This window comes from Pseudomonas sp. NFPP12 (assembly GCF_900103205.1).
In the GTDB taxonomy this organism is placed as follows: domain Bacteria; phylum Pseudomonadota; class Gammaproteobacteria; order Pseudomonadales; family Pseudomonadaceae; genus Aquipseudomonas; species Aquipseudomonas protegens.
In genome coordinates this window covers 448,082-504,060 of record NZ_FMWW01000003.1, presented here as the reverse complement: position 1 = coordinate 504,060, position 55,979 = coordinate 448,082, and the positions used below count along the sequence as shown (strand labels likewise).

At 64.2% G+C, this 55,979-nt stretch carries 50 protein-coding genes (2 of these 50 running past the window's edge); 35 read left to right on the top strand and 15 right to left on the bottom strand.

The genetic code is table 11. The annotated features are described in order from the left end of the window. Both BLS75_RS15130 and BLS75_RS15125 read right to left on the bottom strand, forming a co-directional pair. On the bottom strand, positions 1–659 hold the 5' portion of the coding sequence (locus tag BLS75_RS15130) for a TIGR02285 family protein (RefSeq protein ID WP_065364568.1). 193 nt of this gene lie to the left of the window's left edge; the window shows 659 of its 852 coding nt (coding positions 1–659); it begins with the start codon at positions 657–659; its stop codon lies beyond the left edge, outside the window. Positions 660–735: 76 nt separating this feature from the next. Further along, entirely contained in the window at positions 736–1,935 is a 1,200-nt protein-coding gene (locus BLS75_RS15125) for a CaiB/BaiF CoA transferase family protein (protein WP_011059458.1), read from the bottom strand. A 320-nt stretch (positions 1,936–2,255) separates the two neighbouring features. Here BLS75_RS15125 and BLS75_RS15120 point away from each other — a divergent pair, with 320 nt between their 5' ends. The 6 genes from BLS75_RS15120 (at position 2,256) to BLS75_RS15095 (ending at position 12,458) form a co-directional block, all read left to right on the top strand. Beyond that, entirely contained in the window at positions 2,256–2,876 is a 621-nt protein-coding gene (locus BLS75_RS15120) for a biofilm formation regulator BacA (RefSeq protein ID WP_072451200.1), read from the top strand. Positions 2,877–2,891: 15 nt separating this feature from the next. Then, positions 2,892–3,587 (top strand): PspA/IM30 family protein, encoded by a 696-nt coding sequence (locus BLS75_RS15115; protein ID WP_072451199.1) that lies wholly within the window; start codon positions 2,892–2,894, stop codon positions 3,585–3,587. A 66-nt stretch (positions 3,588–3,653) separates the two neighbouring features. Beyond that, the gene (locus BLS75_RS15110) at positions 3,654–4,295 is read left to right on the top strand and encodes an OB-fold-containig protein (RefSeq protein ID WP_011059461.1); all 642 of its coding nucleotides are present in this window, start codon (positions 3,654–3,656) and stop codon (positions 4,293–4,295) included. Between the two features lie 37 nt (positions 4,296–4,332). Next, positions 4,333–6,408 carry a flotillin family protein gene (locus BLS75_RS15105; RefSeq protein WP_011059462.1) on the top strand — a complete coding sequence of 692 codons (2,076 nt, stop codon included), beginning with the start codon at positions 4,333–4,335 and terminating at the stop codon, positions 6,406–6,408. Positions 6,409–6,584: 176 nt separating this feature from the next. Beyond that, positions 6,585–11,732, top strand: a complete 5,148-nt coding sequence (locus BLS75_RS15100) for a DNA repair ATPase (protein WP_072451198.1) — start codon at positions 6,585–6,587, stop codon at positions 11,730–11,732. A gap of 36 nt (positions 11,733–11,768) precedes the next feature. Then, positions 11,769–12,458, top strand: a complete 690-nt coding sequence (locus BLS75_RS15095; protein ID WP_011059464.1) for a phospholipase D-like domain-containing protein — start codon at positions 11,769–11,771, stop codon at positions 12,456–12,458. Between the two features lie 29 nt (positions 12,459–12,487). Here BLS75_RS15095 and BLS75_RS15090 read toward each other — a convergent pair whose 3' ends face one another. Both BLS75_RS15090 and BLS75_RS15085 read right to left on the bottom strand, forming a co-directional pair. Then, a complete protein-coding gene (locus tag BLS75_RS15090; RefSeq protein ID WP_072451197.1) occupies positions 12,488–14,206 on the bottom strand; it encodes a tetratricopeptide repeat protein in 1,719 nt (572 codons plus the stop codon). 69 nt (positions 14,207–14,275) lie between these two features. After that, positions 14,276–16,012: a hypothetical protein gene (locus BLS75_RS15085; protein WP_072451196.1), complete on the bottom strand. Its 1,737-nt coding sequence runs from the start codon at positions 16,010–16,012 to the stop codon at positions 14,276–14,278. Between the two features lie 219 nt (positions 16,013–16,231). Here BLS75_RS15085 and BLS75_RS15080 point away from each other — a divergent pair, with 219 nt between their 5' ends. The 3 genes from BLS75_RS15080 (at position 16,232) to BLS75_RS15070 (ending at position 20,057) form a co-directional block, all read left to right on the top strand. Then, positions 16,232–16,774, top strand: a complete 543-nt coding sequence (locus tag BLS75_RS15080) for a YaeQ family protein (RefSeq protein WP_011059467.1) — start codon at positions 16,232–16,234, stop codon at positions 16,772–16,774. Positions 16,775–16,831: 57 nt separating this feature from the next. Next, positions 16,832–18,541, top strand: a complete 1,710-nt coding sequence (recJ, locus tag BLS75_RS15075) for a single-stranded-DNA-specific exonuclease RecJ (protein WP_072451195.1) — start codon at positions 16,832–16,834, stop codon at positions 18,539–18,541. Between the two features lie 409 nt (positions 18,542–18,950). Beyond that, positions 18,951–20,057 carry an NADH:flavin oxidoreductase/NADH oxidase gene (locus tag BLS75_RS15070; RefSeq protein ID WP_011059469.1) on the top strand — a complete coding sequence of 369 codons (1,107 nt, stop codon included), beginning with the start codon at positions 18,951–18,953 and terminating at the stop codon, positions 20,055–20,057. Between the two features lie 163 nt (positions 20,058–20,220). On the opposite strand, the gene BLS75_RS15065 is transcribed toward BLS75_RS15070, so the two are convergent. Next, complete coding sequence (locus tag BLS75_RS15065) at positions 20,221–21,840, bottom strand: glucan biosynthesis protein D (protein WP_072451194.1); 1,620 nt, start codon at positions 21,838–21,840, stop codon at positions 20,221–20,223. 200 nt (positions 21,841–22,040) lie between these two features. Here BLS75_RS15065 and BLS75_RS15060 point away from each other — a divergent pair, with 200 nt between their 5' ends. Continuing rightward, positions 22,041–22,574: a GNAT family N-acetyltransferase gene (locus BLS75_RS15060; RefSeq protein WP_072451193.1), complete on the top strand. Its 534-nt coding sequence runs from the start codon at positions 22,041–22,043 to the stop codon at positions 22,572–22,574. Here the strand turns inward: BLS75_RS15060 and BLS75_RS15055 are convergent. The 4 genes from BLS75_RS15055 to BLS75_RS15040 form a co-directional block, all read right to left on the bottom strand. Continuing rightward, entirely contained in the window at positions 22,571–23,764 is a 1,194-nt protein-coding gene (locus tag BLS75_RS15055) for a DUF418 domain-containing protein (RefSeq protein ID WP_072451192.1), read from the bottom strand. The two genes, BLS75_RS15060 and BLS75_RS15055, sit on opposite strands and share 4 nt — an antisense overlap. A 147-nt stretch (positions 23,765–23,911) precedes the next feature. Beyond that, positions 23,912–24,934 carry a hypothetical protein gene (locus tag BLS75_RS15050; RefSeq protein ID WP_239690669.1) on the bottom strand — a complete coding sequence of 341 codons (1,023 nt, stop codon included), beginning with the start codon at positions 24,932–24,934 and terminating at the stop codon, positions 23,912–23,914. A 50-nt stretch (positions 24,935–24,984) separates the two neighbouring features. Next, positions 24,985–25,428, bottom strand: coding sequence for a hypothetical protein (locus tag BLS75_RS15045; protein ID WP_072451190.1), 444 nt, complete (start codon positions 25,426–25,428; stop codon positions 24,985–24,987). After that, positions 25,418–25,828 carry a hypothetical protein gene (locus tag BLS75_RS15040; protein ID WP_072451189.1) on the bottom strand — a complete coding sequence of 137 codons (411 nt, stop codon included), beginning with the start codon at positions 25,826–25,828 and terminating at the stop codon, positions 25,418–25,420. Before BLS75_RS15040 ends, BLS75_RS15045 begins: the two co-directional genes overlap by 11 nt. A 272-nt stretch (positions 25,829–26,100) precedes the next feature. Between BLS75_RS15040 and BLS75_RS15035 the strand changes: the two genes are divergently transcribed. The 8 genes from BLS75_RS15035 to BLS75_RS15000 all read left to right on the top strand — a co-directional run bounded on the left by BLS75_RS15035 (position 26,101) and on the right by BLS75_RS15000 (position 35,534). Next, positions 26,101–26,826 (top strand): tellurite resistance TerB family protein, encoded by a 726-nt coding sequence (locus BLS75_RS15035; RefSeq protein WP_072451188.1) that lies wholly within the window; start codon positions 26,101–26,103, stop codon positions 26,824–26,826. Between the two features lie 217 nt (positions 26,827–27,043). Next, the gene (locus tag BLS75_RS15030) at positions 27,044–28,666 is read left to right on the top strand and encodes a methyl-accepting chemotaxis protein (protein ID WP_072451187.1); all 1,623 of its coding nucleotides are present in this window, start codon (positions 27,044–27,046) and stop codon (positions 28,664–28,666) included. Beyond that, a complete protein-coding gene (locus tag BLS75_RS15025; protein WP_072451186.1) occupies positions 28,666–29,202 on the top strand; it encodes a chemotaxis protein CheW in 537 nt (178 codons plus the stop codon). Before BLS75_RS15030 ends, BLS75_RS15025 begins: the two co-directional genes overlap by 1 nt. Next, on the top strand, positions 29,199–30,473 hold the full coding sequence (locus BLS75_RS15020; protein WP_072451185.1) for a CheR family methyltransferase: 1,275 nt from the start codon (positions 29,199–29,201) through the stop codon (positions 30,471–30,473). The genes BLS75_RS15025 and BLS75_RS15020 overlap by 4 nt, the downstream gene beginning before the upstream one ends. Continuing rightward, on the top strand, positions 30,470–31,156 hold the full coding sequence (locus tag BLS75_RS15015; RefSeq protein ID WP_015634305.1) for a chemotaxis protein CheW: 687 nt from the start codon (positions 30,470–30,472) through the stop codon (positions 31,154–31,156). Before BLS75_RS15020 ends, BLS75_RS15015 begins: the two co-directional genes overlap by 4 nt. Further along, on the top strand, positions 31,153–33,477 hold the full coding sequence (locus BLS75_RS15010) for a hybrid sensor histidine kinase/response regulator (RefSeq protein ID WP_092214924.1): 2,325 nt from the start codon (positions 31,153–31,155) through the stop codon (positions 33,475–33,477). The genes BLS75_RS15015 and BLS75_RS15010 overlap by 4 nt, the downstream gene beginning before the upstream one ends. Next, positions 33,474–34,484 (top strand): chemotaxis response regulator protein-glutamate methylesterase, encoded by a 1,011-nt coding sequence (locus BLS75_RS15005; protein WP_011059482.1) that lies wholly within the window; start codon positions 33,474–33,476, stop codon positions 34,482–34,484. Before BLS75_RS15010 ends, BLS75_RS15005 begins: the two co-directional genes overlap by 4 nt. A 48-nt stretch (positions 34,485–34,532) precedes the next feature. Further along, entirely contained in the window at positions 34,533–35,534 is a 1,002-nt protein-coding gene (locus BLS75_RS15000) for a response regulator (RefSeq protein ID WP_011059483.1), read from the top strand. Positions 35,535–35,539: 5 nt separating this feature from the next. On the opposite strand, the gene BLS75_RS14995 is transcribed toward BLS75_RS15000, so the two are convergent. Continuing rightward, a complete protein-coding gene (locus BLS75_RS14995; protein WP_072451183.1) occupies positions 35,540–36,055 on the bottom strand; it encodes a hypothetical protein in 516 nt (171 codons plus the stop codon). Between the two features lie 188 nt (positions 36,056–36,243). On the opposite strand from BLS75_RS14995, the gene prfB reads away from it, so the two are divergent. The 7 genes from prfB to BLS75_RS14960 all read left to right on the top strand — a co-directional run bounded on the left by prfB (position 36,244) and on the right by BLS75_RS14960 (position 43,090). Continuing rightward, a protein-coding gene (gene prfB, locus BLS75_RS14990; RefSeq protein ID WP_100255254.1) for a peptide chain release factor 2 occupies positions 36,244–37,339 on the top strand; the annotation gives its coding sequence in 2 pieces (ribosomal slippage) (positions 36,244–36,315 and positions 36,317–37,339; 1,095 coding nt in all). 112 nt (positions 37,340–37,451) lie between these two features. Continuing rightward, positions 37,452–38,954, top strand: coding sequence for a lysine--tRNA ligase (lysS, locus tag BLS75_RS14985; RefSeq protein WP_072451182.1), 1,503 nt, complete (start codon positions 37,452–37,454; stop codon positions 38,952–38,954). A 105-nt stretch (positions 38,955–39,059) separates the two neighbouring features. Next, entirely contained in the window at positions 39,060–39,776 is a 717-nt protein-coding gene (locus tag BLS75_RS14980; protein ID WP_065364558.1) for a TetR/AcrR family transcriptional regulator, read from the top strand. An 88-nt stretch (positions 39,777–39,864) separates the two neighbouring features. Then, positions 39,865–40,410: a hypothetical protein gene (locus tag BLS75_RS14975; RefSeq protein WP_011059488.1), complete on the top strand. Its 546-nt coding sequence runs from the start codon at positions 39,865–39,867 to the stop codon at positions 40,408–40,410. Between the two features lie 35 nt (positions 40,411–40,445). Continuing rightward, a complete protein-coding gene (locus BLS75_RS14970) occupies positions 40,446–41,723 on the top strand; it encodes a flavohemoglobin expression-modulating QEGLA motif protein (RefSeq protein ID WP_011059489.1) in 1,278 nt (425 codons plus the stop codon). 117 nt (positions 41,724–41,840) lie between these two features. After that, on the top strand, positions 41,841–42,767 hold the full coding sequence (locus tag BLS75_RS14965) for an alpha/beta hydrolase (RefSeq protein WP_019093912.1): 927 nt from the start codon (positions 41,841–41,843) through the stop codon (positions 42,765–42,767). Then, a complete protein-coding gene (locus BLS75_RS14960; protein ID WP_011059491.1) occupies positions 42,764–43,090 on the top strand; it encodes a PA3694 family proteiin in 327 nt (108 codons plus the stop codon). Before BLS75_RS14965 ends, BLS75_RS14960 begins: the two co-directional genes overlap by 4 nt. A 112-nt stretch (positions 43,091–43,202) precedes the next feature. Here the strand turns inward: BLS75_RS14960 and BLS75_RS14955 are convergent, their stop codons facing one another. The 3 genes from BLS75_RS14955 to BLS75_RS14945 form a co-directional block, all read right to left on the bottom strand. After that, entirely contained in the window at positions 43,203–43,991 is a 789-nt protein-coding gene (locus tag BLS75_RS14955; protein ID WP_011059492.1) for a lipotoxin F family OmpA-related lipoprotein LptF, read from the bottom strand. A 53-nt stretch (positions 43,992–44,044) separates the two neighbouring features. Then, a complete protein-coding gene (locus BLS75_RS14950) occupies positions 44,045–44,458 on the bottom strand; it encodes a DUF4398 domain-containing protein (RefSeq protein WP_011059493.1) in 414 nt (137 codons plus the stop codon). A gap of 288 nt (positions 44,459–44,746) precedes the next feature. Beyond that, positions 44,747–45,091 carry a hypothetical protein gene (locus BLS75_RS14945; protein WP_015634311.1) on the bottom strand — a complete coding sequence of 115 codons (345 nt, stop codon included), beginning with the start codon at positions 45,089–45,091 and terminating at the stop codon, positions 44,747–44,749. Positions 45,092–45,295: 204 nt separating this feature from the next. On the opposite strand from BLS75_RS14945, the gene ppc reads away from it, so the two are divergent. From ppc to BLS75_RS14910, 7 genes are all read left to right on the top strand, one after another. After that, positions 45,296–47,926 carry a phosphoenolpyruvate carboxylase gene (gene ppc / locus BLS75_RS14940; RefSeq protein WP_011059495.1) on the top strand — a complete coding sequence of 877 codons (2,631 nt, stop codon included), beginning with the start codon at positions 45,296–45,298 and terminating at the stop codon, positions 47,924–47,926. Between the two features lie 289 nt (positions 47,927–48,215). Continuing rightward, positions 48,216–48,863, top strand: a complete 648-nt coding sequence (gene adk / locus BLS75_RS14935; RefSeq protein ID WP_015634313.1) for an adenylate kinase — start codon at positions 48,216–48,218, stop codon at positions 48,861–48,863. A 90-nt stretch (positions 48,864–48,953) separates the two neighbouring features. Beyond that, positions 48,954–49,628 carry a tRNA (adenosine(37)-N6)-threonylcarbamoyltransferase complex dimerization subunit type 1 TsaB gene (gene tsaB / locus BLS75_RS14930; protein ID WP_072451181.1) on the top strand — a complete coding sequence of 225 codons (675 nt, stop codon included), beginning with the start codon at positions 48,954–48,956 and terminating at the stop codon, positions 49,626–49,628. 186 nt (positions 49,629–49,814) lie between these two features. Beyond that, a complete protein-coding gene (locus BLS75_RS14925; protein ID WP_015634315.1) occupies positions 49,815–50,117 on the top strand; it encodes a hypothetical protein in 303 nt (100 codons plus the stop codon). Beyond that, positions 50,114–50,974 carry a DUF72 domain-containing protein gene (locus tag BLS75_RS14920; protein WP_072451359.1) on the top strand — a complete coding sequence of 287 codons (861 nt, stop codon included), beginning with the start codon at positions 50,114–50,116 and terminating at the stop codon, positions 50,972–50,974. Before BLS75_RS14925 ends, BLS75_RS14920 begins: the two co-directional genes overlap by 4 nt. A 33-nt stretch (positions 50,975–51,007) precedes the next feature. Further along, entirely contained in the window at positions 51,008–51,838 is an 831-nt protein-coding gene (locus BLS75_RS14915; RefSeq protein ID WP_015634316.1) for an isocitrate lyase/PEP mutase family protein, read from the top strand. A gap of 13 nt (positions 51,839–51,851) precedes the next feature. Next, entirely contained in the window at positions 51,852–52,550 is a 699-nt protein-coding gene (locus BLS75_RS14910) for an extensin-like domain-containing protein (protein WP_072451180.1), read from the top strand. An 8-nt stretch (positions 52,551–52,558) separates the two neighbouring features. On the opposite strand, the gene BLS75_RS14905 is transcribed toward BLS75_RS14910, so the two are convergent. Next, positions 52,559–53,176, bottom strand: coding sequence for an energy transducer TonB (locus BLS75_RS14905; protein ID WP_072451179.1), 618 nt, complete (start codon positions 53,174–53,176; stop codon positions 52,559–52,561). A gap of 94 nt (positions 53,177–53,270) precedes the next feature. Here BLS75_RS14905 and BLS75_RS14900 point away from each other — a divergent pair, with 94 nt between their 5' ends. Continuing rightward, a complete protein-coding gene (locus BLS75_RS14900) occupies positions 53,271–54,053 on the top strand; it encodes a class I SAM-dependent methyltransferase (protein ID WP_019093907.1) in 783 nt (260 codons plus the stop codon). Positions 54,054–54,151: 98 nt separating this feature from the next. Here BLS75_RS14900 and BLS75_RS14895 read toward each other — a convergent pair whose 3' ends face one another. Next, entirely contained in the window at positions 54,152–54,787 is a 636-nt protein-coding gene (locus BLS75_RS14895) for a TetR/AcrR family transcriptional regulator (protein WP_072451178.1), read from the bottom strand. Positions 54,788–54,881: 94 nt separating this feature from the next. Between BLS75_RS14895 and BLS75_RS14890 the strand changes: the two genes are divergently transcribed. Then, on the top strand, positions 54,882–55,970 hold the full coding sequence (locus BLS75_RS14890) for an efflux RND transporter periplasmic adaptor subunit (protein WP_072451177.1): 1,089 nt from the start codon (positions 54,882–54,884) through the stop codon (positions 55,968–55,970). Between the two features lie 6 nt (positions 55,971–55,976). After that, positions 55,977–55,979, top strand: partial view of an efflux RND transporter permease subunit gene (locus tag BLS75_RS14885; RefSeq protein ID WP_011059506.1) — the 5' end (the start) only. The gene runs 3,054 nt beyond the window's last position; 3 of the gene's 3,057 nt are visible here — the first part of the coding sequence; it begins with the start codon at positions 55,977–55,979; the stop codon falls past the right edge of the window.

The window sequence follows — 55,979 nt, the reverse complement described above, 5'->3', positions numbered from 1 at the left end:
TTGCTGGTGCCTTCGACCGGGTAGAACTCCAGATCCTGCGGGTCCATGCCCTGCTGCACGGCCTGGTAGCGGATTTCCGGCCAGTAGCCCAACAGCAGTTGCAGGCGTCCCAGGCGCTGCATCTGCAGCAGGCTGCCCAGGGCGTCGTTGCCGTAGTGGGCGCGGATCTGCTGCGGAGCAACCTGCTGCAGCAGGTTGTCGAGCTGTTGCCCGTAGCTGCGCTCGGCCACCACCCCGATCAGTTCCTTGCCACTGTCGAGCAGGCCATGCAGGTCGACCTTGCCGTCATGGATGAAGTGCGCGATCTGTTCACGGTCGGCACGGCGGATCGCCAGGCCATTGCTCAGCACTCGAAAGCTGGTGATGGAAAAGGCCACCCATTGCGCACGCTCCTTGTTCCAGATCAGCGCCGGATCACAGGTGAAGCTGGGGTCGCGCAACATCTGCATGCCCCGGGCGCGATTGACCCGTACCAGTTCGTGCTGGTACTCCGGCAGGCTGGCAATCAATTGCGGCATCAGCAGGTCGACCACTCCTCGATCTTTTTGCTGGCCCTCGAAAATATTCAGCGGCGGCAGGTCGCGCAGCAGCCAGGTGAGCATTTCGCCGGCGTGGCCGGGGGCGCAGGGCAGCCACAGCAGGCAAGTCGCGAGCGCCATCGTCAACCGGCCAAGGCCTGGCCTCGGGCGTCGCTGGGCCCGTTGCGGGGGGGCAGTGTGAGACGGCTGTTTCAGCTTAGATTGCCCCAGAGTTGCGCAGGTCCTGGATCTGCTCGCTGCTGTAGCCCAGGCCGGCCAGAACTTCGCTGGAATGTTCGCCGAGCTCGGGGCCGACCCAGTCGGCCGAGCCCGGAGTCTGCGAGAGCTTTGGCACGATGCCGGGCATCTTGAAGGCCTTGCCGTCCGGCAGCCTGGCCTGGAGGAACATTTCCCGGGCGAGGAATTGCGGGTCGTGGAACATGTCCTCGGCGCTGAAGATCCGGCTCGCCGGGACTTCGGCCTGGTTCAACTGCTCCAGCACCTGCTCCAGGGGCAGGGACGCCACCCAGCGGTCGATCACCCCATAGAGTTCGTCGCGGCGGGTGTCGCGCCCGTCGTTGCTGGCCAGGGCCGGGTCATTGGCCAGGTCCTCACGGCCGATCAGGAGCATGAAGCGCTTGAAGATCGCATCGCCGTTGGCGCCGATCTGCACGTGCTTGCCGTCGGCACTGGTGTGGATCGACGAAGGGGTGATGCCGGGCATGATGTTGCCACTTCGTTCGCGGATGAAACCGAATACATCGAACTCCGGAACCATGCTTTCCATCATGGCGAAGATCGCCTCGTACAGCGCCACGTCCACCACCTGCCCCTGGCCGCCGTTGACCTCGCGGTGACGCAGCGCCATCAGCGCGCCGATCACCCCCCACAGGGCAGCGATGGAGTCGCCGATGGAGATTCCGGTGCGCACCGGTGGGCGGTCCTCGAAGCCGGTGATGTAGCGCAGGCCGCCCATGGATTCGCCCACCGCGCCGAAGCCCGGCTGGTCCTTCATCGGCCCGGTCTGGCCAAAGCCCGATAGCCGCACCATCACCAGTTTGGGGTTCAGGGCGTGCAGCACGTCCCAGCCCAGGCCGAGTTTTTCCAGCACGCCGGGGCGAAAGTTCTCGATCAGGATGTCCGCTTCGCCCAGCAGTTGCTTGAGCACCGCCAGGCCTTCCGGGTGCTTGAGGTTCAGGGTCAGGGACTTCTTGTTGCGTGCCTGGACGAACCACCACAGCGAGGTGCCTTCATACAGCTTGCGCCACTTGCGCAGCGGATCGCCGCCATCGGGTGACTCGACCTTGATCACCTCGGCACCGAACTCGGCGCAGATGCGCGAGGCGAAAGGGCCGGCGATCAGGGTGCCGAGTTCTATCACTTTCAATCCGGCGAGGGGCTTGCTGAGGCTGGTCATGGGGCATCCGCTGGGCAGGAAAATCCGCCTAGCCTAGACCATTGGTCGCCATTAAGGCAGCGCCTGACGCCTGCCTTTGCCGATTATTTCCCGCTCGGGCCAAGGATTATTGTGCTTCTCATTCCATTGGGCGGCAGGGTTTAATGACGCCGCTTGAAAAAAGAGCAGTTGCGAAAGCTGTAAAAGGGTCTATGCAGCGATGGACGCCTTGCGGCTGTTTGCCGAGCGATCTTCCTGATATTTCTTGTTACAAATGTCGCCTGTAAATTTTACATGTGATGAATTGAAAACCTTACATGTGATGTTTTAGTCTCTGCGCCATGGAAAACAAATCCTCAGCCCATTACCAACGTTTATTCCGCCAGCGCCTGCGTGATCAGGGCTTGGTGAAAAAGGAAGTCTGGATACTGCCCGAGAACGCCCAGGCGTTGCTGGCGGTTGAACGCAAACTGCGTCAGCCCTTCGAGGGGCTGGCTCCTGTGGAAAAGGATGGAGAAATGAGCATGCCGCAGATCTGGAATGCCCGATCGTTGTGCCAGGCCCTGGCAGCCACCGAGCTGTTCAATAGCGGCGAAGCCAGCGTTGAGTTGCTAGAGGGTGCCGAACCGAGCTTGCACGTGACCATGCGCGAATACGGCGACCTGCCGTTGTTCGTCGCCCTGTCCGGCGAGCAGATCCTGGTGGAGGCGCTGCTGTGGCCGCAAAGCGAAGTGACCGATGTGGCCGCGTTCAACGAGGAAGTGTTGCTCAGCCGCCAGTTGTTCCCGCTGTCGAGCATCGGCCTGGAAACCCGTTTTGGCGGTGAGCGCCACTACATGATGTACGGCGCCCTGAGCGCAACCTCGATTCTCTCCAACGTGCTCTACGAGATCGAAACCCTGGCCAGCAACGTGATCAGGGCAACCGAGGCCTACGAAGGCTACCTGAAGGCTCAGGCCTGACCTGGAGGAATGCACATGAACGTATGGAGCAAGCTGCTCACCGCGCTGCGCGGTGGTGCCAATGAGGCGGGCGAGGCCCTGGTGGACAGCCAGGCCCTGAGGATTCTCGATCAGGAGATCCGCGACGCCGATCAGGAGCTGCGCAAGTCCAAGGAAGCCCTGGCCGAGATCATGGCCCGGCAGAAACTCGCCGCCGAGCGCGCCAACGGCAGCGCGGCCAAGGTCGCCGAGTATGAAAGCTACGCCCTCAAGGCCCTGGAGGCGGGGAACGAAACCCTTGCCCAGGAAGTGGCGCAAAAGATCGCCAACCTGGAAAATGACTTGGCCGTGGAGCGTGAGCAGGCCGATGGTTTTGCCACCAGCGTCGCGCAGTTGCGCAAGGCCGTGACCCAGGCCGAGGGCAATATCAAGCATTTGAAACAACAGGTGGATACCGTCAAGGCCACCGAAAGCGTGCAGAAGGCCCAGCAGGCCGTGGCCCAGCGCTACGGCGGCTCCCAGAGCAAGCTGCACACCGCCGTGGAGTCCCTGGAGCGGATCAAGCAGAAGCAGGCCGAGCGCGCGGCAAAGATGGACGCCGCGGCCGAGCTGGCCAGCACTAGCAACCCGGACGATGCCCTGGATGCCAAGCTGCGTGAAGCCGGGATTGTTGCCGGCAGCACCAGCGCCGACAGTGTGCTGGCGCGCCTCAAGGACCGTAGCAAGTCCTGATTCACCGTTGTGTTGTAGGGGCGGGGCCGCCTGGCCTTGCCCGGCTTTTTCAGGGATAGGAAAGCAATGGAAATCTTCCTGCAGACAGTGTTGTCGTTCCCCACAGTGCTGTTCAGCTTCATGCTCTGCCTGGCCGTGATCTACTGGGCCGTGGTGGCCATGGGCATGCTTGAAGTCGACCTGCTGGACTTCGAGGCCGACTCGCTGCTCGACAGTGCCCACGCCGGCGAAGGCCTGGCCGGGCTACTGATCAAGTTCAAGCTCAACGGGGTGCCGGTCACCCTGGTGCTGACCCTGCTGATGTTCTTCAGCTGGTTCCTGACCTATTTCGCCGAACTCTACGTGCTCAGCCACCTGCCCCTGGGTTGGCTGCGCTACCCCCTGGGCCTGTTGCTGGCGGTGCTCGCATTGTTCCTGGCAGCGCCCATCAGCGCGACGATCTGTCGTCCGCTGCGCCCGCTGTTTCTCAAGATGGAGGCCACCAGCAGCAAGTCGGTGCTGGGGCAGACGGCTGTGGTACGCAGCGGCAGAGTCACCCTGGAACATGGCGAAGCCGTGCTCGAGGACGGCGGCGCGGGCCTGATCCTGCGTGTGCGTGCCGATGAGGCACGAGCTTTCAAACGCGGCGATCGCGTCGTGTTACTGGAGTATCTGGAGGCGCAACACGCCTATCGGGTCATTACAGAGGACGAGTTTCGCGGCCTCTGAGCCCGGGCTCCCTCAAGAATCAAAGGAGATTGATTGCATGAATTTACCGTCGCTGCTGCCCATCCTGCTCGGGATCGGCCTCGTCGTCCTGGTGGTCTTCGGCCTGTTGGCCCTGTTCAAGGCCTTCTATATCAAGGTTCCCCAAGGCACGGCGTTGATTGTCAACGACATGTCCTCGACCCCCAAGGTGCATTTCACCGGTGCCCTGGTGTACCCGGTGATCCACCTCAAGGAGTTCATGCGCATCTCGCTGATCACCCTGGAAGTCGACCGTCGGGCCAAGGACGGGCTGATCTGCCGCGACAACATGCGCGCCGACATCACCGTGGCCTTCTACCTGCGGGTCAATGAAACCCAGGAAGACGTGCTCAAGGTGGCCAAGGCCATCGGTGTCGACCGTGCCTCCGACCGCGCCGCGGTCAACGAACTGTTCAACGCCAAGTTCTCCGAAGCGCTGAAAACCGTGGGCAAGCAGTTCGATTTCGTCCAGCTGTTCGAGAACCGCCAGGACTTCCGCGACCGCATCATCGAGATCATCGGCAACGACCTCAACGGCTATGTGCTGGAAGACGTGGCCATCGACTACCTGGAGCAGACCGCCAAGCACTCCCTGGACCCGAGCAACATTCTCGACGCCGAGGGTATCCGCAAGATCACCGAGCTGACCGCGGCGCAGAACGTCATCACCAACGAACTGGAGCGCAACCAGGAACTGGCGATCCAGAAGAAGAACGTCGAGACCCGCGAAGCCTCGCTGTCCCTCGAACGCCAGCAGGCCGATGCCGAAGCCCGGCAGAAGCGCGAGATCGAAACCATCCGTGCTCGCGAGGAAGCCGAGACTGCCAAGGTCAAGGAAGAAGAGCGCCTGAAGGCCGAACAGGCACGCATTCAGTCCCAGCAGGAAATCGACGTGCGCACCGAGAACCATCAGCGCGAAGTCGAAGTGGCCCAGCAGAACCGCCAGCGTGCGGTGGTCATCGAAGTCGAGAAAGTCACCCGCGCCAAGGACCTGGAAGTGGTGGCCCGCGAGCGTGAAGTGGAACTGCAACGCATCGAGAAAGAAAAGGCTCTGGAAGAACAGCGCAAGAACATCGCCACAGTGATCCGTGAGCGGGTAGCGGTGGAGAAGACCGTGGCCCAGGAGGAAGAGCGGATCAAGGAAGTGCGCGAAGTCTCCGAAGCCGAGCGCGCCAAGCAAGTGGTGGTGATCCAGGCCCAGGCCGAAGCCGAGCAGGACCTGGTGCGCCAGGTGAAGCAGGCCGAAGCCGACGAGACCCGTTCCAAGCACAAGGCCGTGGAAATCAACAACCTGGCCCAGGCCGAACTGGAAGCCGCGGCCAAGCAGGCCGAAGCCAAGAAACGCCTGGCCGAAGGCCTGGAAGCCGAGCGCGCCGCGCCTGGCCTGGCCGATGCCCGGGTGCTGGAAATCACCGCAGCGGCCCAGGAAAAAGAAGGCCTGGCCCAGGCTCGCGTACGCACCGAGCAGCTGATTGCCGAAGCCCGTGGCGAGCAGGAAAAAGGCCTGGCCGACGCCCGCATCATGGAAGCCCAGGCGGCTGCCAAAGAGAAGGACGGCCTGGCAGAAGCCAAGGTCATGGAAGAGAAGCTCGGTGCCCAGGCCCGTGGCGAAGAACAGTTGGGCGCGGCCAAGGCCAAGGCCACCAAGGACCTGGGTTCGGCCGAAGCCGAAGTGCTGCTGCAGCGCCTGAACGCCGAGGCCGAAGGCCTGGGCAAGAAGTTCGGTGCCCTGGACTCCCTCAGCGACAGCGCGCGGTCCCACGAAGAGTTCCGCATGCAACTGGAGAAGAACTTCGAGGAAGCGATGGCCGCCATCGCCGCCAACAAGGAAATCGCCAAGGACCAGGCCGAAGTGCTGTCGGCTGCCCTCAGCAAGGCCAAGATCGAGATCGTCGGCGGCGAAGGCGACTTCTTCAATTCCTTCGCCAAGTCGCTGTCGGTGGGCAAGGCCATCGAGGGCGTGGTGGGCAAGAGCCCGGTGGTCCAGGACGTGCTGGCACGCCTGCTCAATGGCAAGGGCGCTCCGGCCGTAGCCGCTGAGCTGGCCGCCGCTGCCGTTACGCGCAAGGCCGACGCTCCGTCTGCCGAAGCCTGAAATGCCTGACCACAGCTGATTCGCCAGCCCTCGCCTGATCCTGTAGCCGTCGTTTTTATCGACGGCTGCAGGGCAGGTGTCAGGCGGCGGGTTTCAGCTGGCTGGTTTCAGGTGCCGGGCTCCAGGTTTGAGGAGCCCGCTTTTTTGCATACCGCCGTAGATCCAGGAAGGCCACGATGTCGGACGCTCAAGTCGCAACTCCCCCACAGGACGTATTGGATAAGGCCGTCGCCGAAGGCGGCGCCTATGAGGTGCTGCACAAGCGCCTGCTGGACCAGGGCCAGCGCCTGCGGGCCACCACTGACGACCTCAACCAGAGGCGTCTCGACGAGTTCGGCAACAGCCGCATGGAAGTGGTCGGGCGGGTGCGCATCCGTACCGAGAACAACTGCATCGCCCGGGACATCGTCCAGGTCGGCGACTGCCTGCTGTTCGGCTACAACGTCTTTATCGGCCTGAAGAAGGAAACCAGCGTCGCTGACGTGTTTTCCCTCTACCGGCTGGTGGAAGAGGGCGAAGGCTATGAAGCCGAGCCCGTGCCCCTGGAAGGCAGCTTTTTGGCGGCCCAGGGCTTCCTCAACGATTTCAACGAGCTTTATACCTATTACAAGAACACCCGCCTGCTGCAACTGGCGATCCGTGACGGCAAGCTGCTGGCAAGTTTCCAGATCGGCGAGCGGGTCACCGATGTGCGGGTGTTCCGCTGGTCGATCTCGGTGGACGGGCGTGATGTCCGTTACATCGACAACCGGGGCGAGCGGGATATCGCCCTGCCGGCACCCTTCGATTTCGAATGGAAGAAAGCCACCCGCGAGATGGTGGTCGAAGGCCGCTTTCCGCACCTGAACATCCTCGACACGGTGTTCGTCGAGACCATCGGCGGCGACCTGACCATCAAGGTCGAGAACAACACCGAGTCGGGCCTGGGCATCTACCGCGAAGAGGTGCTGGACAAGACCCAGTCCCTGGACGACTCGCAGATCGAATTCGCCCGCCTGGGCAGCCTGATCCTGCTCAAGGTCCTGCCGTACCGCGAAGAGCAGTGGCGCTACCTGGTGTTCAACAGCCTGACCCGCCAGGTGGAGCGCATCGACGCCATCGGCCTGGCCTGTGTGCAGTTGCCGGAGGACCACGGGATCATCTTCCCCGGCGGCTACTACCTGCAAAGCGGCGAGTACAAGACCTTCGAGCAGTCCATGGAGGGCATGCGCTACAAGCGCTCGGTGCGCTCGCCCAACGGTGAAGATGTGCAGTACATCTTCTACCACCCGGAGCAGGGCCGCTCGGTGCTGCTGACCTACAACATGATCAACCGCCAGTTGCAGAACCCGCTGTTCGGCCACGGCTACGCGCGCCTGGAAGACGGGCGCATGGTGATCTTCGCCGCCGAGGGCGACGAGCCGACCCGGGTCCATCCGATGCAGGTCTGGCAGACACCGTTCTTCACCGAGGAGTACGCCGCGCGGCAGCCGACCCGCAGCGGTTTCCTCGGGCGCATCGGCAACGCCGAACTGGTGCGCAGCGTTTCCGACCTCTACGACCTGTGCCGCGAGATCGACACCCCGGCGGTGTCGGTGCAGCGCTACTCGCTGCTGTGCCAGAACACCCGGCGCCTGTTCGATGTGTACCACTGGCTGGGCAGCGACGAGCTGGACGGCCTGGCGCCGCTGCTGCGGGAAGTGGCCTCCACCTCGGAGCTGGTGCTCGACGAATACGAAAAAGTCGAAAGCATCCGTCGCCAGTCGGACCAGGCCATGGTGGCCGCCGAGGCCAAGCAGAAAGCCCTGCTGGACAGCCTGCTGGTGGACAGCTGGGATCAGGTGCAAAGCTTCGTCGATGCGCTGAACGGCATCACCGCCCAGCGCGGGCTGCTGCTGACCATTCGCGACTACCGCTACATCGACGTGGCGCGCATCGACGCCATGGAAGCCGAGCTGCTCAAGGCTCAGGAGCGCACCGCCGCCGGCACTGCGACCTTCCTCGCCAGCGATCAGGCCTTGCAGCCTTTCGTAACCCAGCTGGAAACCCTGGACGCCCAGGCGCAGAAAGCCGAAACCGTGGCCCAGCTCAGCGAGCCCCTGGGCGCCCTGCAAGCCATGGCCGGTGATCTGGACATGTTGTCGAGCCTGATGGCCTCGCTACAGATCGACGACGCCACCCAGCGCACCCGCATCATCGAATCCATCTCGCAGATCTACGCCCGCCTGAACCAGGCCAAGGCCCGTGCCGAACAGCGGCGCAAGGCTCTGGGCTCGACCGAGACCGTGGCCCAGTTCGGGGCCCAGTTCAAACTCTTCAGCCAGGGCATCACCAATGCCCTGGCCCAGGCCCAGGACCCCGAGCGTTGCGATGAGCAACTGTCGCGCTTGCTGGTGCAGCTTGAGGAGCTGGAGAGTCGCTTTGGCGATCACGAACAGTTCCTCGGCGACATCCTCGGCAAGCGCGAGGAGTTGCTGGAAACCTTCGAGGCCCACAAGCAATCGCTGCTCGACGAGCGCCAGCGCAAGGCCCAGGGCCTGCTGGATGCCGCGCGGCGGATTCTCGATAGCCTCGGCCGGCGCACCGCCAAGTTCACCCAGGCCGAAGAGCTCAATGCGTTCTTCGCCGCCGACCCGCTGATCCTCAAGCTGCGGGAGCTGGCCGAGCGCCTGCGCGAGCTCAAGGACAGCGTCAAGGCCGACGATGTCGAGTCGCGCCTCAAGGGCGCCCGGGACCAGGCCGTGCGTGCCCTGCGCGACAAGACCGAGCTGTTCGAAGAGGGCGGCAACGTCATCAAGCTGGGGCCGCGCCACCGCTTCAGCGTCAACACCCAGGAGCTGGACCTGACCCTGATGCCGCGGGGCGACGAACTGCACCTGCACCTCACCGGCACGGATTTCCTCGAACCCCTGCGCGACCCCGAGCTGGAGGCCCTGCGGGACTTCTGGCAGGTGGCCCTGGAGTCGGAATCGGCCCAGTTGTACCGCGCCGAATACCTCGCCGGGCAGGTGCTGGACGCTGCCGACCGCGGCGAGGAAGGCCTGAGCCTGGAAAGCCTGAAACCCTTGCTGGCGCACCCTGAAGAACTGGCGCGGGTGATCCGCGACTTTGCCGCGCCGCGCTACAAGGAAGGCTACGAGAAGGGCATCCACGACCACGACGCCGCAGCGATCCTCCTGCAACTGCTGCCCCTGCGCGACAGCGCCGGCCTGCTGCGTTTCGGCGCGGCGGCGCGGGCCTTCGCCACCCTCTACTGGGATCGCCAGCAGGAACAGCCGCAACCCCGGCAATGGGTGGAACGTGCCCGTACCAGCCGGCATATCCAGCAACTGTTCGGGCGTCGTGAAGGCTTGCTGCAGTTGCAGGAAGAAATCTTCCTGGCGCTGCAGGACTGGCGCCAGCAGCAGGCCTTCAGCCTGCCGGCCGAACTGTTGCCGGAAGCCGCCGAGTACCTGGTGCAGGAACTGGCGGCGGAGCGCATCGAGTTCACTTTCAGCAAATACGCCAAGCAACTGCAGGAAGCCCTGACCCTGCGTCTGCAGGGCGCACGGATGTGGGACGACTACCAGCAGGCCCTGGCGCGGCTGGTGGAGCGGCCCGCTGCGCAGTGGGCGCTGACCGAGAACTGGCTCTCGGCCCTGTGCGCCGAGGGCGAGTTCGCCGAGTGGGCCGACTACGTGCCCGAGGCGGTGGCCCTGTTGCTGCTGCGGGAAGACTTTGCCAAGCGCATCACCGAAGTCGACCTGCGTTTCAGTGTCGGCAACCTGATGGGCGAACACCCGCGCATCCAGGAGCGCAGCCTGTCCCTCACCGTGGACGGTTTCTTTGCCCGCCTGCGGGCCCACCGCGAACAGTTCCTGCCCGGCCTGCAGCGTTACCAGGCGCTGCGCCAGGGCATCATCAGCCGCGAGCGCTCGGCCCTGCGTCTGAGCGAATTCAAGCCGCGGCCGCTGAGCTCGTTCGTGCGCAACAAGCTGATCAACGACGTGTACCTGGGCTTTATCGGCGATAACCTGGCCAAGCAGATGGGCACCGTGGGCGAGAACAAGCGCACCGACCTGATGGGCCTGTTGATGCTGATTTCGCCACCGGGCTACGGCAAGACCACCCTGATGGAGTACGTGGCGCACCGCCTGGGCCTGATCTTCATGAAGATCAACGGCCCGGCCCTGGGGCACCAGGTGCGTTCCCTGGACCCGGCCCAGGCGCCGGACGCCACTTCGCGCCAGGAGCTGGAGAAGCTCAACCTGGCCCTGGAGATGGGCAACAACGTGATGCTCTATGTCGACGACATCCAGCACACCCACCCGGAATTCCTGCAGAAGTTCATCTCGCTGTGCGACGGCACCCGGCGCATCGAAGGCGTGTGGAAAGGCCGCACCAAGACCTACGACATGCGCGGCAAGAAGTTCTGCGTGGTGATGTCGGGCAACCCGTACACCGAGTCCGGCGAAGTGTTCAAGATCCCCGACATGCTGGCCAACCGGGCCGACATCTATAACCTCGGCGACACCCTGGGGGGGATGCAGGACGCCTTCGCCCTGAGTTACATCGAGAACGGCCTGACCTCCAACCCGGTGCTGGCGCCATTGGCCACCCGCGACATGGCGGACGTCTACCGCTTCGTCGCCAAGGCCGAGGGCAAGGCCTTCTCCAGCAACGAACTGAGCCACAGCTACAGCGGTGCCGAGATCAACGAAATCACCACCACCCTGCAACGCCTGATGCAGGTGCGCGACGTGGTGCTGCGGGTCAACCAGCAGTACATCGCCAGCGCGGCCCAGGCCGACCAGTACCGCAGCGAGCCGCCGTTCAAGTTGCAGGGCAGCTACCGCAACATGAACAAGATGGCGGAGAAGATCTCGGCGGTAATGAACGACGCCGAGCTCCTGCAACTCTTGGCCGACCACTACCAGGGCGAATCCCAGTTGCTGACCACCGGCGCCGAGGAAAACCTGCTCAAGCTCGCCGAGCTGCGCGGTAACCAGACCCCGGAGCAGAGCGAACGCTGGACCCAGATCAAGCGCGACTTCGTGCGCAACCGCTCCATGGGCGGCAGCGACAGCGATGTCGGCACCCGCGTCGTGGCCCAGCTCAACGATCTGGTGGAAGGCGTGCGCGGCCTGGCCCGGCCCGCGCCGCAGCAAGGCATGCGTGAAGTGCTGGAGAACCTCTCCGAGCACCTGGAGCAGAGTTTCCTGCCGCTGCTCAAGGTCATGCACAAGAAGATCGATGTCGACCTGCACAGCCACCAGCGCATTGGCGACATTGCCACGCGCCTCGACGAACTGAGCCAGATGCTCAGTAACGGCGAGGTTCCGACCCTCAAGGACTCCCAACCGTAGGAGCCGGCTTGCCGGCGAACAGCCAAGGATCACGACATGGATTTTGCCCACCTGGACCAGCAACTGCGCGACAGCGTGCTGGACCTGAAACTGAGCAACGAAGAGCGGGACGAGCTGCGTCAACTGGGCAGCGAACTGGGCCAGGACCAGGTGCGCTACATGCGTAACCGTGCCTTTGACCTGGTGCGCGAGCTGGCGCTGGCGGACAGCGTCAATGTGCTGCCGGCGTTGAAGTGGCTGGAACAAGTGATCAAGACCCTGGACGCCAACAGCGCCCCGGTGCGGGACATGGCCAGCGCCCACTTCAGCCCCGGCGAAGACTGCCGGCGCAAGATCCGCGACCTGTGCCGCCAGGCCCGAATCTCGGTGGATATCTGCGTGTTCACCATTTCCGACGATCAACTGAGCGACGAAATTCGCGCCTGCCACCAGCGTGGTGTGGCCGTGCGGGTGATCAGCGACAGTGAAAAGCAGTTCGATGTCGGCAGCGATATCGCCGCGCTGCGCGAGGCCGGGGTGCCGGTGCGGATCGACGACACGCCGTTCCACATGCACCACAAGTTCGCCGTATTCGATGGCCGGACCCTGCTCAACGGCAGCTTCAACTGGACCCGCAGCGCCACCACCGGCAATGAGGAAAACCTGCTGGTGATCGACCACCCGCAACTGGTGGCCAGTTATCTCAAGGAGTTCAACGAACTCTGGAGCCGCTACGCGCCGCGTTAAGGCGTGCAGCGGCGGGCCTTGACGCTGCCTCAGGCGGCGTTCGGCTGGCCCCAGGCGCTCTCGGCGGCCAGGTGGTCGATCAACTTCTGGCACAGCCCTTGGGCTTTTTCCGGGGCGCTCTGGCGCAGGGTTTCCAGGGCCTGGTGCAACTGTTGCACCGGGTTTTCGCCGATAAACAGGTTGCTCGGTTCCAGCCCGGCAATCGCCTCGTCGAAGCGTTGCTCGTGAATGTGCTTGAGCACCATGGCCTGGCTCAACTGGTGGGTGTAGGCCGCCTGCTGCTCCAGGCGAGCTTTCAGTTCGACAGCCTTTGCCTGGTCGTCGATGTAGACGTAGCTCAGCGCCAGCTGTTCCAGGAAGAAGTTTTTTTCCGCTGGATCCAGAGGCGCATTCTGACTGTCGTCGAGGGCTTGCACGGCCTGGTCCAGCAGTTCACCGGCTTGCCGGGTCTGCTCCAGGTCGTGCAGCAGCTTGGCCTGCAAGGCCAGTTTCATCGGTCGATCGGCGTATTCGAGCTGGGTGTTGAGGCGCGCCATTTCCTCCAGATTGTTGCGGATCAGCCAGCTGTCGCGGCGCAGGCGCGGCAGGTCGGCCTGCACCCGTAGTTGGGTTTCCAGGATCAGCAGGCGCAACCATGGCCATTGCTCATCGCCACGCAGGGTTTCCAGGGTCAGCAAGGCTTGTTCCAGCAGATGGGCGCACCATTGCGAGTGTTCCTCGACGTAGGTGCCCCACAGGCAGACCAGGCACCAGATACGCTGCGAGGGCGAAACGACGCAGGCCTGCAGGGCCGCCTCGGCCTTGGCCATTTCGTTGCGCCCGACATGCCAGTTCAACAGGCTCAGCAGTAGATCGCTGGCGTAGCTTTCCGGCATCTGGGCGATCAGCCGTGGAGCCAGATCCGGGCGGTTGGCGTCCAGTATCAGTTTGAGCAGCGGCGGGTAGCCGAAGTAGTCCTCGGGCTCGGGGGCCTGCGTCAGCAGTTCGAACCCGGCCTCGAATTCCCCGGTTTCCATGAGCAAGGTTACGACGATGATCCGAGCCGATCCGGGTAATTGCGCGGCCATGGCCGGGAACTGCGCATCCTGCCCCTGGGCACGGTACTCGCGCAGGGTCTGCTCTATCTCGTGTGGGTCCAGTTCGTTGACCGGCTGTTTGAGCAGCAGTTGCCAGGCCAGGCCGATGCTGATGGCAGCCTCGTCGGCCAGGCCCAAGCTGCGTTGCAGGGCAGCCAACTGCCGGTGCTCGCCGGGGGAGTCCGGGCTCAGCTGGTTGACGCCGAAGGTCACCAGCAAGGCGCGGGCCTGCTCGTGTTCACCCTTGGCCAGCAGCAGCGGGATGCGCAGCAAGGGCGCTGACGGCAGGGGTTGATGCAGGCGCTCCAGCAAGCCCAGCACAGCCTGCGGGCCATCGTTGTCGAGCAGGGTTTCGAGCAACTGGTTCAGTGCCATGGGCTGGTAGGTTTCATCCAGCTCGGCCAGTACTTCCAGGGCCTGTTCCGGGTGCCCCTGTCGGTACAGCGCTGCGGGCATCTGGAACAGCCCCAGTTGCCGGGCTTTGCCCGTCAGGCGTTGGGCCAGTTGCAGGCCCACTTGCGGTTCGATGGCGCTCAGGTGCGCCGCGCGATTGATCTGCGCCGCCTCGTCCAGGGTGATGCCCAGGTCATTGCCGGCGCTGCGCTTGTTGGCATAGACCACCAGCAGCGTTATCACGCCGGTAATCAGCAGCAGGATGACAAGTACTTCCATGATGAATCTTCCTCGGGTGCGGCTGTTGGCCGGTGACGCGCCCCGCCAAGGGCGCGCAACCGGGGGGCGTCAGTTGGTCTGGGAACTGAGCCAGATCTGGCCGTTGGCAATGCGCGCCATCAGTTGCTGTTTCAGCTCGCCGGCACGTTCGGGGGCACGCTGCTGCAGGTCTTCCAGGGCCTGGTACAGCAGCGACAGGGGCTTCTTGTCGCTGAGCAGGATGCCCAGGTTCAGGCCCTCGATGGCCTGGGCGTAACGCTGATGCTGGATATGGTTGAGCAGCAGTTCCTCTTCCAGGATGCGACTGCCCGAATCCTCGGCGTTGAGCCGGTCCTGCAGGGCCTGGGCCTGTTGTACATCGTCGATGTTCAGGTAGGCGCTGGCGATGTCCTCCAGGTAGAAGCGGGCGTCCATCTCATCCACATCCGGCAGCGGCTCGCCATCCAGTAGCTGCACCGCCTGCTCCAGCAGGGACCTGGCCTGGGCGGTCTGGTCCAGGGCGTGCAGCAGCTTGGCCTGGTCGCACAGATGCAGCAATTGCTCGTCACCGGGCATCTGCTGGCGCAGACGGTGCATTTCCTCGATGCTGCTGCGCACCAGCCAGCTGTCCCGGCGATGAGCTGGCAGGTGGCTTTGCATCAGTAGCTGGGTTTGCAGGGCCTGCATGCGCAAGCTGTTGTAGAACTCATGTTCATTCTTGTAGCCGTCGATCAGGTGCAGGGCCTGGGCCAGCAGGGCTGTGGTCCATTGCGGCTGCGCCTGGTGCAACTCATCGCAGAGGTTGAGCATCAGCCCCGGACGCTGCGACTCGTGGCTGGCTCGCGCCTGCAGCAGGGCCTCGGCTTCGGCGGTCTGGCCCTGGGCCGCCAGATGGCTGAGCAGTTGCAGCAGCACGCTGTGCTGGTGCATCTCGGGGGTCAGGTCCAGCAGGCGCAGGGCGGTTTCGGTTGTCTGGCGTTTCAGGGCCGAGTCCATCAGGTCGCTGTAGGTCGAGGAGTAGAGGGTGCCGTTGTCGGCCAGCAAGCTGAAGGCCGGCTCCACCTGGCCGGCATCGAACAGCGCGATCAGCGCCTGCACCTGTTCCTCGGCCGGCAGTTCGGCCGAGTGGGCCAGAATCCGCTCGGCATGCCCTTGGGTGGCGAAGGCGTCGAAAAGGCTGCGCAGCACAGTGTGATAGCGCTCCTGCCCGGGTTGCTGGAAGCTCGCCCAGGCCTGTTCGAGGCTGATCAGCGCGGCGTCTTGCATGCCCGCCTGAAATTGCAGGCGCGACAGCATCAGCAGATTGCCGATGCTCTGGCGTTCATGGGCCGCAGGGTTTTTCGGGTCGCCGAGCTCGCCGATCAGGGCCAGGGCGCGCGCCTGTTCACCGCGGGCCTGGAGGATTGGCACCTGCAGCAGCGGCCAGCTGGGCAGGGATTCGCCCCAGTGCTCCAGGAGCTCCAGGCAGGCCTGGGTATCCTGGCTGTCGAGCAGCGTTTCAATCAGGGTATTGAGCACGTATTCCCGAGCGTGAGGCGGCAGTTGCTGGTAGATCGCCGTGGCCTGGGCCTTGTGCCCAGCCACATAGAGCTCGCTGGCCACCAGTTGCAGGGCCAACTGCTGCGCCTCGCCCTCTGGCAGTTGCAGCGCCAGTTCTAGGGCCAGTTGCGGCTCGGCCTTGCTCATCAGCAGGGTCTGATTGATCTGGGCGGTGAGGTTGCCGGTCTGTTCCAGGTATTGCTGCTGGTCGGCGGATTTCTGGCGCAAGTACAGGATCAGTGCGATGAACAGCAGCACGATGACGAGCAGGATGACAAAGAGGGTCATGGACGTCCTTTTCTATTGAACAGCGGCTCTGGCGCGGTGCGCGTCAGCCGGTTTGCGCGGGGTTATAAAGCCATGGTCACGGGCTGGCAACCGACTTTACCCAGCCAATGCGTTTCAGCGGATGTCATCCAGGACAGGGGTGGCCCGGTCAGCGGTCGGGCAGGGCGGCGGGTTTCGGGTTAGACTTGCCGCCTTTTCGCACATTCAAGAAGCCCGCACATGGCCCAGCCGTCCACCACCTACAAATTCGAACTGAACCTGACCGACCTCGATCGTGGGGTCTATGAAAGCGTCAAGCAGACCATCGCCCGTCACCCTTCGGAAACCGAAGAGCGCATGACCGTACGGTTGCTGGCCTACGCCTTCTGGTACAACGAGCACCTGTCGTTCGGTCGGGGTCTGTCGGACGTGGATGAACCCGCCCTGTGGGAAAAGAGCCTGGATGACCGCGTCCTGCACTGGATCGAAGTCGGCCAGCCGGACGCCGATCGCCTGACCTGGTGCTCGCGCCGCACCGAGCGCACCAGCCTTCTGGCCTACGGCAGCCTGCGGGTCTGGCAGACCCGGGTGCTGGACGCGGTGAAGAACCTGAAGAACCTCAACATCGCCGGCGTGCCCCAGGAAGTCCTCGAGACCCTGGCCAAGGACATGCCGCGTGTCATCAAGTGGGACGTGATGATCAGCGAAGGCACGATCTTCGTCACCGATGATCGCGGCCAGCACGAAGTGCAGCTGGAATGGCTGCTGGGCGAGCGCGGCTGATCGCCCGCTCTGCCCCTGAACGATCCACCGTCCCCCCAGAGAAGTTGCTGTTAGCCCATGCGTATCGAACCCCGTGAGTTGCCCGCCGTCCTGCCCTTTCTCGGCGATCTGCCGCCGCTGCTGACCCGCCTCTACGCCGCCCGTGGCGTGCAGTCGGTGGAGGAGCTGGACAAGAGCCTGGCGCGGCTGATCCCGTATCAGCAGCTCAAGGGCATCGATGCCGCGGTGGACCTGCTGGTGACCGCCCTGGACCAGCGCCAGCGCATCCTCATCGTCGGCGACTTCGACGCCGACGGCGCCACCGCCAGCACCGTGGGCCTGTTGGGCCTGCGCCTGCTGGGCGCGGCCCATGTCGATTACCTGGTACCCAACCGCTTTGAATACGGCTACGGCCTGACCCCGGAAATCGTCGCCGTGGCCCTGCAGCGCGAACCGCAGCTGCTGATCACCGTGGACAACGGCATCTCCAGTGTCGAGGGCGTGGCGGCGGCCAAGGCAGCAGGCTTGCAAGTGCTGGTCACCGACCACCACTTGCCCGGCCATGAACTGCCCGCGGCGGACGCCATCGTCAACCCCAACCAGCCGGGCTGCGAGTTTCCGAGCAAGGCCCTGGCCGGGGTCGGGGTGATCTTCTACGTGCTGATGGCCCTGCGCGCCCGTTTGCGCAGCCTGGGGCGCTATGAAACCCGGCCGCAGCCGAACATCGGCGAGCTGCTGGACCTGGTGGCCCTGGGCAGCGTGGCGGACGTGGTGCCCCTGGACGCCAACAACCGCATCCTGGTGCACCAGGGCCTGGAGCGGATTCGCGCCGGTCGCGCGCGGCCGGGGCTCAAGGCGATTCTCGAAGTGGCCAAGCGTGATCATTCGCGCATCACCTCCACCGACCTGGGCTTTATCCTCGGCCCGCGGCTCAACGCCGCCGGGCGCCTGGACGACATGAGCCTGGGTATCGAGTGCCTGCTCAGCGACGACGTTTCCGCCGCTCGGGCCATGGCCGCCCAGCTGGACGAACTGAACCAGGACCGCAAATCCATCGAGCAGGGCATGCAGCGCGAAGCGTTGGCCCAGCTCAAGGAACTGCCGGTGGAGTCGATGCCGTTCGGCCTGTGCCTGTTCGACGCCGACTGGCACCAGGGGGTGATCGGAATTCTCGCCTCGCGCCTGAAAGAGCGTTACCACCGGCCGACCATCGCCTTTGCCGATGCCGGCGACGGCATGCTCAAGGGTTCGGCGCGTTCGGTGCCGGGCTTTCATATCCGCGACGCCCTGGACGCCGTGGCCGCGCGCCATCCGCAACTGATCAGCAAGTTCGGCGGCCACGCCATGGCCGCCGGCCTGTCGTTGCCGGAGCAGAACTTCCCGGCCTTCGCCGAGGCCTTCGACGAAGAAGTGCGACGCCAGCTGCGCGAAGAAGACCTCACCGGGCGCCTGCTGTCGGACGGCACCCTGGCGGTGGAAGAGTTCCACCTGGAACTGGCCCGCGCCCTGCGCCACGCCGGCCCCTGGGGCCAGCACTTCCCCGAGCCGATGTTCCATGGCGTGTTCGAACTGGTGGAGCAGCGCATCGTTGGCGAACGCCACCTGAAAGTGGTGCTGCGCAGCGAATGCGGCTCGCTGAAGCTGGACGGCATTGCCTTCGGCATCGACCGCGAAGTCTGGCCCAACCCGACCATCCGCTGGGTGGAGCTGGCCTACAAACTCGACCTCAACGAGTTCCGTGGCCAGGAAACCGTGCAGTTGATGATCGCCCACATCGAACCGCGCTGACCTGCGAAGGGGCGCCGGGCCTTGCCTTGTGCGTCCTCACCACCTCCCCCGCCTCTGCTGGCAACCCCTGTAGCCGCTGCCGAGCCTGTGGCGAGGCTGCGAAAAGGCCCGCAGGGCCTTGCCGGCAATCTTGCGCCGACCTCTGAGGGCCTTTGAAGCCCCACGTCTGCTACGCAGCCGATCGCAGCCTGCGGCAGCGGCTACAAGGGGAGCAGCGCCTTTTTTGCCCGGGCACGCATCAGGAACCCTGCCGGCGACAGTGTTGTCGACTAGTCTCTAAGCACTGTCTGATTGGCCTTGTGACCTTTTGTCATTCTTCTACCCGCGGGGGCGGGCGCTTCACTTCGCAGTCACTCGTCGACCGTTCAAACAGAACCCTGGAGCCTGACCATTGACCGAGAGGTGCCCCATGAGTCTGCTGCTTGAACCCTATACCCTGCGTCAACTGACCCTTCTCAACCGCATCGCCGTGTCGCCCATGTGCCAGTACTCGTCGGTGGACGGGTTGGCCAACGACTGGCACCTGGTGCACCTGGGCAGCCGCGCCGTCGGCGGCGCCGGGTTGATCTTCACCGAGGCCACGGCGGTCACCGCCGAAGGCCGGATCACCGCCCAGGACCTGGGCCTGTGGAACGACGCGCAGATCGAACCCTTGCAGCGCATCACCCGTTTCATCACCGCCCAGGGCGCGGTGGCGGGTATCCAGCTGGCCCATGCCGGGCGCAAGGCCAGTACTCACCGGCCCTGGCTCGGCAAGTCCGGCAGCGTCAAGCCCGAGGACGGCGGCTGGGTGCCGGTGGGGCCCTCGCGGATTGCCTTCGACCCGCAGCACACGCCGCCGACCCAGCTCGATGAAGGGCAGATCGGCGAAGTCATCCAGGCCTTCGTCGCGGCCGCCAAACGCGCGCTGGAGGCCGGTTTCAAGGTGGTGGAAGTGCATGCTGCCCATGGCTACCTGCTGCATCAGTTCCTCTCGCCCCTGAGCAATCAGCGCCAGGACCAATACGGCGGTTCGTTCGAAAACCGCATTCGCCTGGTGCTGCAGGTGACCGAGGCGGTACGCGCGGTGTGGCCCGAGGAGCTGCCGCTGTTCGTGCGGGTGTCGGCCACCGATTGGGTGGAAGACGGCTGGAACCCGGACGAGACCGTGGAGCTGGCGCGGCGCCTCAAGGACCTGGGGGTGGATTTGATCGATGTGTCGTCCGGAGGCACCGCGGCCAATGCCGAGATTCCCACCGGGCCGGGTTATCAGACGCGCTTTGCCGAGCGGGTGCGCAAGGAGTCGGGGATTGCCACCGGGACCGTGGGGATGATCACCGAACCGGCCCAGGCGGAGCATATTTTGCGTACCTGTCAGGCGGACATCATCTTTCTCGCCCGTGAGCTGTTGCGTGATCCTTACTGGCCGCTGCATGCCGATGACGACCTGGGCGGGCGCAAGGCGATCTGGCCGGCGCAGTACCAGCGGGCGACCCACAGGGACCAGCCGATTCATGAGTCGGATTTGCGCGATTAATGTACTGCCGTTGTAAAAAAAACCGGCCCGTGGGGGCCGGTTTTTTTGTGCCTGGCTTCAGGCTGCCTTCGCTGGCAAGCCAGCTCCTACGGGGGCGGTGCGGTTTGTAGGAGCCGGCTTGCCGGCGAAGAGGCCCGTAGGGCGGGCCGGGGCTGGCAGCGGGTCACGGGTATTTGCGTTTGTCCGGCGCCGGCGGGAAGTACTGGTACAGCCAGGTCTCGCTCAGGGTACGGTCGTTGGTGCGGATGAACAGCCGCAGCTCCACCGGTTCGACGCTGTCGTTGGTGGGGAACCAGTCGAAGGTGATGCGGTAGCCCTTGATCTCGTCCAGCACCAGTACGTTGAAGTCCTTGATCTCGCCGTTAGACGCGGTGACCACCGGCTCGATGCCGGTCCCCGCTGGCAGGCGATCCAGGCCGCCGCCGGTGAAGTCCACGGCAAAGCGCCGCGCCCAGACTTCCGGGTAATGCTCGCCCGGGGCCCAGCCTTCGACGAAACCGCCCATGCCGGAGCGGGTGGCGTGTACTCGCGCCAGGGGCGTGCCCACGGGCGGCAGGGCGCTCCAGTAGAGTTTGTAGCCGTAGTTCAGCGAGTCCCCGGCGGCCACCGGTTTTTTCGGGGTCCAGAAGGCCACGATGTTGTCCAGGGTTTCGCCGGTGGTGGGGATTTCCAGCAGGTCGATGCTGCCTTCGCCCCAGGCAGTGGTGGGCTCGACCCACAGGCTCGGGCGGCGGCTGTACCAGTCCACGGTGTCCTGGTAGCTGGCGAACTCGTGGTCGGTCTGCACCAGGCCGAAGCCTTTCGGGTCCTTGTCGGCGAAAGCGTTGAATTGCAGGTTCGCCGGGTTGTTCAGCGGGCGGCAGATCCACTCGCCGTTGCCGCGCCACATGGCCAGGCGGTCGGAGTCGTGGATCTGTGGGTGGATGGTGTCGCACATGCGCCGCTCATGGGTGCCGCAGCTGAACATGCTGGTCATGGGTGCAATGCCCAGTTGCTCGATGGCGGTGCGGGCATTGATGTGGGCGTCGACGTCCATCACCACGCGTTCGGCCTGGCAGTCGATGTCGAAACGGTAGGCACCGGTAGCGCTCGGCGAGTCCAGCAGGGCGTAGACCACGAAGCGGGTGCTGTCCTTGTCCGGGGTCTCGAACCAGAACTGGGTGAAGTCGGGGAACTCCTCGCGGCGCTTGGCGTAGGTGTCGATGGCCAGGCCACGGGCCGAGAGGCCGTACTGGCCGGTGGCGTCCACTGCGCGGAAGTAGCTGGCACCAAGGAAGGACACCACGTCGTGCTTGTCCAGTTCCGGGGCCTTGAACAGCTTGAACCCGGCAAAGCCCAGGTCGCCCTTGAGCTGGGCGGTGTCGACGCTGGTGTTCTGGTAGTTGAACAGTGGCGGGCGGAAGTGCACCTCCCGCGCCTGGCGGGTCTTGGGGTCGACACTGTGCATGCGCACCGGCTGCTTGAAGCCCATCCCGACGTGGAAGAACTGCACGTCCAACTGCCCGTTCAACTCGTTCCACAGCGAGTGCTTGCTGTCGTACTGGATGGCGTTGAAGTTCTGCGGGGTCATCTTCGCCAGGGTGGGCGGCAACACCTGCTTGGTGTCCACGTACTGGCTGGCGGCAAGTTGCTTGGCCTGGGCCTTGAGCTGCTCGAAATCGAACGCCTGGGCCTGGCCATCAGCGGCGCCGGCCCAGGCGCGGGCGGCCAGCAGGCCGCTGGCCGAGAGGCCGGTATAGGCCGCCAGGGCCATGGAGGCTTTGAGGAGATTCCTGCGGTGCATGGTTGAACCTTGATCAGAGAAAGATCCCAAGCCGTTCCTGGCTGCGTGGGGGGATCGCGAGGGGTGGTTCGGTCATGCCATCGGCCAAACGCAACGGACTATAAACAGACGCCGGATAGAATAAACGGTTCGCCAGGGGCAGAAAAATGATTAGCTTGTGTCCATTGGTAACCGCCCGATCCCCTTCAGGAACTGCTCCCATGCTGCATCCGCGCTTGCTCGGCGAAGACGATATCCCCTTGCTCAAATGGATCGACCGCGCCGAGGTCATCGATGAGTTCTACCGCCTGTGCAACGGGCAATTGAGCCGTTACGCCCAGCATGAAGTGGTGCAGGGCTGGCCGGAGGGCGAGGCCGAGCATGATGCGCTGATCTTGCAGCAGTGTTACCGGCGTGGCGGTTGGCTGTACGGGGTGTTCGACGGCCCGGCGCTGGTGGCCGCGGTGGTGGTGGATTGCCTGCCGATCGCCTGTGCCGGGCTGGATCTGCGGCAATTGAAGTTCCTCCATGTGAGCCAGGCCTATCGCGGCCTTGGCCTGGGCCGGCAGTTGTTTGCGCTGGCCCGGGAGCAGGCCCTGGTCCTGGGGGGGCAGGGCTTGTATGTGTCGGCCACGCCGTCGCGGCATACGGTGGATTTCTACAGGAGCCTGGGCTGCGAACTGCTGGCCGCGCCCGACCCGGAACTGCTGCGCATTGAGCCCGAGGACATCCACCTGTACCTGCGCCTGGCCTAGGCCGCCAGGCGCTTGCGCCAGCTTGGCCAGGCCGCGATGGTCACGGCCCGCAGCAGCCACTCGCAGGGGCCGTACTGGTGGCTGCGCAACCACAGGGTGCTGAGCTGCATCTGCAGCAGGTAGATGGCAACCACCAGCAGCACAATCCACAGCGGCGGCAAATGGTTGACCAGCCCCAGCCCGTAGCCGGTGAACAGCAGCCCCAGAATCAGCGATTGCAGCAGGTAGTTGCTCAGGGACATGCGCCCCAGTGGCGCCAGCCGTCGGCACAGGCGTTGGCCCGGGGCCGAGCCGAAGGCCTTGAGCAGCAGCATGGCGTAGCTGGCCGAGAGCAGTGGTGCGGTCAGTTGGCTGATGCCGTAGCCGAGCACTTCCAGGCCGCCGCCGGGCGCATAGGCCGCCCAGTAGCCGTAGAGCAGGGCGCCACCCAGGCCCAGCGGCAGGCTGATCCTCAGCAGCCGTGCCAGGTGCGGTTCGAAGGCGTAGGGCGCCACCAGCAGCTTGTTGCGCCCCGCCACATAGCCCAGCAGGAACATTGCCAGGGTGCAGGGGCCCTGCAGCAGCCACAGCGCGGAGGCGGTTTCCAGCAGGTGCGAGGCGTTGTAGGCCAGGGTTTGCAGGGCGCTGCCGCTCAGGGCCAGGTCCTTGAGTACCGGCCCGCCCTCGGCGGCGCCGGTGTAGAGGCCGGCCTCCAGCAGGGTGATGCCGAACAGCAGGAACAGCGCCGCCGTGCCGCTGATCAACAGTGCGGCCAGGGCCGCCGCCCAGCGGACCGACAAGCCGCGCAGCATCAGCAGGACCAGCCCCAGCACGGCGTACAGCGAGAGAATTTCGCCATAGAACAGCAGGGCGCCGTGGATCAGGCCGATCACCAGCAAGGCCAGTTGCCGGCGCAACATGCGCGGCACGAAGCGCTCCCCCGAGCGTTCGGCGGAGGTCATCTGCAAGGTGAAGCTATAGCCGAACAGGAACGAGAACAGCAGGTAGAACTTGGTCTCGAAGAACACCGACACCAGCCAGCGAACCAGGTGGTCAAGGCTACTGGCGTAGCCCGGGTTGCTCACCGACGAGGCGTAGTACGGATCGGCGAAGGACCAGATATTCACCGCCAGGATGCCCAGCAGGGCGAAACCGCGCAGGGCGTCCACCTGCTCCAGGCGCGCTGCTTGCGTCGCTCCGGAGGCCGTCATCTGCGGGGTACCGGCAACAGCGGTGGTGAAAGCGGGATACAGCGCATGGAACGGACCTCCGGGGTTGATCGAGCCAGAGGCTCAATTAACCCGATCAGGCCGGGGCGCAGCTATGGGGATTTTGTTAAAAAGCGTCAAGATGCGGGCTCAGCTTCCCGCCTGGGCGGGCGCTGAAGGTTCCAGGCACTGGGCGCCGCTGGCCGGTATCTCATTCTTTTTGCTCCACCAGGTCAGCGGCCAGAGGCTATGCAGGTCACCGCGCTTGAGTGCTTCCTGGTGACAGGCCAGGGCCCTGGGTCTGTCGGTGACGCCCCACTGGCCATCGGCATAGCCACTGCCCAGGTAGTAGAAGGCGCTGCCTGAATCCAGTTCCCTGGCGGTGCGCAGCACCAGCTCTTCGGACTTGCGCGGCTGCTGGCACTGGGTGATCGAGCCATCGCCGACTGGGTCGCAGTAGTACATGGACAGCATCAGCGCCGCCTCGGCATCGGTCTTGGCGTAGGGCAGCAGCAGTTCTTCCGGCTCCCCCGGCTTGAGCGCCGGGGCCATGCCCGAGTAGCCGAGGCTGACCGCCTGCACCGCGGCCTTGGGTGAGCCGTGGCGGGCGGCATCGAGCAGGATGCGTTGCCCGAGCTCGAAGAAGTACGCGGTCAGCGGGTACTGCTCGCGTCCGCCGTAGCCCAGGAACAGGTCAGCCTTGCGCATCTGTCGCTGCAGGGCGCTTTCGCCTGCGGGGGCGTTGTGTGTGAGCAATTCGTCCATGGACCATTGCTCGACGCGCACCAGTTGCCAGCAGGCACCCTGTTCAAAGACGAAGGCTTGCACTACATCGCCCAGGGGATCGTTGACCACCAGGGTATTGCCCTCCCAGAAGGTCTGCAGGCCAGCTTCGGCCTGGGCCTTGGGGGCGAGCAGGGTCAGCAGGTGGTGGGTGTCGCCCGTGAGCTTGTAGCGCGCGGTGACTTCCCGGCCGCGCTCGTCAGTGATCGGCCGTTGCTCGACCAGTGGCATGGCAGTGAATGCCTGCTGCAGTTCCGGGCTGCTGGCAAAGGCCTGGGCAAAGACCTTCAGGTCGCTGGACGGGCAGGCAGGTGCGGCGGCGGCCTGGGCGGCGGCACCGAGCAGCAGGCTCAGGGCGATCAGGTGCAAACAGCGACGGGGGGTGGGCATCGGCAGGGTCATCCGGGGGCGATACAGAACAGGCATGTGGGCAAGCAGGCTCATTGGCTTTGCGGGTCGCAATACAGCACCGAGCTGCCGGGAGTATGGCGGTCTTCGGTGAGCAGCGGGCGTCCCCGGCCATCACCGAAGAAGGCGGTTCCCAGGCGCTGGCGCACGCTGTCGACACTGTCCTTGAGGTACAGGGCGTGGACCGAGAACGGCCCGCGATAGGGAATCATCACCGCGCTGACTGCCAGGCCGTGGTACTGGTCGTCGACGCAATAGCGGGCGGCTTCGTCCAGCTCGCAGGGCTGCAGTTGGCGTTCGCTGAAGTACGCGCCCCGGGGCTGGTGGTCGCTGGCGTCCAGGTAGACGTTTTCCATGGAGCAGTCGGCAAGCCCGGCGAACTGCTGCTCCAGGCTCATGGCCAGGCAGGGGCGGCCCATGATCAGCAGCACAAGCGCCAGCCAGAGGCGCGCAATTGGGGTGTTTCTACTGGGCATGCAACTGCTCCCTGGGCAGGCACAGCCGGCACAGACCCTGCGCCAGCCAGATCGCCAGCAATGGCGGCACGGTCATCAGGAAGCAATAGACGTAGCCGCGTATCGGATGGTCGGGAAACATTGCCCAGGCGGTGAACAGCGCCAGGATGCCGATCAGGACCAGCTTGACCTTGAGCTGGGGCACCAGGACCTGCAGGAAGCTGACGACGATCAGCAGTTGCAGCAGCAGTTCCACCATCATCCCCAGACCGAAGCCCTTGGCGAGAGCGCCGAAGTGGCTGCGGTACACCGGTATGCCCCAGACATGGGCGTAGTAGAACAGCAGCGGTGGCAGGCAATGGGGCACCAGGCCGGTGAGGATTCGCGTCACCTGATAACGGCTGGCAGCGTCCAGGCTCATGGGCGGCACTCGCAGACGGTGGCGGGGTTGTCACGGGGCATGGGCGCATCCTTGCTGCCGGAAGGTATGGGGTGAGCCCGGGCAGTGGTGCCGGTGCTTTTCAGGAGGCGGATAGTGCCGTAACTCGGGGCGCCAATCCAGTGGGGTGACGCCGGTGTTCCAGGCCGGGCAAAGCAACATTCAGAAGCACTATCGCCGCATCGACCCGGGCACTTCTCTCTAGGCTTACAGCCTTATGTGTCGACATGACACCTATTTTCCGGAGGCAGCAGATGAACACCCGTGGATTGCTCGATCAATTACTCAGGTCCGGCCAGGAAATGCTGCAGAACAAGGCAGGCGCAGCGCCGGCGGAGCACGGCAAGGGCTCGCAGGGCGGCCTCGGCGGCTTGCTCGGTGGCCAGTCCGGCGGCCTCGGTGGGCTGCTTTCCGGTGCCGGTGGCGGTGCCTTGGCAGCCGGGGCCATGGGCCTGCTGCTGGGCAACAAGAAGGCCCGCAAGTACGGCGGCAAGGCCCTGACCTACGGCGGTCTCGCGGCCCTCGGCGTGCTGGCCTACAAAGCCTACGGCAACTGGCAGGCGCAGCAGGGCGCCGCCCCGCGCAACGAACCCCAGACCCTGGACCGCCTGCCGGCGCAGCAGGTGGAGTTGCACAGCCAGGCGATCCTCAAGGCCCTGGTGGCGGCGGCCAAGGCCGACGGCCATGTGGACGAGCGCGAGCGGGCGCTGATCGAGGGCGAGTTCCGCAAGCTGGACAACGACCCGCAATTGCAGCAGTGGCTGCACAGTGAACTGAACAAGCCCCTGGACCCGGCGGATGTCGCGCGGGCCGCGAGCACGCCGGAAATGGCCGCGGAAATGTACCTGGCCAGCGTGATGCTGGTGGATGAAGAGCACTTCATGGAAAAAGCCTACCTGGACGAGCTGGCGCGCCAGTTGCAACTGGCGCCGGGGCTCAAGGCCGAACTGGAGAACCAGGTGCGCCAGAACGCCCTCTGAAGCGGCGTTGGGAGTGCCGTTCGCCAGGGATGGCGGTTCTGCCGGGTGGATTTGCCGAATTGCCTTGGCCGGGATGATGAAAAACGCCGCTCAGCCGCCATCCAGAGCGGGTGCACAAATTTATCGAAAGTGCCAACCGTGGTGCTAAACCACCCATAAAACCTGCATCGTCCTCGGCTATACTCCCCACATTTTTGAATGGCCTCGAGGACTGACTGTGAAGAACTGGACGTTGCGCCAACGCATTTTGGCGAGCTTTGCGGTGATTATCGCCATCATGCTGTTGATGGTCGTCGTCTCGTACTCGCGGCTGTTGAAGATCGAATCCGGTGAGGAGCGCATGCGCAATGACGCGGTGCCCGGGGTCTATTTCAGTTCGATGATCCGCAGCGCCTGGGTCGACAGCTACCTGCAGACCCAGGAAATCATCGGCCTCAAGCAGAATGAGGACATCAGTGCCGAGGACAAGGCGGACTTCAAGGCCTTCGAAGAACGCCTGCAGACCCAGATGACCAATTACAAGCAGACCATCAACAGCCGCGAGGACCAGAGCGAGTTCGATGCCTTCGAGAAGGATCTTCAAGATTTCAACCGCATCCAGGCCGCCGTGCTCGATCTGCACCAGCGTCGCCAGGAAGCCGAGGCAATCCGCCTGTTCAATGAGCAACTGACCCCGGCCTGGACCGCCGGGCGGATGAAACTCAACGACATCATCAGCGAAAACAAGGCCGTGGCCGACTCCGCCACCGCCGCCATCGACGATGCAGTGGCCGCGGCCAAGGTCAGCATGGGCGTGTCGTTGCTGCTGGCGGTGCTGGCTGCCGGGCTCTGCGGCCTGCTGCTGATGCGCGCAATCATGGCGCCGATGAACCGCATCGTGAGCATTCTGGAAATCATGCGCACCGGTGACCTGAGCGGCCGCCTGAACCTGGACCGCAAGGACGAGTTCGGCGCCGTGGAAACCGGCTTCAACGACATGATGACCGAGCTCACCGCCCTGGTGTCCCAGGCCCAGCGCTCCTCGGTGCAGGTCACCACCTCGGTGACCGAGATCGCCGCCACCTCCAAGCAGCAACAGGCCACCGCCACCGAGACGGCCGCCACCACCACGGAAATCGGCGCCACCTCGCGGGAGATCGCCGCGACCTCCCGGGACCTGGTGCGCACCATGACCGAAGTGTCCAGCGCCGCCGACCAGGCCTCGGTGCTTGCCGGCTCTGGCCAGCAGGGCCTGGCGCGCATGGAAGACACCATGCACTCGGTGATGGGCGCGGCAGACCTGGTGAACGCCAAGCTGGCGATCCTCAACGAGAAGGCCGGCAACATCAACCAGGTGGTGGTGACCATCGTCAAGGTCGCCGACCAGACCAACCTGCTGTCGCTCAACGCCGCCATCGAGGCCGAGAAGGCCGGCGAGTACGGCCGCGGTTTTGCCGTGGTCGCCACTGAAGTGCGGCGCCTGGCGGATCAGACCGCAGTGGCTACCTATGACATCGAGCAGATGGTCCGTGAGATCCAGTCGGCGGTGTCGGCGGGGGTCATGGGCATGGACAAGTTTTCCGAGGAAGTGCGCCGCGGCATGGCCGAGGTGCAGCAGGTGGGTGAACAGCTGTCGCAGATCATCCATCAGGTCCAGGCCCTGGCTCCGCGGGTGCTGATGGTCAATGAGGGCATGCAGGCCCAGGCCACAGGTGCCGAGCAGATCAACCATGCCCTGGTGCAACTGGGGGATGCCAGCAGCCAGACCGTCGAGTCCCTGCGCCAGGCCAGCTTTGCCATTGATGAGCTGAGCCAGGTGGCGGTGGGGCTGCGCAGCGGCGTTTCGCGTTTCAAAGTCTGATGGATGAGCTCGCGCACAAGCGCAACGGCGCAATTGACGCCAAGAATGCTCTGTTCCTGGTGTTCCGCATCGGCCAGGAGCGCTATGCGCTGCAGGCCGTGGATGTGGTGGAGGTGTTGCCGCGCCTGCAGCTCAAGCCCATTGCCCAGGCGCCGTCGTGGGTGGCCGGGGTGTTTGCCTATCGCGGCGTGGTGGTGCCAGTCATCGACCTGTGCGAGCTGACCTTCGGCCGCCCGGCGCAGTTGCGCACCAGTACCCGACTGGTGCTGGTGCACTACCGTGGCGATGCCGGGCAGCCGGCGCGGATTCTCGGGCTGTTGCTGGAACAGGCCAACGACACCCTGCGCTGCGACCCGGCGCAGTTCCAGCCCTATGGCCTGGACAACCGCCAGGCGCCATACCTGGGGCCGGTGCGCGAAGACGCCCAGGGCCTGCTGCAATGGGTGCGGGTCGACGACCTGCTGCCTCTCAAGGTGCGTGAGCTGCTGTTTCCCGCCGTGCCCCTGGATCCGGCATCGCTTGAGGAGCCTCGATGAGCGAGGAGCAACGATTTTTCGATTTCCTCAAGGAACGTATCGGCCTGGATGTCGCCTCCGTGGGGCCGGCGATCATCGAGCGCGCGGTACGCCAGCGCTGCAATGCCCTGTATGCCCGCAGCAGCGATGAGTACTGGCAGAAACTGCAAGGCTCGCGGGATGAGCAGCAGGCCCTGATCGAAGCGGTGATCGTTCCGGAAACCTGGTTTTTCCGCTATCCGGAATCCTTCGCTACCCTGGTCAAGCTGGCCAAGGCGCGGCTGGCGCAGATCAAGGGCATGCGAGCCCTGCGCCTGTTGAGCCTGCCGTGCTCCACCGGCGAGGAGCCCTATTCCATCGCCATGGCCCTGCTCGATGGCGGCCTGGCGCCGCATCAGTTCAAGGTCGACGGCCTGGACGTCAGCCCATTGTCGGTGGAGCGGGCCAAGGCTGCGCTGTACGGCAAGAATTCCTTTCGTGGCCAGCCCATCGAGTTTCGCGAGCGGTATTTCAACCCTGAAGAAGGCGAGCGCTATCGCCTGAGCGAGCGGGTTCGTGAGCAGGTGCGGTTGCAGGTGGGCAATGTCCTGGATCCGGGCTTGCTGGCCAGTGAACCAGCCTTCGATTTCGTGTTCTGCCGCAACCTGCTGATCTATTTTGACCAGCCGACCCAGCGCCAGGTGTTCGAGGTGCTCAAGCGCCTGACCCATGAAGAGGGCGTGCTGTTCATCGGCCCCGCCGAAGGCAGCCTCCTGGGCCGCCTGGGCATGCGCTCCATCGGCATCCCGCAGTCCTTCGCCTTCAGCCGCCACCATGAGCCCGAGCCGGCCCCGGTGGCGCTGCCGCAACCCTTGCCGCTGCCGGTTCCCGTGCGCAGCGTGGTGCCCCCGGCGCCGCGCCCACGGCCGTTCGCCAGGCGCCCGGTAGCGGCGCCGTTGAGCGACGGCGCGCGGATGGAAAGCGATGCCGCCAGCCTGCTGGCCACCATTGCCGCCCTGGCCAACGAGGGCAAGAGCGCCGAGGCCCGTGCCGCCTGCGAGCGTTATTTGCAGCAGCACGAGCCGGTGGCCCAGGTGTTCTACTGGCTGGGCCTGCTCAGTGATGTGGCCGGCAACGCCATGGAAGCCCAGGGTTACTACCGCAAGGCCCTGTACCTGGCGCCCCAGCACCCCGAAGCCCTGGCGCACTTGGGCGCGCTGCTGGCTTCCCAGGGTGATGTGGCCGGGGCCCAACGATTGCAGGAGCGCGCGGCCCGCAGCGTTCGCTCTGCCGACAGTGAGTTGAAACGATGAGCCATCCCTATTCATTGGACGTCACCCGTGAAGATGCGCAGGCCATCGATGATTGCTGGAACCGCATCGGTATCCATGGCGACAAGTCCTGCCCGTTGCTGGCCGAGCACATTCATTGCCGCAACTGCTCGGTGTATTCGGCCGCCGCCACCCGCCTGCTGGACCGCTATTCGTTGCGCCAGGAGGACCGCGAGCATTCGGTGGTGCTGGAGGCCGACAGCGATGTGGTCACTCGCTCGCTGCTGATGTTCCGCCTCGGCGAAGAGTGGCTGGGCCTGCCGACCCGCTGCCTGCTGGAAGTGGCACCGCAGCAGGCGATTCATTCCTTGCCGCACCAGCGTTCGCGCGCCCTGCTGGGGGTGGCCAATGTCCGCGGGGCGCTGGTGGCCTGCCTGTCGCTGACCGAGCTTCTGGGGCTGGATCCTTCCCCGGCCGCGCCGGCAGGAGGACGGGTGATGCCGCGCATGCTGATCATCGGCGCCGCCGGAGGCCCGGTGGTGGTGCCGGTGGACGAAGTGCACGGCATCCACGCCATCGACGAGCGCATCCTCAACGGCGCCTCGGCCTCCGGCGAGCAGGCCAATGCCAAGTACACCCGTGGCGTGTTGCAATGGCAGGGGCGCAGCCTGCGCCTGCTGGACGAAGAGCAATTGCTCGCGGCCGTGACCCGGAGCCTGACATGACCCCCGATCAGATGCGCGACGCCTCGCTGCTGGAGCTGTTCAGCCTGGAAGCCGAAGCCCAGACCCAGGTGCTCAGCACCGGGCTGCTGGCCCTGGAGCGCAACCCGACCCAGGCCGACCAGCTGGAAGCCTGCATGCGCGCAGCCCATTCCCTCAAGGGCGCGGCGCGGATTGTCGGGGTCGATGCCGGAGTCAGCGTTGCCCACGTGATGGAAGACTGCCTGGTGAGCGCCCAGGAAGGGCGGCTGTACCTGCAGCCCGAGCATATCGATGCCCTGCTGCAGGGCACCGACCTGCTGATGCGCATCGCCACCCCGGGCGGTGCGGAGCTGGTCGCCGCGGACATCCCGTTGTACGTGGCCCTGATGGAGCGCCTGTTGACCCCAGGGGCCGCGATGCCGGCGGCGCAAATGCCGGAACCGCCAGTGCCGGAGCTGCCAATCGCACAACCGCAAGCCCCGGTGCAAGCCCATGGAGCGCTCCTGGGCGAGCCCGAGGCCGAACCCGTGCTGCTGGCTGCCAGCGAACCCGTCCATGAGCCCGCTCGCCCGGGCAAGCGCATGACCGAAGGCGGCGAGCGGGTGCTGCGGGTCACGGCCGAGCGTCTCAACAGCCTGCTGGACCTGTCGAGCAAATCCCTGGTGGAAACCCAGCGACTCAAGCCCTACCTGGCCACCTTGCAGCGCCTGCGGCGGATCCAGAGCAACAGCCTGACCGCCCTGGAAAACCTCAACCTGCACCTCAAGGAACATGCCTTGAGCCTGGAGGCTCAGGAGGCCCTGGCGGATGCGCGGCGCCTGCTGGCCGAATCCCAGCAGTTGCTGGCGGAGAAAACCGCCGAGCTCGACGAATTCGGCTGGCAGGCCAGCCAGCGCGCCCAGGTGCTCTACGACACCGCGCTGGCCTGCCGCATGCGGCCCTTTGCCGACGTACTCACCGGCCAGGTGCGCATGGTTCGCGACCTGGGTCGCAGCCTGGGCAAGCAGGTACGCCTGGAGATCGAGGGGGAGAAGACCCAGGTCGACCGCGATGTGCTGGAGAAACTCGAAGCGCCGTTGACCCACTTGCTGCGCAACGCCGTCGATCACGGCATCGAACTGCCGGAGCAGCGCCTGCTGGCGAGCAAGCCGGCGGAAGGGGTGATTCGCCTGCGGGCATCCCACCAGGCTGGTCTGCTGGTGCTGGAACTCAGTGACGACGGCAATGGGGTCGATCTGGAGCGTTTGCGCCAGAGCATTGTCGAGCGCCAGTTGTCGCCGGCGCAGACCGCGGCCCAGCTCAGTGAGGAAGAGTTGCTGACCTTCCTGTTCCTGCCGGGCTTCAGCCTGCGGGACAAGGTCACCGAGGTCTCCGGTCGCGGCGTCGGCCTGGATGCGGTGCAGCACATGGTGCGTCAGCTGCGCGGGGCGGTGGTGCTGGAACAGGACACTGGCCAGGGCAGCCGTTTCCACCTGGAGGTGCCGCTGACCCTGTCGGTGGTACGCAGCCTGGTGGTGGAGGTCGGCGACGAGGCCTACGCCTTCCCGCTGGCCCATATCGAACGCATGTGCGACCTGGAGCCCGAGGCCATCGTCCAGGTGGAAGGGCGCCAGCATTTCTGGCACGAAGGCCGGCATGTCGGCCTGGTCGCCGCCAGCCAGTTGCTGCAGCGGCCGGCAACCCAGGAAAGCGCGCCAACTCTGAAAGTGGTGGTGATCCGCGAGCGCGATGCGGTGTACGGGATCGCCGTGGAGCGTTTCATCGGCGAGCGCACCCTGGTAGTGCTGCCGCTGGACGACCGCCTGGGCAAGATTCAGGACATCTCCGCCGGAGCCCTGCTCGATGACGGCCGGGTGGCGCTGATCGTGGATGTCGAGGACATGCTGCGCTCGGTGGACAAACTGCTCAATACCGGGCGTCTGGAGCGCATTGCGCGCAACCATCAGCAGCACGCACAGGCCGCGCGCAAGCGTATTCTGGTGGTGGACGATTCGCTGAGGGTGCGTGAATTGCAACGCAAGCTGCTGATCAACCGCGGTTACGACGTGGCGGTGGCAGTGGATGGCATGGATGGCTGGAATGCCTTGCGTTCGGAAAGCTTCGACCTGTTGATCACCGACATCGACATGCCGCGAATGGATGGAATTGAATTGGTCACACTCTTGCGTCGTGACAATCGCCTGCAGTCCCTGCCGGTGATGGTGGTGTCCTACAAGGACCGTGAGGAAGATCGGCGTCGTGGACTGGATGCCGGTGCCGACTATTATCTAGCCAAAGCCAGTTTCCATGACGACGCCCTGCTGGATGCAGTGGTGGAACTGATTGGAGGAGCGCGGGCATGAAGATAGCGATAGTCAATGACATGCCCATGGCCGTGGAGGCCCTGCGCCGTGCCCTGGCCTTCGACCCCAGCCACGAGGTGGTGTGGGTCGCCACCAATGGTGCGGAAGCTGTGAAGTACTGTGCCGAACTGACCCCGGACCTGATTCTCATGGACCTGATCATGCCGGTGATGGATGGCGTCGAGGCCACGCGGCGGATCATGGCCGAGTCGCCGTGCGCCATCGTGATCGTCACCGTCGATCGCCAGCAGAATGTGCACCGGGTGTTCGAAGCCATGGGCCACGGCGCGCTGGATGTGGTGGACACCCCGGCCCTGGGCGCGGGCAATGCCCAGGAAGCGGCGGCGCCACTGTTGCGCAAGATCCTCAATATCGGTTGGCTGATCGGCCAGCGCGGCAGCCGGGTGCGTTCCGCGCCCCAGCCACTGCGCAGCGGTGCGCCACGCCAGAGCCTGGTGGCCATTGGCTCCTCCGCGGGTGGGCCGGCGGCTCTGGAAGTGTTGCTCAAGGGCTTGCCAAAGGACTTTGCCGCCGCCATCGTGCTGGTCCAGCACGTTGATCAGGTGTTTGCCGCAGGCATGGCCGAATGGCTCAGCAGTGCCTCCGGCCTGGAGGTGCGCCTGGCCCGGGAAGGCGAGCCGCCGCAAAGCGGCAAGGTCCTGCTGGCGGGCACCAACCATCATATCCGTCTGTTGAAGAACGGCACCCTGGCCTATACCGCCGAGCCGGTGAACGAGATCTACCGGCCCTCCATCGATGTGTTTTTCGAGAGCGTTGCCAGTTTCTGGAATGGCGATGCGGTGGGGGTGCTGCTGACCGGCATGGGCCGTGACGGCGCCCAGGGCTTGAAGCTGATGCGTGATCAGGGTTATCTGACCATCGCCCAGGACCAGAACAGCAGTGCGGTGTATGGCATGCCCAAGGCGGCCGCTGCCATCGGCGCCGCCTCAGAGATTCGCCCGCTGGACAAGATCGCTCCACGTTTGCTGGAGATATTTGCCAAATGACTGATAAACGCAGCTGTCCTGGCCAGGTAGCAATTCAGGTGACAACCCATGAATGATTTACAGCTCGACGAATTCAAGACCGACGAAAATGCCGCCATGGTGTTGCTGGTGGACGACCAGGCCATGATCGGCGAAGCGGTGCGGCGTGGGTTGGCGAACGAGGAAAACATCGATTTCCACTTCTGCGCCGATCCGCACCAGGCCATTGCCCAGGCGATCCGCATCAAGCCCACGGTGATTCTCCAGGACCTGGTGATGCCGGGCCTGGACGGCCTGACCCTGGTGCGCGAGTACCGCAACCACCCGGCGACCCAGAACATCCCGATCATCGTTCTCTCCACCAAGGAAGACCCGCTGATCAAGAGCGCGGCCTTTGCCGCCGGGGCCAACGACTACCTGGTCAAGCTGCCGGACAACATCGAGCTGGTGGCGCGCATTCGCTATCACTCCCGTTCCTACATGACCCTGTTGCAGCGTGACGCGGCCTACCGCGCCCTGCGGGTCAGCCAGCAGCAACTGCTGGACACCAACCTGGTGCTGCAACGGCTGATGAACTCCGACGGCCTGACCGGGCTGTCCAACCGCCGGCATTTCGATGAGTACCTGGAGCTGGAGTGGCGGCGGGCGATGCGTGAACAGAGCCAGCTGTCGCTGTTGATGATCGACGTCGACTACTTCAAGACCTACAACGACACCTTCGGCCACCTGGAGGGCGACGAAGCCCTGCGCAAGGTGGCCACGGCGATTCGCGAGGCCAGCAGCCGGCCTTCCGACCTGCCGGCCCGCTACGGCGGCGAAGAGTTCGTGCTGGTGCTGCCCAATACCTCGCCGGGCGGGGCGCGACTGGTGGCCGAGAAGCTGCGCCAGACCGTGGAAGCCTTGAAAATCCCCCATATCGCCCCGGTGGAGGGCGCGAGCCTGACCATCAGCATCGGTCTTTCCACCGTAACGCCGCAGCCCAACAGCCATTGCCGGCAGTTGATTTCGGCGGCGGACAAGGGGCTGTACCTGGCCAAGAACAACGGCCGCAACCAGGTCGGGATCGAGTAACCGCCTCAGCTTCCAGGCTGCTCGTCGGTCGCCGGGTCCCGAGTGACGGGCACCAGGGTGTCGCCGAACAAGTAGTAGCTGTGGCTCGCGGTTTGCGAGCAGGTGAGAAGGGCGGCTTCGACCCTGTATCGGGTGTGCAGGTCGAGCCTTTTCTCGTTGAAGAGGTTGTTCAGCCGGCAGCAGGCGGCGATGGGGTAGTCACCGAAGCTGTAGCTGAAGTGGCCATTTCTGTGGCTGGAGACCCAGGTGGCGCTGAATTGGCCTTGCAGCCACTGGGTCCGGGCTGCCACCTCGCTTTGCTGGCCTTTCAGGCGATGCAAGACCCACCACCACAGGAAGATCGCCCACGGTACCAGCAGGGCGCAGGCCAGCCGTGGGGAGATCAACAGCCAGACCCCTTGCAGCAGGATCAGCACGAACAGGCTCAGGAACAGGCATATGAATGCCTGTGCTCCCCTGAGATTGTGACGCTCGCGGGCCTTGATGTAGCGGATTTGCGAGTCGCTGAGGGTTCTCTCCATGGCGGGCCGTTTCCTGGTTCTGCTGGCAAGCGAGTGCGAGAAGTGGCATTCACGCTCGGATTGTATAGGTCCTGGCGCTTAAATTAGCGGGTCTAATTGCGCTTAAAGCCGCTAAGCGGGCTGCCGTGAATCAGTGATTCCGTTATAATCTCCGGCTTTCAAAAGTTCGCCAACGAGTGCCGCCCCCCATGGAAATCAACCCGATCCTGAACACCATCAAGGACCTGTCCGAGCGCTCCGAAACTATTCGGGGGTATCTTTGACTACGATCAAAAGCATGAGCGTCTGACCGAGGTCAATCGCGAGCTTGAAGATCCGAGTGTCTGGAACAAACCCGAATACGCCCAGGAACTGGGCCGCGAGCGCGCAGCGCTGGCACAGATCGTCGAGACCCTGGACGAACTGAACGGCGGCCTGGCCGATTGCCGCGATCTGCTGGACATGGCGGTCGAGGAAGAGGACGAAGGCGCGGTGGGCGATGTCGTCGCCGAGCTGGCCCGTCTCGAGGAAAACCTCGCCAAGCTCGAATTCCGCCGCATGTTCAGCCACGAAATGGACCCGAACAACGCCTACCTGGACATCCAGGCCGGCTCCGGCGGCACCGAGGCCCAGGACTGGGCCAACATCCTGCTGCGCATGTACCTGCGCTGGGCCGACAAACGCGGTTTCGACGCGACCATCATGGAACTGTCGGCCGGTGAAGTCGCCGGTATCAAAGGTGCGACCGTGCACATCAAGGGCGAATACGCCTTTGGCTGGCTGCGCACCGAGATCGGCGTGCACCGTCTGGTGCGCAAGAGCCCGTTCGACTCCGGCAATCGTCGCCACACCTCGTTTTCCGCCGTTTTCGTCTCGCCCGAGATCGACGACAAGGTGGAAATCGAAATCAACCCGGCAGACCTGCGGATCGACACCTATCGTTCCTCCGGTGCCGGTGGTCAGCACGTAAACACCACCGACTCGGCCGTACGTATCACCCACGTACCGACCAACACCGTGGTCAGCTGCCAGAACGAACGTTCCCAGCACGCCAACAAGGACACCGCCATGAAAATGCTGCGGGCCAAGTTGTACGAGCAGGAAATGCAGAAGCGCAACGCCGCGTCGCAAGCGCTGGAAGACACCAAGTCGGACATCGGCTGGGGTCACCAGATCCGCTCCTACGTGCTCGATGCGTCGCGGATCAAGGATCTGCGCACCAACATCGAACGCAGCGACTGCGACAAGGTACTCGACGGCGACATCGACGAATACCTGGAAGCCAGCCTGAAGTCGGGCTTGTAATACTGCAATACGGGATCGGCTGACACGGTGCGATCCCGTAGGAGCCGGCTTGCCGGCGATCTCCAGGCCGAAGGCCTGGGGGCAATGAACCTGTGATGGAATTTCAAAAGACATGAGCGACCAACAACTCGACCCGCAAGCCCTGCAACAGGAAGAAAACTCCCTGATCGCCCTGCGCAAGGAAAAGCTTGCTGCCGAGCGCGCCAAGGGCAATGCCTTCCCGAATGACTTCCGCCGCGAAAACTACTGCGAAGATCTGCAGAAGAAATACGCGGACAAGACCAAGGAAGAGCTCGCAGAGGCTGCAATCCCGGTCAAGGTTGCCGGTCGCATCATGCTCAACCGTGGCTCGTTCATGGTGATCCAGGACATGACCGGTCGCATTCAGGTCTACGTCAACCGTAAAACCCTGTCCGAAGAAACCCTGGCCTGCGTCAAGACCTGGGACATGGGCGACATCATCGCTGCCGAAGGCACTCTGGCCCGTTCCGGCAAGGGTGACCTGTACGTTGAAATGACCAATGTGCGCCTGCTGACCAAGTCGCTGCGCCCGCTGCCGGACAAGCACCACGGCCTGACCGACACCGAGCAGCGCTACCGTCAGCGCTACGTCGACCTGATCGTCAACGAAGAAGTACGCCAGACTTTCCGCGTGCGTTCGCAAGTGATCGCCCACATCCGCAGCTTTCTGATGAAGCGCGACTTCCTCGAAGTCGAAACGCCGATGCTGCAGACCATCCCTGGCGGCGCGGCGGCCAAGCCGTTCGAAACCCACCACAACGCGCTGGACATGGAAATGTTCCTGCGTATCGCCCCTGAGCTGTATCTGAAGCGCCTGGTGGTTGGCGGTTTCGAGAAAGTGTTCGAGATCAACCGCAACTTCCGTAACGAAGGCGTTTCGACCCGTCACAACCCTGAATTCACCATGTTGGAGTTCTACCAGGCTTACGCCGACTACGAAGACAACATGGACCTGACCGAAGAACTGTTCCGCGAACTGGCGCAGCTTGTGTTGGGATCTACCGACGTGCCGTACGGCGACAAGGTGTTCCACTTCGGCGAGCCGTTCGCGCGCCTGTCGGTGTTCGACTCGATCCTCAAGTACAACCCCGAACTGACCGCTGATGACCTGAACGACATCGACAAGGCTCGCGCCATCGCCAAGAAGGCCGGTGCCAAGGTGCTGGGCTTCGAAGGCCTGGGCAAGTTGCAGGTGATGATTTTCGAGGAACTGGTGGAGCACAAGCTGGAGCAGCCGCACTTCATTACCCAGTACCCGTTCGAAGTGTCGCCGCTGGCCCGTCGCAACGACGATAACCCCAACGTCACCGACCGTTTCGAGCTGTTCATTGGCGGTCGCGAAATCGCCAACGCCTACTCCGAGTTGAACGACGCGGAAGACCAGGCAGAGCGCTTCATGGCCCAGGTGGCGGACAAGGACGCCGGTGATGACGAAGCCATGCACTACGACGCCGACTTCGTCCGTGCCCTGGAATACGGCATGCCGCCCACCGCCGGCGAGGGCATCGGTATCGACCGCCTGGTGATGTTGCTGACCAACTCGCCGTCGATTCGCGACGTGATCCTGTTCCCGCACATGCGGCCGCAAGCTTAAGTGCTCTGAATAATCAGCCGCCTTTATCAGGCGGCTTTTTATTGTCTGGTTGGAACTGACGTACCGCTTCTAATTCTGTGTGATTTTTAAGAGGGAATACCTGTCGTGAACCGCGCAATTGCTCAAGAAGGTGCAGCTGGCATCGCCACTGCGGTGGCTGAAAGTGTTCAGTACCAGGGCCGCAAGGCCAGCCGCCAAGGCAGTGAGCAGCGTAGACAGGATATTCTCGATGCCGCCATGCGCATTGTCGTGCGTGACGGCGTGCGGGCCGTGCGCCATCGTGCGGTGGCCGCCGAAGCCGGTGTGCCCTTGTCGGCCACCACCTATTACTTCAAGGATATCGATGACCTGCTCACCGATACCTTCGCCCAGTACGTGGAGCGCAGCGCGGCGTTCATGGCCAAGCTGTGGGCCAGCAACGAAGGGCTGCTGCGGGAAATGGTCGCCTATGGCGACGGCAGCGCCGCCTCGCGCTCGCAACTGGCCGACGATATCGCGCGTATGACCGCCGATTACGTACGGCGCCAGTTGAATACCCGTCGTGAACACTTGATGGCCGAACAGGCCTTCCGCCAGGAAGCCTTGCTCAACCCGCGCCTGGCGCAGCTGGTGCGCTCGCACCAGCAGATCCTGCTGCACGGCACTTGCCAGTTTTTCCAGGTCCTGGGCTCGCGGGAGCCGCAGCAGGATGCCAAGGTATTGACGTCGATAATCGGCCGGATGGAATATCAGGGCCTGCTCAACGGCGCCGAGCCGCTGGTGGAAGAAGAGATGCTCGGCATCCTCACGCGCTACATGCATCTGGTTCTGGCTTCGGTCTGAGCCGCCCGGCCTGGCTTGCCGGCTGCGGCCTGGCGGTCGTGGCCCGCGCCAGCGGCTACAGTGATTCTGGTGTTCATGGGAGAGTTGCATGCAAGCCTGGCGCGTCCTGATTGCCCTGTCGTTCCTGCTGCTCAGCGGTTGCCTGGTGGCCTTCAAGGAGCCGCTGCCGGCTGCGCAGGCGGCGCCTGCCCAATTGCTGGGCAAGTGGGCCAGCAAGAATGCCTGGGGCGAGCCGCTGAACATCCAGCTCAGCCAGATTGGCGCCAACCGCTACCGTGCCTCGAGTTACCCAGGCGGCACGGCGCGCCCGCGGGACACCTATGATTTCACCGTCTCCCGGCATGGCAACCGCTGGTACCTGTCAGCGGCGGTGCCCCAGGCCTTTGGCGGGCACTACAGCATTGCCGGCTTCGAGTTGACGGCAAGGCACGAACTGGTGCTTTACACCCTGGACCTGGAACAGATTCGCCAGGCCCTGGGTCAAAAGGCCTTGAGCGGTGAGCCCATGGCCACGGCCGAAGGCGATGGCGTGCTGATCAGCAGCCCCTTGCCCGAGGTCTTCGCCTACCTTGACGACCCCGCCAATTCCGACTTGTTCGTCGAGGCAGCGCGTTTCAAGCGCGTGGGCAAGTGACCCCGCGCTACAGACCCATTCAATAGGAGCTTTTGGTGGACGATTACCAGCAGACGATACGCACCTTGTCCGATCGCATAGTGCTGGCCCAGACACCGATCCGCGTGCTGGATGCGGTGAAGTGGGACGAGAACGTCCGCAAAGGCTTTCTCAAGGCCAAGGGCAAGGAAATGCCGGCGGTGGACCGCGCCTATTACGAGGGGCGGCCACTGTCTTTCGATTCTGGCGCGGTGAAGCTGGAATTCCAGAACATCGAGCGCGACATCACCCGCCAACTGGGCCAGTTCAACCCGGTGGGGCAGATCATGCGCCGCATGTGCAAGGAATACCGCATGGTGGTACGCATGCTCGAAGCACGGGGTACCGGCGACTTCGGCCTGATCTCGCAGGAGCTGTACGGCGCCGCATCCGATGCCTTCCATGCCGGCGACCCGACCCTGGCGGACCTGGGGCTGATGATGTCCGATTACCTGAACAACATCGACGGTCGGGGCGATCTCAAGGACGAACCCAAGACCCTGAGTGCCAAGGATGCCGTGAGCCTGCTGCAGAGCCGCCTGAACAAGGTGTTCGGCGAGGCGGAGGAAACCATCCGGGTGTTCGAGTCCGACGGTATCGTCGCCGACGCCGCGGCGGGCGCCGACTACATCAAGATCCGCAGCGATGCGATGTTCAACAACCGTGACGTGCGAGCCCTGGAAGTCCATGAGGGGCTGGTGCACGTGGGCACCACCCTGAACGGCCTCAACCAGCCGATCTGCACCTTCCTGGCCAAGGGCCCGCCCTCGTCCACGGTGACCCAGGAGGGGCTGGCGATCCTGATGGAGATCATCACCTTTGCCTCTTACCCCAGCCGTTTGCGCAAGCTGACCAACCGCACCCGGGCCATCCATATGGTGGAGGAGGGCGCGGACTTCCTGCAGGTGTTCGAGTTCTTCCGCGAGCAGGGCTTCGAGATGGCCGAGAGCTACGGCAATGCCAGCCGGGTGTTCCGCGGGTCGGTGCCCACGGGGCTGCCGTTTACCAAAGACTTGTCCTACCTCAAGGGCTTCATCATGGTTTACAACTACATTCAGCTGGCTGTGCGCAAGGGCAAGCTGGAGCAGGTGCCGCTGCTGTTCTGCGGCAAGACCACCCTCGAGGACATGCGCACCCTGCGCCAGCTGGTGGACGAAGGGCTGGTGGTGGCGCCCAAGTACCTGCCCGAACAGTTTCGCGACATGAACGCGCTGTCGGCCTGGATGTGTTTCTCCAACTTCCTCAACCATCTGAGCCTGGACCGGATCGAGGCGGACTACTCCAACATTCTTTGACTTCTGCCGGGGGGCGCACATGGACGTATCCACAGACAGCTGTAGCCACTGGCACAGGCTGCGACAAGGCCCGCAGGGCCTTCAGCGCCCATCCGGGTACAGGCCAGGGGGCTGCGGATGAGCCGGCTGCTGAAGTGTTGCGCGGTATTTGCCCTGCTGCTGGGCCTGCAGGGCTGCAGTTCGTTGCTGTTCTATCCCGAACCCGGGCTGCCTTTCACCCCTGAGCGGGCCAGGCTCGAATACCGTGACGTGACCCTGACCACCGCCGATGGCCTCAAGCTGCACGGCTGGTGGCTGCCGGCCAAACCCGGAGTGGCGGTCAAGGGCACGGTGCTGCACCTGCATGGCAACGGCGGCAATCTGGCCTGGCACCTGGGGGGCAGTTGGTGGCTGCCGGAGCAGGGCTATCAGGTGCTGCTGGTGGACTATCGCGGTTATGGCCTGTCCGAAGGTGCACCGAGCCTGCCGGCGATCTATCAGGATCTGGATGCCGCGTTCAAGTGGCTGGACCAGGCCCCCGAAGTGCAGGGCAAGCCATTGATCGTGCTGGGGCAAAGCCTGGGCGGCGCCCTGGCCATCCACTACCTGGTACAGCACCCCGAGCGTCAGGCCCAGCTCAAGGCCATCGTCCTCGATGGCGTACCGGCCAGTTATCGCGATGTCGGGCGCTATGCCCTGAGCACTTCCTGGCTGACCTGGCCGTTGCAGGTGCCGTTGTCGTGGCTGGTGCCGGACACCGACAGCGCGATTCACTCGATGCCGCGCCTGACCGGGGTGCCGAAACTGATCTACCACAGCATCGACGATCCCATCGTGCCCCTTTCCAATGGCATCCGTGTGTATCAAGCTGCGCCCCCGCCCAGGGTCCTGCAGCTGACCCGCGGCGGCCATGTGCAAACCTTTGCCGATCCGACCTGGCGCCGCGTGATGCTGCGCTACCTCGATGATCCGCAGCATTTCGACGGGTTGCGCCGCCTGGGGGAGATCCCCAATTACCCGACGCCCCCGAATTCAGCAGTTGAACCTCCAGAGAGTCCGCAATGAGTGAAGAACGCAACGCCATTCCCATGATCATCACCGGTATCTGCAGCATCATCGTCACCGTGGGCAGCCTGTGGTACTACGGCTACCTGCACTTCGCCAAACCGGAGGATGCATTGCTGCTCAGCGACTTCACCATGCTCAAGACCGTGCCCGGCGAGGACTACAAGATCTCCCTGCAACCGGCCGATGAAGTGGCCCAGTGCATCGACGGTGTACTGGTGCTGTTCGACACCCAGCAGAAAGGCCTGACCGGGGTGCTGGTGAACAAGAAGAAGCAGGCCGTGCGTTGCATGGGGCAGGAAACCCCGCAACTGGAGCAGTGATCTGTTCGCCGGCAAGCCGGCTCCTACATGGATAACGGCATAAAAAAACGCCGCCGACCTGAAGAGGTCGGCGGCGTTTTGTCTTACCTGCCTATATAGGCAGGGTGCCCGATCAGTTGCGGCTGACCGACGAACGTGGTGCGACCGGCTGGTTGTCGTTGGAGATGGTGACTTCCACGCGACGGTTCATGGCGCGGCCGGAAACACTGCCGTTATCGGCCACCGGATATTCCTTGCCATAACCCTGGCTGACGATGCGCGCCGGGTCGATACCCATGCGGATCAGAGCCATCTGCACCGAGCCGGCACGGCGCTCGGACAGCGACTGGTTGTAGGAATCGCTGCCGGTGCTGTCGGTGTAGCCTTCGACGATCACCTTGCGATCGGGGTTCTGCTGGAGGAATTGCGCCAGCTTGTTGATGTTCACCAGGCCGCTGGATTTCAGGTCGGACTTGTTGGTGGCGAACAGCACGTCACCGAAGGTCACCAGGGTGCCGCGGTCGGTCTGCTTGGCGTTGAGGCTGTCCTGCAACTGCTTGATCTGCGCGTCGCGGGCATCGAGGATGGCGCGGGCGCGCTGGTCGCCGGCGTCCTTGAGCTTGGCTTCGGCGGTGCGCAGGGCAATGGTTTCCTTGGCCACTTCGACCCGCTGGTTGGTCAGGTAGGCCAGTTGGTCGACCTTCTTCTCGTCGTCCTTGTTCAGGTAGGCCTTGTCGGCCTTGTCCATCCAGTCGGCGGCGTCCTTGGTTTCCAGGGCGGCGACCTTGCTGGCCTGCGGGTTGGCCTGCAGGGCGGAGAAGTTGGTGCGGGCATTTTCCAGGTTGGCGTTAGGCGGGGTGGAGCAGGCCGCCAGGGCTACGCTCATGGCCAACAGGGCTGGGATCATCAATTGTTTGCGCATAATGGTTCGTCCTTTCAATCAAATACGAGTACGTGGGAATCGGCGGCGGCTTCTTATTGCACGCTACGCATGCCTTCCTGACGCAGTTCCTGAACGCCTTTCTGCGAGTCTTTCAGCGCTTGCTCGGCCTTGGCGGCCTGGGCCTTGCGCTCTGCTACGCGGGCGTCCCACTCGGCTTGTTCAGCCAGGCGGCGGGCTTCGTCGTACTTCTTGTCGTGCATGGCAATCTCGGCTTGCTTGAGCTTGTCCTGCGCCGACTTCATTTCCACGGCAGCAAATTCGGTACCGCCTGCGCTCACTGCGCTATTGACCGCAGATTGCGTGACCGCGTACTGCTCGGTGGGCGGGTTCCCGGCACAACCGGCCAGAACCATGCTGCTACCGAGGGCCAGCGCGGCCAGCTTCAGCCCGCGCAGAGAGGTGAACGAGGATTTGGCAGTGCTGATCTTCATGGTCTTCAACTCCATTGGGTAACTCCTGGAAAACATCAAAATCCATCCTGGTTCTGGCGCCGTGACGCTTCAGTGACGACGAGCGCTGATGGCAAAATTTGAAACGACCGTTCCAGTGATGGCTAATGGGTGTGACCCGAGGCTTTTTTGAATAGTTCAGAGAAAGATGGCGATTGGCCGGAAAAAAATCTGACGCATCGGACAGGGCTTTAGACCGGGAACTTTTGCCGTGCGCAGGGGTATCCCCGACCCTTTGCAGGGCCGGGAAGGATGATTGTCAGGTGTGCGCGGGAGTGTGGAAGTTCAGTGCTTGGGCTTGTCGGACTGGCTCGCCAGCAGGTGCAGATGCTGGCGCGACAATGCCAGGAAACGAGGGGTGGGACCCACATCCTCGTACAGTGGATCGCCCTCTTCATCGGTGGCCACGACGTGCTGGCCCTGGATGTAGGGGAAGCTCGCCTCCAGCTCTTCCAGGGCGGCGCCGATCAGTTCGCCGAGCAGTTCTTCGGTCTGGCGTTTGGGGTACATCTCGGAAAGGGCGGCCAGGCGCGCGGCGGCTTCCACATCCAGGTGAATCCGGTAGCCGGTCCGGGTCAGGCGGCCCTTGGCGTTTTCTTCCCAGTGTTGTGCAAGTTCACGGATTTTCATGATGACCTCAATGAACACCTGCTCGTGGCAGGCTGGGTTGAGTGGACCGGCCGGGGCCGGTAGGCGGCCCTCGTGCGGCCTATGCTTGAGACTAGCTGCATCGCCGAAGGTTTGGTGCGCTTTGCCCCACGCTTGCTAAGCGAGGTGTGCAGGCGGCACTCTTGAGCCTTCCGTGCCGCCTTGAGTCCGCTGGAGAACACCTCGATGACCGATATTGATGCGCGCTTGCGCGAAGACGTTCACCTCTTGGGGGAACTGCTGGGCAATACCATCCGCGACCAGTACGGGGAGGCTTTCCTCGACAAGATCGAGCAGATTCGCAAAGGCGCCAAGGCCGATCGCCGGGGCTCGCCGGGGGCCGAGCTGAGCGCCAGCCTCGACCAGTTGAGCGAGGACGAACTGCTGCCGGTGGCCAGGGCCTTCAACCAGTTCCTCAACCTGGCGAACATCGCCGAGCAGTATCAGTTGATCCACCGCCGCGACGAGTCGCAGCCGGCACCCTTCGAGGCTCGGGTGCTGCCGGAGCTGCTGGCTCGCCTGCGGGCCGAAGGGCACAGCGCCGATGCTCTGGCCCGGCAACTGGGGCGCCTGGAAATCGAGCTGGTGCTGACCGCTCACCCCACCGAAGTGGCGCGCCGCACCCTGATCCAGAAATACGATGCGATTGCCGGGCAACTGGCGGCCCAGGACCACCGTGACCTCACCAGCGCCGAGCGCGGGCAGATCCAGGAGCGCCTGCAACGCTTGATCGCCGAGGCCTGGCACACCGAGGAAATCCGGCGGACCCGACCCACTCCGGTGGATGAAGCCAAGTGGGGCTTTGCGGTGATCGAGCATTCGCTGTGGCAGGCGATCCCCAATTACCTGCGCAAGGCCGACAAGGCCTTGTTCGAGGCCACCGGGCTGCACCTGCCGCTGGAGTCGGCGCCGATCCGCTTTGCGTCGTGGATGGGCGGCGACCGTGATGGCAACCCCAATGTCACCGCTGCGGTAACCCGCGAAGTGCTGCTGCTGGCGCGCTGGATGGCCGCCGACCTGTACCTGCGGGACATCGACCACCTGGCGGCCGAGCTGTCCATGCAGCAGGCCAGCCCGGCGCTCCTGGCCAGGGCCGGAGATAGCGCCGAGCCTTATCGGGCGCTGCTCAAGCAATTGCGCGAACGCCTGCGGGCCACCCGCAACTGGGCCCACGCGGCGCTCAGCGCGGCGGTGCCGGCCGGCGCCGAGGTGTTGCACAACAACCGTGACCTGCTGGAGCCATTGCAGTTGTGCTACCAGTCGTTGCACGAGTGCGGCATGGGAGTGATTGCCGACGGGCCGCTGCTCGACTGTCTGCGCCGGGCAGTGACCTTCGGTCTGTTCCTGGTGCGCCTGGATGTACGCCAGGATTCCAGCCGGCATACCTCGGCCATGACCGAAATCACCGATTACCTGGGCCTGGGGCGTTACGAGGACTGGAGCGAGGAGGATCGCATCACCTTCCTGATGCGCGAACTGAGCAGCCGTCGGCCGTTGTTGCCAGGCTATTTCAAGCCCTCGGCGGACACCGCCGAAGTGCTCGCCACCTGCCGCGAAATCGCTGGTGCGCCAGCGGCGTCCCTGGGTTCCTATGTGATTTCCATGGCCGGCGCGGCCTCCGATGTGCTGGCGGTGCAGTTGCTGCTCAAGGAATCCGGTGTGCTGCGGCCGATGCGCGTGGTGCCTCTGTTCGAGACCCTGGCGGACCTGGACAACGCCGGCCCGGTGATGGAAAAACTGCTGCACATGCCGGGCTATCGTTCGCGCCTGCAAGGGCCGCAGGAAGTGATGATCGGCTACTCCGACTCGGCCAAGGATGCTGGCACCACGGCTGCGGCCTGGGCCCAGTACCGGGCCCAGGAGCGGCTGGTGGACATCTGCCGCGAGCAACAGGTGGAACTGCTGCTGTTCCACGGCCGCGGTGGCACCGTGGGGCGTGGCGGCGGCCCGGCCCACGCGGCCATTCTGTCGCAGCCGCCGGGTTCGGTGGCGGGGCGTTTCCGCACCACCGAGCAAGGGGAAATGATCCGCTTCAAATTCGGCCTGCCGGACATCGCCGAGCAGAACCTCAACCTCTATCTGGCCGCGGTACTGGAGGCGACCCTGTTGCCGCCGCCGCCACCGCAGCCGGCCTGGCGTCACCTGATGGACGAGCTGGCCAGCGATGGCGTCCGGGCCTACCGCGAGGTGGTGCGGGACAATCCGCAGTTCGTCGAGTACTTCCGCCAGTCCACTCCGGAACAGGAGCTGGGCCGCCTGCCGCTGGGCAGCCGCCCGGCCAAGCGCCGTGCCGGGGGCATCGAGAGCCTGCGGGCGATCCCCTGGATCTTCGGCTGGACCCAGACCCGCCTGATGTTGCCCGCCTGGCTCGGCTGGGAAGCGGCCTTGAGCAAGGCCCTGGCCCGTGGCGAGGGCGACCTGCTGGGGCAGATGCGTGAGCAATGGCCATTCTTCCGCACCCGCATCGACATGCTGGAGATGGTGCTGGCCAAGGCCGACGCGGATATTGCCCGCTCCTATGACGAGCGCCTGGTGGAGGCCGAACTGTTGCCGTTGGGCGAGCATTTACGCGACCTATTGTCGCAGGCTTGCGCGGTGGTCCTGGGCCTGACCGGGCAGTCGCAACTGCTGGCGCACAGCCCCGATACCCTGGAGTTCATCCGCCTGCGCAACACCTACCTCGACCCGCTGCATCTGTTGCAGGCCGAGCTGCTGGCGCGCTCGCGCAAGCAGCAGGCGCCGCAAGGAAGCCCCGTGGAACAGGCGTTGCTGGTCTCCGTGGCCGGTATCGCCGCTGGCTTGCGCAATACCGGCTGAGGTGCGAGAGGGCTGCCGGCCAGCCGCGCGGCAGCCCTGATCAAGGCAATTGCGAGGTGTCGTTCTGGTTCATCTGGCGACACTTTGTTGTCGGGTTGCGACTTGTTCTACCCGGCCAATGGGGCACAAAAGGGCCGGGTTCCTCCGACTTTCGACTGCTTGTGTGCGCTGTGTCGGCTGTGTATCTTGATCAGCCTTTGGCCGTTTGGGCGGCCACACCCCCATTTTTGAGATTGGCCCCACGAGGCGAATCCGAGCGTTTCTAAATAAAAAATTGAGGAGCACATCGATGCGCGTAATTCTGCTGGGAGCTCCCGGGGCCGGTAAAGGTACTCAGGCAAAGTTCATCACCGAAAAGTTCGGTATTCCACAGATCTCCACCGGTGACATGCTGCGTGCTGCGGTCAAGGCCGGCACCGAGCTGGGCCTGAAGGCCAAGAGCGTGATGGACAGCGGTGGCCTGGTGTCCGATGACCTGATCATCAACCTGGTCAAGGAACGCATCAGCCAGGCCGACTGCGCCAATGGCTTCCTGTTCGACGGCTTCCCGCGCACCATTCCCCAGGCCGAAGCGCTGGTGAAGGCCGGTGTCGAGCTGGACAACGTGGTGGAAATCGCCGTCGACGACGAAGAGATCGTCCAGCGCATCGCCGGTCGCCGTGTGCACGAAGCTTCGGGCCGGGTCTACCACACCGTCTACAACCCGCCGAAGATCGCCGGCAAGGATGACATCACCGGTGAAGACCTGGTGCAGCGCAAGGACGACACCGAGGAAACCGTGCGTCATCGCCTGTCGGTCTACCACTCGCAGACCAAGCCGCTGGTGGAGTTCTACCAGCAACTGGCTGCCACCCAGGGCAAGCCTAAGTACAGCCATATCCCTGGCGTCGGTTCGGTGGAAGTGATCACCGGCAAGGTACTCGAAGCCCTGAGCTGAGTTGCCTGAGCGTTTGATCGTTGAACGGCCCGCTTGCGGGCCGTTGCTGTTTATAATGCGTCACTTTTTTCAATGCCTATGGAACCCCGAATGAGCACCTTGCTGGCCCTGGACACCGCGACTGAAGCTTGCTCCGTTGCTTTGCTGCATGACGGCAAGGTCACGAGCCATTACGAGGTGATCCCGCGCCTGCATGCGCAGAAGCTGTTGCCGATGATCCAGGAACTGCTGGCCAATGCCGGGGTGACCTTGCAACAGGTCGAGGCCATTGCCTTTGGCCGTGGTCCGGGCGCCTTCACCGGGGTGCGCATCGCCATCGGCGTGGTGCAGGGCCTGGCCTTTGCCCTGGAGCGCCCGGTGCTGCCGGTATCCAACCTGGCGGTGCTGGCCCAGCGCGCTCTGCGCGAGCATGGCGCGGCCCAGGTGGCTTCGGCCATCGATGCGCGCATGGATGAAGTCTATTGGGGCTGCTACCAGGAAGTTGCCGGCGAGATGCGCCTGGTGGGCGCGGAAGCGGTATTGCCGCCGGAAGTCGCGGCCCTGCCCGAAGGCTCCAGCGGCGACTGGTTCGGCGCGGGTACCGGTTGGGGGTATGGCGAGCGCATTGCCGTCGAACTCAGCGGCCAGGACGCCGGCATGCTGCCGCATGCGGTCGACCTGCTGACCTTGGCGCAGTTTGCCTGGGAGCGCGGCGAGGCGATCGTTGCCGATCAGGCCCAACCTGTCTATCTGCGGGACAAGGTCGCTACTCCCAAGGCCCGTTGAACCCAGAACAAATGTGCGCGGTTATGCGGATAACTCCCGCATACGCCCGCCAATCGTCCGTTTTTTCAGCCTGAACCTGCCCGGTTTTAAACCTTTTGGCTTTTCTGTGTTCTAGTTATCACTTGGGCATTTGCTAAGTCGAAGCGGTGCCGCTAAATTGCCATCATCGACCCCGGGCTTTTCTGTATGCGTATAGACGGCATCTCCTCTCAGTCCTACCCCATCAAGCGCAAGCCTCGCAAAGGCCGTGCGCTGGTAGACGAGTCCCTGGACGATGCCGACGCCATTGAAGTGCAGCCCGAGCCTTCGGCCCAGAGCCGTTCCCAGGCTTCTTCCCCACGCACCGGCAATCTTCCCGCCCGCCCCCAGGACATGATCTTCCAGCGGGCGATGAAAAAGAGCGTGGCCAACGCCCTGGCCAGCTACCTGACCACCGCCGGCTTTGTCGATTGGGATATGGAAGTGGTGGGTCTCGACCTGCATATCTGATGCTGCCTTATTTCCTCGGTTGTCCTTCCTGGAGCGAAAACGCCTGGCGTGAGTACCTGTACCCGGAAGACGCCCGGCCCAATGATTTCCTCGGCCTGTATTGCCAGGTCTTCAACGCCGTCGAAGGCAATACCACCTTCTATGCACGGCCGGCGCCCGAAACCGTGCAGCGCTGGGCCGAGATCATGCCCGAGCACTTTCGCTTTACCGCCAAGTTCCCCGGTGACATCAGTCACGGCGGCGACCTGCGCGAGCAGTTGAGCGCCGCTGAGTCCTTTATCCAGCTGCTCAGCCCCCTGGGTGAGCGGGTGTCGCCGCTGTGGCTGCAGTTGCCGGCCAGCTTCGCACCCCAGCGTCTGGCGGAACTGGCCGGGTTCATCGATGGTCTGGAGCGGCCGCTGGCGGTGGAAGTGCGACATCCGGAGTTCTTCACCAAGGGCGATGCCGAACGCATGCTCAACCGGCTGCTGCGCGAGCGTGGCGTGGAACGCATCTGCCTCGACCCGCGGGCCCTGTTCAGTTGCACGTCGACCGCTCCTGCGGTGCTGCATGCGCAGTCGAAAAAGCCCAAGGTGCCACCGCGCCCCGCAGCCTTCACCCAGTTTCCCCAGGTGCGCTTCATCGGTCATCCGGAGCTTGAGGCCAACGATCCTTTCCTTGAGCCCTGGATCGACAAGGTCGCCGGCTGGATCGAAGAGGGGCGTACGCCCTACGTGTTCCTGCACACTTCGGACAACCGTCTGGCGGCCGAACTGGCGCGGCGTTTTCACGCCCGGCTGATGCAACGTTTGCCTGGCTTGCCCGCATTGCCTGAGTTATACAGAGAGCCCGCTGCGGAGCAACTCGGCTTGCTCTGAAGCGCCTTCACGGCCTTCTTCAGGAGCGAGCCAATGGACGCGCAAACCCTTCGAGCCACTGCCTTCAGGGCCCTGCATGAACGTGCCGGAGCCTTCGTCATTCCCAATCCCTGGGATGCCGGTTCGGCGAAGATGCTCGCCAGCCTCGGTTTCGAGGCCCTGGCCACCACCAGCGCCGGCTATGCCTTTTCCCTGGGGCGCCCGGATGCCGAAGGTGCACTCAGCCTGGAGGACACGCTGGACAACGTGCGCAGCATCGTCGGCGCCAGCAGCCTGCCGGTGGCGGCGGACCTGGAAAACGGGTTTTCCGACAGCCCCGAAGGCTGTGCCCAGGCGCTGCTTCTTGCGGCGGCCAGCGGTGTGGTCGGTGCTTCGATCGAGGACGCCACGGGCCATGCCGAGCAGCCGATCTACGATTTCCAGCTGGCGGTGGAACGCATTGAGGCCTGCGTGGCGGCCGTTCGCAGTCTGCCCTTTCCCTTTACCCTGACCGCCCGGGCGGAAAACCTGCTGCACGGGCGTGATGATCTGGCAGACACCATTCGCCGCTTGCAGGCCTTTGCCGAGGCCGGTGCCGATGTGCTCTATGCCCCGGCCCTGGGCAGTGCCGAGGATATCCAGCAGGTGGTGCGGGCGGTGGCGCCCAAGCCGGTGAACGTGCTGATGTCGGGAGGCCTCAACCTCAGCGTGGCGCAACTGGCGGAGCTGGGCGTCAAGCGCATCAGTGTTGGTTCGGCGCTGGCGCGGGCCGCCTACGGAGCCTTCTACCGGGCTGCGTTAGATATCCATAGCCACGGGCGTTTCGATTTTGCCGACCGGGCGATGCCGTTCGGGCAGATCAATCAAATGTTCAAGCAGCCGTGAAACGGGAGTGTCTGTGCGGGTAGTGAAAGTCCTGGGCGTCTTGTTGTTGCTGGGCGCCCTGTTGTTGATCGGTGTCCGCCTGGGCTGGTTGCCCGTCGCGGACAGTTGGAATCCCTGGGCGCCGCTGGACGTGCGGGCCAAGCCCAACCTGTTGACCCGTTTCAAGCTGGCGCGGCTGCGGGATGATCCGCAACTGTGCGACCAGGTGCTGGCGGGCTCGGGTTTGCGTACCAGCCGCCAGCCCGACAGCCGCACGGACGTCGCTTGCCCATTGAGCAATACCTTGCGCGTACAGGGTGGCGACGTGGCCCTGAGCAGCAGCTTTCTTGCCAGTTGCCCGCTGGCGGTGGCCTTTGCCCTGTATGAGCGCCACGGCCTGCAGTCGGCCGCGCAGGCGGTGTACGGCCAGCGGGTGGCGCGAGTCGATCACCTGGGCAGTTTCGCCTGCCGCAACATGTACAGCCGCGAGAGCGGTGCCCGCAGCCAGCATGCCAGTGCCAATGCCCTGGACATCGCCGGCTTTCGCCTGGGGGATGGGCGCAGCATCAGCGTGCTCCGGGATTGGCCCAAGGACAGCAATGAAGGCCGGTTTCTGCGCCTGGCCCGGGATGGCGCCTGTGATGCGTTCAATGTGGTGCTGGGGCCGGACTACAACGATGCCCATCGCAACCACTTTCATCTGGATGTAGGGCCTTGGTGGGTGTGTCGCTGAGGCTGGGCTCAGGCGGCGATGCGCAGGTTCTGCAGGATCAGTGGGCGGGCCCAGCCGATATCGAAGTCCATCGCCCGCTGTTGCTCGATGAGTGCCTGAGGCGGGAACGGCTCGGCGGGTTTGTCCAGCAGGTCCAGTTCGAATTCGGCGATCGGCAGGTGCAGTGGGCGGGGCTCCGGCGCAGGGCCTGGAGCAGGAATCGGCTGGCCGGCGTTGAGCACGATCGGGCGTACCCAGCCACTTTCGAAATCCTGCTGGCGCTGCTGGGCCACGATCTCTTCTGGCGGGAAGGGTGGGGCGGGTTTATCCAGCAGGTCCATTTCAAACTCGGCGATAGGCAGGAACAGCGGCTCCGGCGGGCGGACCTCGGTGTCTTGCACGTCGCAATGACGCTGATTGACGATCTGCGCCAGCACATCGCTGCCGCCAGCCGGTTCAACCGGGCCATCGATGGCCACCGCCGGTACCGCTTCAACGCTTGCACCTTCACCCCGTTGCTCGGCCAGGGCCTGGGCAAAGAAGTCCTGCCACAGATGGCTGACGCCGCTCAGTGCCTGGGAGTTGCGCAGGCCATAGTCGCCGTGGGGCGAGATATAACCTATCGATGTGCGTTGAATGTCTGACATTGCTCTCGGTCGACGCTTGAGCTCTGGCAAAATGGCCGATAGTCCTGTTATCGGCAGTTTTTGCCGATCATTAATTTTTTGAGTGTGTTTTCAGATGAATGAGCAACCCGCAGCCTGCCGCATCAAAGTCGAGGCCCTGGGCGCCGGATTCGCCCCAGCGGCCGAGCAATGGGCCGAGCGCCTGGGGCTGGCGCTGCAGGTCGATGAGGCCGAGTTCGCCTTGCAAGTGGGTGAACAGGGCCTGCAGTTGCAGCAATTGGGGCCGGACGCGCCCGGGCCGGTACGGGTGGATTTCGTCGAGGGTGGTGCAGCCCATCGGCGGCTGTACGGCGGCGGCAGCGGGCAGATGATCGCCAAGGCGGTGGGCGTGGCCCAGGGCGTGCGACCACGGGTGCTGGATGCCACGGCCGGTCTGGGCAAGGACGGCTTCGTGCTAGCGACCCTGGGTTGCGAGATGAGCCTGATCGAGCGCCAGCCATTGATTGGTGCGCTATTGGAAGACGGCCTGGCCCGCGCTGCGCTGGACGCCGAGGTAGGGCCTATCGTGGCCCGCATGCACCTGCTCAAGGGCAATTCCATCGAGCTGATGCGCAACTGGCAGGGTGAACCGCCCCAGGTGATCTACCTCGACCCTATGTTTCCCCATCGGGAGAAAAGTGCCCTGGTGAAGAAGGAAATGCGCTTGTTCCGGCCACTGGTGGGCGATGACAACGACGCCCCGGCCCTGCTCGCCGCGGCCCTGGCCCTGGCCAGCCACCGGGTGGTGGTCAAGCGTCCGCGCAAGGCGCCGTGCATCGAAGGGCCCAAGCCCAGCCATGGACTGGAGGGCAAATCCAGCCGCTACGACATCTACCCGAAGAAGGCCCTCAAGGCCTGAGCCCCCTGTAGCAGCCAGCTTGCCGGAGAAGGCGGTCTTCAGTCCGCTTCGCTGGCAAGCCCGCTCCTACATCAGCCAGCGCTTGCACCTGCCGGTTTCTACGGCCGGTAGGCGCGGATGAACAGCGCCACCACTTCCTGCACATGCTCCTCTGCGGCGGCGCCCCTCAAGGGTTCGCCGCAGCCGTAGAGCAGGCGGAAATTCGCCCCGCCCTTGAGCATGCAGAAAAAGTGCTCGGCGGCGTTGCGCGGCTTGTCGATGCGCAGGGTGCCCAGTTGATTGATCTTTGCCAGCAGCCGCTCCATGCCCTGCAGCACCCGTTCGGGACCGGCCTCGATGAAGATCTGCGAGAGCTTGGGGTCCTGGCTGCCCAGCGTCATGATCAGGCGGTGCAGGTTCACCGACTCGTCGCTGTTGATCAGATGGTGAAAGCCCCGGGCGATGTTCAGCAGAACATTCTCAACCGGCGTGTCGGGGGTCAGTTCGTAGATCAGCGTGGGCAGCTGTTCTTCGCACTTGGCCACCACAGCGGCGGTGAACAAGGTCTCCTTGTCATTGAAATGGCTGTAGACCGTGAGCTTTGAAACCCCGGCCTCAGCGGCGACCGCATCCATGCTGGTACTGGCGTAGCCATTGCTCAAGAACAGGACTTTGGCTGCTTCGAGAATGGCCTGGCGCTTGGCCAGATCCTTGGGCCTGCCTGGCCCAACGTTTGCGGAAATATTGTCGGACATTTTTTCGCTGTTAATACTGGACTGGTGAGTTTGCTATTAATAACATACCGGCCAGTATAAATATTCCAAGCACCATTAGCGAAAGGTCGCCGCCATGTTCCGCTATGCCTTGCCAGTCAGCCTGGCTTTTTTTCTGTCTGCTTGTGGGCACGAAGAGCCCGTTCAAATTGGCATCCGGCCGGCCATGGTGGTCCAGCCAGAGCCTTCGGCAAGAGCTTCGGACAGCTACCCGGGCGAGGTGCGCGCCCGCTATGAGCCGGACCTGGCATTCCGTATCGGCGGCAAGGTCAGCCGACGGCTGGTGGAGGAGGGCGAGCGGGTCAAGGCCAACCAGCCCCTGGCGGAGCTCGACCCGCAGGACGTGCGCCTGCAACTTGAAGCCACCCGGGCCCAGGTCACTGCAGCCAGCGCCAACCTCAACCTGGTGCGCGCCGAGCGTGATCGCTACAAGACCCTGCTGGAGCGGCAGATGGTCAGCCATTCCCAATACGACAACGCCGAGAACCTCTACCGTTCCGGCGAAGCGCGCCTGAAGCAGATCAAGGCCGAGTTCGATGTGGCCAACAACCAGGCCGGCTACGCGGTGCTGCGCGCGCCGCAGGACGGCGTGGTGGCCAAGCGTGCGGTGGAAGTGGGGCAGGTGGTGGCGGCCGGGCAGACGGTCTTCACCCTGGCCACCGATGGCGAGCGTGAGGTGCTGATCAGCTTCCCCGAGCAGAACTACGGCCGCTTCAAGGTCGGCCAGCCGGTATCGGTGGAGCTCTGGACCCAGCCGGGCCAGCGTTTCGACGGGCGCATCCGCGAGCTGTCGCCTGCTGCCGATCCCAAGTCCCGGACCTTCGCCGCGCGTATTGCCTTCACTGCCGGCAAGGTTCCCGCCGAGCTGGGCCAGAGTGCCCGGGTGTTCATCCAGAGCGGCGATACGGTGCCGCTGTCGGTGCCGCTGTCGGCGTTGTCCGCGGAAGGCGGGGCGACTTATGTCTGGCGGGTGGATGCCAACAATACCCTGCACAAGACCCCGGTGCGGGTCGGCGCCTTCGGCGAGAAGAGCGTGCCGGTGCTGGAAGGGCTGAGCGCCAGCGATTGGGTGGTGGCCGCGGGGGTGCATGTGCTCCATGAAGGCTTGCAGGTGCGCCCGGTGGATCGCTCCAACCGCGTGGTCAATCTGGCGGCCAAGGAGTAATCCCCGATG

What these genes read in the sequence shown, in the direction of transcription:
- BLS75_RS15080 (WP_011059467.1), top strand. Translation starts at nt 16,232, where the DNA reads ATGGCCCAGCCGTCCACCACCTACAAATTCGAACTGAACCTGACCGAC.
- BLS75_RS14925 (WP_015634315.1), top strand. Translation starts at nt 49,815, where the DNA reads ATGCGTATAGACGGCATCTCCTCTCAGTCCTACCCCATCAAGCGCAAG.
- BLS75_RS14965 (WP_019093912.1), top strand. Translation starts at nt 41,841, where the DNA reads ATGAGCCGGCTGCTGAAGTGTTGCGCGGTATTTGCCCTGCTGCTGGGC.
- BLS75_RS15085 (WP_072451196.1), bottom strand. Translation starts at nt 16,012, where the DNA reads ATGACCCTCTTTGTCATCCTGCTCGTCATCGTGCTGCTGTTCATCGCA.
- BLS75_RS15100 (WP_072451198.1), top strand. Translation starts at nt 6,585, where the DNA reads ATGTCGGACGCTCAAGTCGCAACTCCCCCACAGGACGTATTGGATAAG.
- BLS75_RS15040 (WP_072451189.1), bottom strand. Translation starts at nt 25,828, where the DNA reads ATGAGCCTGGACGCTGCCAGCCGTTATCAGGTGACGCGAATCCTCACC.
- BLS75_RS15045 (WP_072451190.1), bottom strand. Translation starts at nt 25,428, where the DNA reads ATGCCCAGTAGAAACACCCCAATTGCGCGCCTCTGGCTGGCGCTTGTG.
- BLS75_RS15020 (WP_072451185.1), top strand. Translation starts at nt 29,199, where the DNA reads ATGAGCGAGGAGCAACGATTTTTCGATTTCCTCAAGGAACGTATCGGC.
- BLS75_RS14975 (WP_011059488.1), top strand. Translation starts at nt 39,865, where the DNA reads ATGCAAGCCTGGCGCGTCCTGATTGCCCTGTCGTTCCTGCTGCTCAGC.
- BLS75_RS14890 (WP_072451177.1), top strand. Translation starts at nt 54,882, where the DNA reads ATGTTCCGCTATGCCTTGCCAGTCAGCCTGGCTTTTTTTCTGTCTGCT.
- BLS75_RS15035 (WP_072451188.1), top strand. Translation starts at nt 26,101, where the DNA reads ATGAACACCCGTGGATTGCTCGATCAATTACTCAGGTCCGGCCAGGAA.
- BLS75_RS15000 (WP_011059483.1), top strand. Translation starts at nt 34,533, where the DNA reads ATGAATGATTTACAGCTCGACGAATTCAAGACCGACGAAAATGCCGCC.
- BLS75_RS14915 (WP_015634316.1), top strand. Translation starts at nt 51,008, where the DNA reads ATGGACGCGCAAACCCTTCGAGCCACTGCCTTCAGGGCCCTGCATGAA.
- BLS75_RS15105 (WP_011059462.1), top strand. Translation starts at nt 4,333, where the DNA reads ATGAATTTACCGTCGCTGCTGCCCATCCTGCTCGGGATCGGCCTCGTC.
- tsaB (WP_072451181.1), top strand. Translation starts at nt 48,954, where the DNA reads ATGAGCACCTTGCTGGCCCTGGACACCGCGACTGAAGCTTGCTCCGTT.
- BLS75_RS14995 (WP_072451183.1), bottom strand. Translation starts at nt 36,055, where the DNA reads ATGGAGAGAACCCTCAGCGACTCGCAAATCCGCTACATCAAGGCCCGC.
- lysS (WP_072451182.1), top strand. Translation starts at nt 37,452, where the DNA reads ATGAGCGACCAACAACTCGACCCGCAAGCCCTGCAACAGGAAGAAAAC.
- BLS75_RS15010 (WP_092214924.1), top strand. Translation starts at nt 31,153, where the DNA reads ATGACCCCCGATCAGATGCGCGACGCCTCGCTGCTGGAGCTGTTCAGC.
- BLS75_RS14960 (WP_011059491.1), top strand. Translation starts at nt 42,764, where the DNA reads ATGAGTGAAGAACGCAACGCCATTCCCATGATCATCACCGGTATCTGC.
- BLS75_RS15120 (WP_072451200.1), top strand. Translation starts at nt 2,256, where the DNA reads ATGGAAAACAAATCCTCAGCCCATTACCAACGTTTATTCCGCCAGCGC.
- BLS75_RS15060 (WP_072451193.1), top strand. Translation starts at nt 22,041, where the DNA reads ATGCTGCATCCGCGCTTGCTCGGCGAAGACGATATCCCCTTGCTCAAA.
- BLS75_RS15070 (WP_011059469.1), top strand. Translation starts at nt 18,951, where the DNA reads ATGAGTCTGCTGCTTGAACCCTATACCCTGCGTCAACTGACCCTTCTC.
- BLS75_RS15055 (WP_072451192.1), bottom strand. Translation starts at nt 23,764, where the DNA reads ATGACGGCCTCCGGAGCGACGCAAGCAGCGCGCCTGGAGCAGGTGGAC.
- BLS75_RS15125 (WP_011059458.1), bottom strand. Translation starts at nt 1,935, where the DNA reads ATGACCAGCCTCAGCAAGCCCCTCGCCGGATTGAAAGTGATAGAACTC.
- BLS75_RS15090 (WP_072451197.1), bottom strand. Translation starts at nt 14,206, where the DNA reads ATGGAAGTACTTGTCATCCTGCTGCTGATTACCGGCGTGATAACGCTG.
- adk (WP_015634313.1), top strand. Translation starts at nt 48,216, where the DNA reads ATGCGCGTAATTCTGCTGGGAGCTCCCGGGGCCGGTAAAGGTACTCAG.
- BLS75_RS14945 (WP_015634311.1), bottom strand. Translation starts at nt 45,091, where the DNA reads ATGAAAATCCGTGAACTTGCACAACACTGGGAAGAAAACGCCAAGGGC.
- BLS75_RS14895 (WP_072451178.1), bottom strand. Translation starts at nt 54,787, where the DNA reads ATGTCCGACAATATTTCCGCAAACGTTGGGCCAGGCAGGCCCAAGGAT.
- BLS75_RS14905 (WP_072451179.1), bottom strand. Translation starts at nt 53,176, where the DNA reads ATGTCAGACATTCAACGCACATCGATAGGTTATATCTCGCCCCACGGC.
- BLS75_RS14950 (WP_011059493.1), bottom strand. Translation starts at nt 44,458, where the DNA reads ATGGAGTTGAAGACCATGAAGATCAGCACTGCCAAATCCTCGTTCACC.
- BLS75_RS14955 (WP_011059492.1), bottom strand. Translation starts at nt 43,991, where the DNA reads ATGCGCAAACAATTGATGATCCCAGCCCTGTTGGCCATGAGCGTAGCC.
- BLS75_RS15115 (WP_072451199.1), top strand. Translation starts at nt 2,892, where the DNA reads ATGAACGTATGGAGCAAGCTGCTCACCGCGCTGCGCGGTGGTGCCAAT.
- BLS75_RS14900 (WP_019093907.1), top strand. Translation starts at nt 53,271, where the DNA reads ATGAATGAGCAACCCGCAGCCTGCCGCATCAAAGTCGAGGCCCTGGGC.
- ppc (WP_011059495.1), top strand. Translation starts at nt 45,296, where the DNA reads ATGACCGATATTGATGCGCGCTTGCGCGAAGACGTTCACCTCTTGGGG.
- BLS75_RS15025 (WP_072451186.1), top strand. Translation starts at nt 28,666, where the DNA reads ATGGATGAGCTCGCGCACAAGCGCAACGGCGCAATTGACGCCAAGAAT.
- BLS75_RS15095 (WP_011059464.1), top strand. Translation starts at nt 11,769, where the DNA reads ATGGATTTTGCCCACCTGGACCAGCAACTGCGCGACAGCGTGCTGGAC.
- BLS75_RS15065 (WP_072451194.1), bottom strand. Translation starts at nt 21,840, where the DNA reads ATGCACCGCAGGAATCTCCTCAAAGCCTCCATGGCCCTGGCGGCCTAT.
- BLS75_RS15110 (WP_011059461.1), top strand. Translation starts at nt 3,654, where the DNA reads ATGGAAATCTTCCTGCAGACAGTGTTGTCGTTCCCCACAGTGCTGTTC.
- BLS75_RS15015 (WP_015634305.1), top strand. Translation starts at nt 30,470, where the DNA reads ATGAGCCATCCCTATTCATTGGACGTCACCCGTGAAGATGCGCAGGCC.
- recJ (WP_072451195.1), top strand. Translation starts at nt 16,832, where the DNA reads ATGCGTATCGAACCCCGTGAGTTGCCCGCCGTCCTGCCCTTTCTCGGC.
- BLS75_RS15050 (WP_239690669.1), bottom strand. Translation starts at nt 24,934, where the DNA reads ATGCCCACCCCCCGTCGCTGTTTGCACCTGATCGCCCTGAGCCTGCTG.
- BLS75_RS15005 (WP_011059482.1), top strand. Translation starts at nt 33,474, where the DNA reads ATGAAGATAGCGATAGTCAATGACATGCCCATGGCCGTGGAGGCCCTG.